51 protein-coding genes and 2 pseudogenes (1 of these 53 running past the window's edge) are annotated in these 57,671 nt (G+C 40.9%); 33 read left to right on the plus strand and 20 right to left on the minus strand.

Translation table 11 applies throughout. The features are described 5' to 3' along the window. Positions 1-916: 916 nt before the first annotated feature. Positions 917-2,317, plus strand: a complete 1,401-nt coding sequence (gene ltrA, locus Q0590_RS29865) for a group II intron reverse transcriptase/maturase (protein ID WP_302041321.1) — start codon at positions 917-919, stop codon at positions 2,315-2,317. Here ltrA and Q0590_RS29870 read toward each other — a convergent pair. Beyond that, positions 2,280-3,134: a helix-turn-helix domain-containing protein gene (locus Q0590_RS29870; protein ID WP_302041322.1), complete on the minus strand. Its 855-nt coding sequence runs from the start codon at positions 3,132-3,134 to the stop codon at positions 2,280-2,282. The genes ltrA and Q0590_RS29870 overlap by 38 nt on opposite strands. Positions 3,135-3,400: 266 nt before the next feature. Between Q0590_RS29870 and Q0590_RS29875 the strand changes: the two genes are divergently transcribed. From Q0590_RS29875 to Q0590_RS29895, 5 genes are all read left to right on the plus strand, one after another. Further along, positions 3,401-3,958: a carboxymuconolactone decarboxylase family protein gene (locus tag Q0590_RS29875; RefSeq protein WP_302041323.1), complete on the plus strand. Its 558-nt coding sequence runs from the start codon at positions 3,401-3,403 to the stop codon at positions 3,956-3,958. A gap of 93 nt (positions 3,959-4,051) precedes the next feature. Continuing rightward, positions 4,052-4,963 carry a PNPOx family protein gene (locus Q0590_RS29880; protein ID WP_302041324.1) on the plus strand — a complete coding sequence of 304 codons (912 nt, stop codon included), beginning with the start codon at positions 4,052-4,054 and terminating at the stop codon, positions 4,961-4,963. Between the two features lie 136 nt (positions 4,964-5,099). Then, positions 5,100-5,576, plus strand: coding sequence for a nucleoside deaminase (locus Q0590_RS29885; protein ID WP_302041325.1), 477 nt, complete (start codon positions 5,100-5,102; stop codon positions 5,574-5,576). A 6-nt stretch (positions 5,577-5,582) separates the two neighbouring features. Continuing rightward, positions 5,583-5,816, plus strand: coding sequence for a hypothetical protein (locus Q0590_RS29890; RefSeq protein ID WP_302041326.1), 234 nt, complete (start codon positions 5,583-5,585; stop codon positions 5,814-5,816). 169 nt (positions 5,817-5,985) lie between these two features. Further along, on the plus strand, positions 5,986-6,912 hold the full coding sequence (locus tag Q0590_RS29895; RefSeq protein ID WP_302041327.1) for an SDR family NAD(P)-dependent oxidoreductase: 927 nt from the start codon (positions 5,986-5,988) through the stop codon (positions 6,910-6,912). 663 nt (positions 6,913-7,575) lie between these two features. Here the strand turns inward: Q0590_RS29895 and Q0590_RS29900 are convergent. From Q0590_RS29900 to Q0590_RS29910, 3 genes are all read right to left on the minus strand, one after another. Further along, positions 7,576-7,737, minus strand: coding sequence for a hypothetical protein (locus tag Q0590_RS29900; protein ID WP_302041328.1), 162 nt, complete (start codon positions 7,735-7,737; stop codon positions 7,576-7,578). 311 nt (positions 7,738-8,048) lie between these two features. Then, positions 8,049-8,345, minus strand: coding sequence for a hypothetical protein (locus tag Q0590_RS29905; RefSeq protein WP_302041329.1), 297 nt, complete (start codon positions 8,343-8,345; stop codon positions 8,049-8,051). Positions 8,346-8,466: 121 nt separating this feature from the next. Continuing rightward, positions 8,467-9,129 carry a porin family protein gene (locus Q0590_RS29910; protein WP_302041330.1) on the minus strand — a complete coding sequence of 221 codons (663 nt, stop codon included), beginning with the start codon at positions 9,127-9,129 and terminating at the stop codon, positions 8,467-8,469. 329 nt (positions 9,130-9,458) lie between these two features. Between Q0590_RS29910 and Q0590_RS29915 the strand changes: the two genes are divergently transcribed. The 3 genes from Q0590_RS29915 to Q0590_RS29925 all read left to right on the plus strand — a co-directional run bounded on the left by Q0590_RS29915 (position 9,459) and on the right by Q0590_RS29925 (position 14,371). After that, complete coding sequence (locus Q0590_RS29915) at positions 9,459-10,523, plus strand: cyclic nucleotide-binding domain-containing protein (RefSeq protein WP_366970541.1); 1,065 nt, start codon at positions 9,459-9,461, stop codon at positions 10,521-10,523. A gap of 292 nt (positions 10,524-10,815) precedes the next feature. Further along, on the plus strand, positions 10,816-14,064 hold the full coding sequence (locus Q0590_RS29920) for a CheR family methyltransferase (protein WP_302041331.1): 3,249 nt from the start codon (positions 10,816-10,818) through the stop codon (positions 14,062-14,064). Between the two features lie 70 nt (positions 14,065-14,134). Next, complete coding sequence (locus Q0590_RS29925) at positions 14,135-14,371, plus strand: hypothetical protein (protein ID WP_302041332.1); 237 nt, start codon at positions 14,135-14,137, stop codon at positions 14,369-14,371. 578 nt (positions 14,372-14,949) lie between these two features. Here the strand turns inward: Q0590_RS29925 and Q0590_RS29930 are convergent. From Q0590_RS29930 to Q0590_RS29955, 6 genes are all read right to left on the minus strand, one after another. Then, positions 14,950-15,276 carry a hypothetical protein gene (locus tag Q0590_RS29930; RefSeq protein WP_302041333.1) on the minus strand — a complete coding sequence of 109 codons (327 nt, stop codon included), beginning with the start codon at positions 15,274-15,276 and terminating at the stop codon, positions 14,950-14,952. 131 nt (positions 15,277-15,407) lie between these two features. Then, complete coding sequence (locus Q0590_RS29935; RefSeq protein ID WP_302041334.1) at positions 15,408-16,373, minus strand: SPFH domain-containing protein; 966 nt, start codon at positions 16,371-16,373, stop codon at positions 15,408-15,410. Positions 16,374-16,375: 2 nt separating this feature from the next. Further along, the gene (locus tag Q0590_RS29940) at positions 16,376-16,843 is read right to left on the minus strand and encodes an NfeD family protein (RefSeq protein ID WP_302041335.1); all 468 of its coding nucleotides are present in this window, start codon (positions 16,841-16,843) and stop codon (positions 16,376-16,378) included. A 304-nt stretch (positions 16,844-17,147) separates the two neighbouring features. After that, complete coding sequence (locus Q0590_RS29945) at positions 17,148-17,360, minus strand: hypothetical protein (protein WP_302041336.1); 213 nt, start codon at positions 17,358-17,360, stop codon at positions 17,148-17,150. Positions 17,361-17,459: 99 nt separating this feature from the next. Next, positions 17,460-18,362, minus strand: coding sequence for a hypothetical protein (locus tag Q0590_RS29950; RefSeq protein WP_302041337.1), 903 nt, complete (start codon positions 18,360-18,362; stop codon positions 17,460-17,462). Between the two features lie 195 nt (positions 18,363-18,557). Further along, the gene (locus Q0590_RS29955) at positions 18,558-19,118 is read right to left on the minus strand and encodes a helix-turn-helix domain-containing protein (RefSeq protein WP_302041338.1); all 561 of its coding nucleotides are present in this window, start codon (positions 19,116-19,118) and stop codon (positions 18,558-18,560) included. 710 nt (positions 19,119-19,828) lie between these two features. Here Q0590_RS29955 and Q0590_RS29960 point away from each other — a divergent pair. From Q0590_RS29960 to Q0590_RS29980, 5 genes are all read left to right on the plus strand, one after another. Next, complete coding sequence (locus Q0590_RS29960) at positions 19,829-22,003, plus strand: sensor histidine kinase (RefSeq protein ID WP_302041339.1); 2,175 nt, start codon at positions 19,829-19,831, stop codon at positions 22,001-22,003. Between the two features lie 328 nt (positions 22,004-22,331). Beyond that, the gene (locus Q0590_RS29965; protein WP_302041340.1) at positions 22,332-22,523 is read left to right on the plus strand and encodes a cold-shock protein; all 192 of its coding nucleotides are present in this window, start codon (positions 22,332-22,334) and stop codon (positions 22,521-22,523) included. Positions 22,524-23,063: 540 nt separating this feature from the next. Then, a complete protein-coding gene (locus tag Q0590_RS29970; protein WP_302041341.1) occupies positions 23,064-23,522 on the plus strand; it encodes a hypothetical protein in 459 nt (152 codons plus the stop codon). Positions 23,523-24,118: 596 nt separating this feature from the next. Beyond that, on the plus strand, positions 24,119-24,529 hold the full coding sequence (locus Q0590_RS29975; RefSeq protein WP_302041342.1) for a hypothetical protein: 411 nt from the start codon (positions 24,119-24,121) through the stop codon (positions 24,527-24,529). A gap of 109 nt (positions 24,530-24,638) precedes the next feature. Beyond that, on the plus strand, positions 24,639-25,331 hold the full coding sequence (locus Q0590_RS29980; RefSeq protein ID WP_302041343.1) for a helicase-related protein: 693 nt from the start codon (positions 24,639-24,641) through the stop codon (positions 25,329-25,331). Here Q0590_RS29980 and Q0590_RS37640 read toward each other — a convergent pair. Continuing rightward, positions 25,318-25,464 carry a transposase gene (locus Q0590_RS37640; protein ID WP_366970545.1) on the minus strand — a complete coding sequence of 49 codons (147 nt, stop codon included), beginning with the start codon at positions 25,462-25,464 and terminating at the stop codon, positions 25,318-25,320. The genes Q0590_RS29980 and Q0590_RS37640 overlap by 14 nt on opposite strands. A gap of 49 nt (positions 25,465-25,513) precedes the next feature. After that, positions 25,514-26,086, minus strand: coding sequence for a transposase family protein (locus tag Q0590_RS29985; protein WP_302041344.1), 573 nt, complete (start codon positions 26,084-26,086; stop codon positions 25,514-25,516). Positions 26,087-26,463: 377 nt separating this feature from the next. Between Q0590_RS29985 and Q0590_RS37645 the strand changes: the two genes are divergently transcribed. The 6 genes from Q0590_RS37645 to Q0590_RS30010 all read left to right on the plus strand — a co-directional run bounded on the left by Q0590_RS37645 (position 26,464) and on the right by Q0590_RS30010 (position 29,301). Next, a complete protein-coding gene (locus Q0590_RS37645) occupies positions 26,464-26,568 on the plus strand; it encodes a hypothetical protein (protein WP_366970542.1) in 105 nt (34 codons plus the stop codon). Positions 26,569-26,634: 66 nt separating this feature from the next. Beyond that, a complete protein-coding gene (locus Q0590_RS29990; protein WP_302041345.1) occupies positions 26,635-26,964 on the plus strand; it encodes a DUF8817 family protein in 330 nt (109 codons plus the stop codon). 740 nt (positions 26,965-27,704) lie between these two features. Beyond that, positions 27,705-28,103: a hypothetical protein gene (locus tag Q0590_RS29995; RefSeq protein WP_302041346.1), complete on the plus strand. Its 399-nt coding sequence runs from the start codon at positions 27,705-27,707 to the stop codon at positions 28,101-28,103. A 6-nt stretch (positions 28,104-28,109) separates the two neighbouring features. Continuing rightward, the gene (locus Q0590_RS30000; protein WP_302041347.1) at positions 28,110-28,313 is read left to right on the plus strand and encodes a helix-turn-helix transcriptional regulator; all 204 of its coding nucleotides are present in this window, start codon (positions 28,110-28,112) and stop codon (positions 28,311-28,313) included. 160 nt (positions 28,314-28,473) lie between these two features. Continuing rightward, positions 28,474-28,794, plus strand: a complete 321-nt coding sequence (locus Q0590_RS30005) for a DUF4267 domain-containing protein (RefSeq protein ID WP_302041348.1) — start codon at positions 28,474-28,476, stop codon at positions 28,792-28,794. A 186-nt stretch (positions 28,795-28,980) separates the two neighbouring features. Continuing rightward, positions 28,981-29,301 (plus strand): hypothetical protein, encoded by a 321-nt coding sequence (locus Q0590_RS30010; protein WP_302041349.1) that lies wholly within the window; start codon positions 28,981-28,983, stop codon positions 29,299-29,301. A 321-nt stretch (positions 29,302-29,622) separates the two neighbouring features. Here Q0590_RS30010 and Q0590_RS30015 read toward each other — a convergent pair whose 3' ends face one another. Continuing rightward, positions 29,623-30,300, minus strand: a complete 678-nt coding sequence (locus Q0590_RS30015) for a TIGR02117 family protein (RefSeq protein ID WP_302041350.1) — start codon at positions 30,298-30,300, stop codon at positions 29,623-29,625. Between the two features lie 353 nt (positions 30,301-30,653). On the opposite strand from Q0590_RS30015, the gene Q0590_RS30020 reads away from it, so the two are divergent. The 3 genes from Q0590_RS30020 to Q0590_RS30030 all read left to right on the plus strand — a co-directional run bounded on the left by Q0590_RS30020 (position 30,654) and on the right by Q0590_RS30030 (position 35,053). Further along, positions 30,654-30,992, plus strand: coding sequence for a PadR family transcriptional regulator (locus tag Q0590_RS30020; RefSeq protein ID WP_302041351.1), 339 nt, complete (start codon positions 30,654-30,656; stop codon positions 30,990-30,992). After that, positions 30,989-33,604 carry an ABC transporter permease gene (locus tag Q0590_RS30025; protein WP_302041352.1) on the plus strand — a complete coding sequence of 872 codons (2,616 nt, stop codon included), beginning with the start codon at positions 30,989-30,991 and terminating at the stop codon, positions 33,602-33,604. Before Q0590_RS30020 ends, Q0590_RS30025 begins: the two co-directional genes overlap by 4 nt. Positions 33,605-34,249: 645 nt before the next feature. Beyond that, complete coding sequence (locus tag Q0590_RS30030; protein ID WP_302041353.1) at positions 34,250-35,053, plus strand: M57 family metalloprotease; 804 nt, start codon at positions 34,250-34,252, stop codon at positions 35,051-35,053. A gap of 500 nt (positions 35,054-35,553) precedes the next feature. Here Q0590_RS30030 and Q0590_RS30035 read toward each other — a convergent pair whose 3' ends face one another. The 4 genes from Q0590_RS30035 to Q0590_RS30045 form a co-directional block, all read right to left on the minus strand. Beyond that, a complete protein-coding gene (locus Q0590_RS30035) occupies positions 35,554-38,508 on the minus strand; it encodes a CHAT domain-containing protein (RefSeq protein WP_302041354.1) in 2,955 nt (984 codons plus the stop codon). A 764-nt stretch (positions 38,509-39,272) separates the two neighbouring features. After that, complete coding sequence (locus tag Q0590_RS37650) at positions 39,273-39,512, minus strand: integrase core domain-containing protein (RefSeq protein ID WP_366970547.1); 240 nt, start codon at positions 39,510-39,512, stop codon at positions 39,273-39,275. Between the two features lie 341 nt (positions 39,513-39,853). Continuing rightward, entirely contained in the window at positions 39,854-40,225 is a 372-nt protein-coding gene (locus Q0590_RS30040; RefSeq protein WP_302041355.1) for a hypothetical protein, read from the minus strand. 54 nt (positions 40,226-40,279) lie between these two features. Continuing rightward, positions 40,280-40,657 carry a transposase gene (locus tag Q0590_RS30045; RefSeq protein ID WP_302041356.1) on the minus strand — a complete coding sequence of 126 codons (378 nt, stop codon included), beginning with the start codon at positions 40,655-40,657 and terminating at the stop codon, positions 40,280-40,282. Positions 40,658-40,776: 119 nt separating this feature from the next. Between Q0590_RS30045 and Q0590_RS30050 the strand changes: the two genes are divergently transcribed. Both Q0590_RS30050 and Q0590_RS30055 read left to right on the plus strand, forming a co-directional pair. Then, positions 40,777-43,062 (plus strand): T9SS type A sorting domain-containing protein, encoded by a 2,286-nt coding sequence (locus tag Q0590_RS30050; protein WP_302041357.1) that lies wholly within the window; start codon positions 40,777-40,779, stop codon positions 43,060-43,062. Positions 43,063-43,205: 143 nt separating this feature from the next. Beyond that, positions 43,206-43,400: pseudogene (locus Q0590_RS30055) on the plus strand (MBOAT family O-acyltransferase); the annotation flags it as partial. A 320-nt stretch (positions 43,401-43,720) separates the two neighbouring features. Here the strand turns inward: Q0590_RS30055 and Q0590_RS30060 are convergent. Further along, complete coding sequence (locus Q0590_RS30060; protein ID WP_302041358.1) at positions 43,721-45,010, minus strand: DUF4270 family protein; 1,290 nt, start codon at positions 45,008-45,010, stop codon at positions 43,721-43,723. Positions 45,011-45,494: 484 nt separating this feature from the next. On the opposite strand from Q0590_RS30060, the gene Q0590_RS30065 reads away from it, so the two are divergent. The 5 genes and pseudogenes from Q0590_RS30065 to Q0590_RS30085 form a co-directional block, all read left to right on the plus strand. Further along, on the plus strand, positions 45,495-47,777 hold the full coding sequence (locus tag Q0590_RS30065) for a T9SS-dependent choice-of-anchor J family protein (RefSeq protein ID WP_302041359.1): 2,283 nt from the start codon (positions 45,495-45,497) through the stop codon (positions 47,775-47,777). Positions 47,778-48,096: 319 nt separating this feature from the next. Continuing rightward, positions 48,097-49,116, plus strand: a complete 1,020-nt coding sequence (locus tag Q0590_RS30070) for a Kelch repeat-containing protein (protein ID WP_302041360.1) — start codon at positions 48,097-48,099, stop codon at positions 49,114-49,116. Positions 49,117-49,256: 140 nt separating this feature from the next. Then, on the plus strand, positions 49,257-49,520 hold the full coding sequence (locus Q0590_RS30075; RefSeq protein ID WP_302041361.1) for a DUF4907 domain-containing protein: 264 nt from the start codon (positions 49,257-49,259) through the stop codon (positions 49,518-49,520). 111 nt (positions 49,521-49,631) lie between these two features. Next, positions 49,632-51,488 (plus strand): T9SS type B sorting domain-containing protein, encoded by a 1,857-nt coding sequence (locus Q0590_RS30080; protein WP_302041362.1) that lies wholly within the window; start codon positions 49,632-49,634, stop codon positions 51,486-51,488. 411 nt (positions 51,489-51,899) lie between these two features. Beyond that, a pseudogene (locus Q0590_RS30085) lies at positions 51,900-52,145 on the plus strand (ABC transporter permease); the annotation flags it as partial. 139 nt (positions 52,146-52,284) lie between these two features. Here the strand turns inward: Q0590_RS30085 and Q0590_RS30090 are convergent. After that, a complete protein-coding gene (locus Q0590_RS30090) occupies positions 52,285-52,995 on the minus strand; it encodes a LytR/AlgR family response regulator transcription factor (RefSeq protein ID WP_302041364.1) in 711 nt (236 codons plus the stop codon). Positions 52,996-52,997: 2 nt separating this feature from the next. Next, complete coding sequence (locus Q0590_RS30095) at positions 52,998-54,185, minus strand: sensor histidine kinase (protein ID WP_302041365.1); 1,188 nt, start codon at positions 54,183-54,185, stop codon at positions 52,998-53,000. Positions 54,186-55,118: 933 nt separating this feature from the next. Between Q0590_RS30095 and Q0590_RS30100 the strand changes: the two genes are divergently transcribed. The 3 genes in view from Q0590_RS30100 to Q0590_RS30110 are tightly spaced (at most 52 nt apart) and all read left to right on the plus strand, a layout consistent with a single transcriptional unit that may run on beyond the window. Beyond that, positions 55,119-56,627 (plus strand): CotH kinase family protein, encoded by a 1,509-nt coding sequence (locus Q0590_RS30100; protein ID WP_302041366.1) that lies wholly within the window; start codon positions 55,119-55,121, stop codon positions 56,625-56,627. Between the two features lie 52 nt (positions 56,628-56,679). Next, positions 56,680-57,162, plus strand: a complete 483-nt coding sequence (locus Q0590_RS30105) for a hypothetical protein (RefSeq protein WP_302041367.1) — start codon at positions 56,680-56,682, stop codon at positions 57,160-57,162. Next, on the plus strand, positions 57,155-57,671 hold the 5' portion of the coding sequence (locus tag Q0590_RS30110; protein ID WP_302041368.1) for a polyphosphate polymerase domain-containing protein. It continues 257 nt past the right edge of the window; the window shows 517 of its 774 coding nt (coding positions 1-517); its start codon is at positions 57,155-57,157; its stop codon lies beyond the right edge, outside the window. The genes Q0590_RS30105 and Q0590_RS30110 overlap by 8 nt, the downstream gene beginning before the upstream one ends.

The raw sequence follows: 57,671 nt of genomic DNA on the forward strand, positions 1-57,671 counted from the left end.
CTTTCCCATATGGGAACTATAACATGTTTATACTTAATTTTGTCCCCATACTTATATTTATTTATTCCAGATAATAATTGCTTCATTAAAGCTGAAAATGTAAGCAATCCAAAAACACCTTCTTCAGCCATAGCTTTAAGTATGCTTTGTCTCTAACTATACCATCTAATTGCCTTTCTGTGATGATTTAAGCTTAAAATTTTGCTTTGCCCTCCTTGCTGCCAACTGCTGTAATTATGGCTACAAACACTATTGGCCTCTTTGATCTTTATCTGTATTTACAAGATTTTACAACATACAAACTGCAGAGTACAGATATTTCTACAAGTAAATCCTTATTTCATATAGCCAAGAAAAGGGGCTTCATGGAAAACTGGGTTGAATAAGGTATCTCTAAATTTTTCAGGCGTGAGGCCTGTATGTGTGTGCCCAGTATGGGCATCTGGTATCGAAGATACCATATTATTCCAGAGGGTGCAAGCCCCTTACAAGCGAGTTGGCGAAGCTTGTTAGCAAGTCGCAAGGTGGTTTGTCGCGAGACACGCACTGAAGAAAGCGAAACTGCAAAATCCGGTCCTGACAGACAGGAACGGCATAAGAGGCCAGGTATGATGGGTAAGCAAGCACATCTTTGTGAAGCCCCTGACCAACAAATCATATTTGGTAGATGCCGCAGGAATCGGAGGAAGGAATATGCTCTTACCTGGGGAGATCTCTTAGCGTCGGGTACGCCAAGGAGAAGTCAGCAGAGACCATAGTAGCCTTAGGAAACGAGCTGCCATAGAGAGGCAGAGGCCTCACAGACAAGGTGAAGGGTTGAACGTTAAGTTGCTGCAAATGCGGTCAGGAGGTTCAAACCTTGAGTTTGCCAGCCTACCCTAAATGCAGCAGAGAAAACTACAAGTAGTAAACTAAAATGATTGAGAAAGTAATAAACCGCAAGAATCTGCTCAAAGCCTACCATCAGGTGCTGTCCAATAAAGGGGCAGCAGGCGCAGATGGGATGGGCGTAAAAGCACTAGCAGTACACCTGAAAGAAAACGGGCAGCAGCTAGTGGAGTCAGTTCGTGCAGGCAGTTATCTGCCTCAACCCATCTTAGGGGTAGAAATACCCAAAGCCAATGGCAAGAAGCGCCTCTTAGGCATTCCTGCCGTTTCTGAAAGATGGCTCCAACAGGCTGTCCATCAGGTGATAGCTCCCCTATTTGAGCTTGATTTCACAGCGCACAGCTACGGCTTTAGGCCTCATCGTCATGCACAGCAGGCGGTAAAACAAGCCCACAAGTACATCCATGAAGGTTACAGTGCTATTTTAGATATAGACCTGCAAAACTTCTTTGATGAAGTAGACCATTGTCTACTCTTGCAGCTTGTATACCGCAAAGTCAAATGCCCACTTACCCTACGGCTGATCCGCAAATGGCTCAAAGCTCCCATCCTCATCGATGGAAAGCTGAGCAAACGCAGAAAAGGCGTTCCGCAAGGTAGCCCACTTTCTCCCTTGCTATCCAATATCTTCTTACATGAATTGGATAAGTTTTTGGACAAGAACAAACTTCGCTACGTGCGCTATGCCGATGATGCAAGCATTTATGCTAAAACGCCTTACCTGGCCCAAAGAGCAGCCAAAAACATAACTCTCTTCGTAGAGGGAAAGCTTGGACTGATCATCAACCGGGAAAAGAGCGGCATCCGCAAACCGGCTGAGTTTGAAATTCTGGGTTACAAACTGGTACCTTCTTTCAAAAAGGGGAAAAGGGGCAAATACCTGCTGGCTGTCAGTGAGAAAAGCTGGCACAAGTTCAAAGAGAAACTCAAATCCATCACCAGGAAAACAACACCTAAGTCTTTTGAGATGCGCATGCAAGCCTTGAAAGAAGTCCAAAGAGGCTGGCTCAATTACTTCCGTTTAGGCAGGATCTATGGCAAACTCCGGGATCTGGATGGCTGGCTGCGCAACAGGATTCGGTATTGTATCTGGCATGACTGGAAGAAACCCGAACGGAGAAGGAAGAACTTTATTCGGTTAGGAGTTTCCAAAGATCAGGCCTATGCCTGGAGCAGGACAAGAATGGGCGGATGGGCGGTGGCTCAAAGTCCCATGCTCAACACGACTATCACCCTGGAACGGTTGAGAAAAAGAGGTTATGAAACCATGCTTGATTACTACTTGAAAGTAGCTCCACAATTTAACGAACCGCTGTATAGGGAAATGAGCACGCGAGTGCGACATTTCCGGGCGAAGCCCCTACGTACAGTGGTGTGTGAGGCGCTCCCCGTCAGTTTATCTGGCGGGGCCGTCTACACGATTTTTTAAAAAACTTTGTAAAGTAAGAATTATCGGCAAAATTCAGTTGATCAGCAACTTCAGAGATAGTTAATGCTAGATTGGTTAAAAGGCGTTTAGCTTCTAGCATAATACGGTCCCGTATTACTTCGCCAGCAGACAGGCCTAGCATCTCATTACACAGTGTATTTAAATGACTCGGCGTGATAAACAGCAGTTCGGCATACTCTTTAGGCAACTTTAAAGAAGTATAATTTTTTTCAACTAATTTCTGGTACTTGCGGACTAACGTATAATTAAAAGCTGTTGCTTGGTGTGTTGGATTTTCAAAATTTAACCTGCCAATCAGTATAAAGAGTTGCAATAACAAAACCCTGACCATATCTTGACTTAACCGCTGAAGTGCTTCACTTTCATAGACAAGCTTTTCAAATAGATCAAGCACTATTGGCTGCAAGTTATCGGGTAAATCAACCACAGAATCCTCCCCGCTGCCGCTAAAAAACGGAAACTGTTCCAGATAGTCTGTCTTTAAAAGTAAAGACTGAAAAAACTGGGTGGAAAAATTTACCACATAGCCATCTACTTTTCCTTCAAAGCTCCAGCTATGCACCTGGCCTGGCACCATAAAATATAGTTGATACGGCTTAACTAGAAAACTTTGAAAATCGATGGCATGGCTGCCAGCACCTTCTGTAAATAAAACTAGATGGTAAAAACTATGTTTGTGTGACAAAATCAGGTTTTGATGTTTTTCTAGGTAAGAGGCAAACCGGCTGATTATAATATCCTCCTGGTTTGATTGGGATAAATTGCAAATGTTAAAAATAGGAAATTGCGTTTTCATTCTTTGCAATCAGTTGTAACAAGTATTGAACAGAGAAATTAGAAATGAGAAACTTAAAGCATACTGGGCCACAAATTGCTTTTAGTGCCTCACTTGTTGAAAATAAAGATTTATTACCATATAAGCAATAAATGGTACCATAGATTAGCTATTACTCTTGCTACCTTTAAACCAACAAATCAGGGTATTTGATCATATAACTAAATTCATATAGAGAAGTCCATTCAACCAACAAACAAGAAAGACAAGTTACATAAATTTTAAAGATGATGAAAAACATTCAGGTTCCAGACAAGGAACAAGTGAGCGAAGAGTCTCAAGAATTATTCGGCCAACTCCAAAAACGCCTGGGGAAAGTTCCCAATTTGTATGCTACCATAGGTTACTCGGCCCATGCCCTAAAAGCTTTTCTTCAATTTGAAGAATCTTTAAATCATGGTGCATTTAATGCCAAAGAACGGGAAGCCATTGCATTAGTGGTATCAGAAGTAAACGGATGTAACTATTGCCTCGCTGCCCATACAGTAGCTGCTCTTAAAAGAGGATTTACCCAGGAAGAAACTTTTTTGATCAGAAGCGGACGGGCTAGTGAACAGAAAATGAATACCATTGTACAGTTAGCGAAGTCCATTGCTGAGAATAAAGGTAAACCCGAAGAAGGTACAGTAGAGCAGTTTTTTAGTATAGGATATACGGAAGCTGCCTTAATGGACCTGATTGGCCTGGTGACGGTACGGATATATACAAATTATGTATATGCACTAACCCATATTCCAGTAGATTTTCCGGCTGCTCAACCACTGCCTTATTCCCTTCAGGAGTAAAGCAAGTTTTGAGAGCTGTTATTTCAATGATGTATGCTTTTAGTCTAGGCTCTTCTGCCATTTAACTTTCTTTCACCTTTATCCCTTTTACAGATGATCTCCTCTCTTTTTCATCATGGCGAACTAGAAATGCAACAAAAAACGGGTGAGCAAATGTCTGCTTACCGGAACGGACGGATAGTGGTTCCATATATTGTGGAGGGAGCCGCAACATATATCGAGCAGCAGACCTTTGTCATTGTCAGCAGCCAGGACGGACAGGGGCGTATCTGGACTTCTATCCTCTCCGGGGAAAAGGGGTATATGAAAGTACTTGATGAAAAAACGCTTCTTTTGTTTCCTGGGCTTACTCACTCTAACCCTGCTGACTTTTTCTGGCACAACATAGCGCATTATCCATTTACCGGAATGCTTTTTATAGAACCTGCTACCCGCCGCAGATACCGGGTGAATGGGCAAGTTAAGGTGGAGAAAGATAGGTTGCTCATATCAGTACAGCAGGCATATGTGAATTGTCCCAAGTACATTCAAAGCCGCAAAGTTACAGGTGGTAAAAAGCCCATTTACCAGGATGGAATTACCAAAGGCACGGCTCTTACCGGTGAATTAATGAACTGGATAAAGGCAGCCGACACCTTTTTTGTAGGTAGCAGTAATGGAGGACAAGAGTTGGATGCATCTCACCGTGGTGGAAATCCTGGTTTTGTAGATATACTAAATCCTTCTACCCTTCGCATACCAGATTACCGGGGAAACAGCATGTATAATACCTTGGGCAATTTCCTGAGCTATCCTCAGGCAGGCCTGCTATTTATTGATTTTCAAGCTTACAGAACACTTCAGCTAACAGGAAAAGCATCTGTGACGCAAGAAAATTCCTTAATAAAGCAAAGAGAGGTTACAGGCCGCTACTGGACTTTGGTAATAGAAGAATGGGCTTTATTAGACAATATTTCGGACACTGTATGGACATTCATGGACTATTCTCCTTACAATCCCTTATAAAGGTTGAGAAATTCAAGATAGCTTTTATTATGTAGGTATTTAATAAAAAAAAATCCTACAGGGCTGGCAGGAAATGAACAGCTACTTTAGAAATTTTTAGAGCACCCTAAGAAGGTAAGCAGTAAGACTACATAAGATGGAAGAAATATTGCATTTAGAAGAACATGAAAAGTGGATGCGTATCTGCCTGGAATTAGGCAGAATGGCTTTGCAAAGCGGCAATCCACCGGTAGGGTCTATTATTGTACAGGATGGAAAGCTGATAGGAGAAGGCATAGAAGCCGGGAAAAGCAAGAAAGATATTACCTATCATGCAGAAATAGAAGCTATCCGGGATGCAATCACAAAAACACAGCAACAGGACTTACGTGAAGCTAGCCTTTACACTACCCATGAACCATGCCTGATGTGCTCTTATGTAATCAGGCATTACAAAATAACTAAGGTCATAGTAGGAACACCAGTTCCTGTAATTGGAGGTTTCTCCTCGGCCTATCCGCTACTGGTAGCAACCGATATTGACATATGGTCTGCTCCGCCACATATCATAACTAATGTACTGAAAGAAGATTGCCAAGCACTTACTCACGCATATGAACAAAAACAAAAATAAACTAAGATGGTAACGCTGTATTATTCGCCAACAACAAAACAACTCACTTCCTGGCAGGACCGCCTGGAAAGAATGGCTATTAAACACGAGTTAGTGATGCAACAGGACCTCTCCCAGCCACAACTCCAATATGGAGAAGATCATGTACAGGGAACGGAGGCTATTGAAGTTTATCTGGATAAGCTGGAAGATTTTGTGAAAAGCTGGTATGAGGACCGTTGCGATAAATATGAGTTTTAAGGGCAGAGGCCAAATGAATTATCTTCTAGGCATAAACATAGGATAAGCATATAATCAACAAACCAACAGACCTTACTAATCTCTGACCAGACATTAGTTTACCCGTCATCTGTAGGAGATGATATAAGCTAAACTATTAGTAAAACAGTAGTTAAATAATGACAATTTTATGGAATTAATAAAAACAAACTTTGGCTTTCATTCCACAGCCGACCAGGTTATGGATGGAATAGACCTAACCGGAAAAAGAGCTATTGTGACAGGGGCTTCATCGGGAATAGGCATTGAAACTGCACGTGCTCTAGCGAAAGCTGGTGCCGAAGTGACAATGGCTGTGAGAAATGTAGAAGCAGGAAATAAGGTTGCTAGTGAGATAATAGCCAGTACCGGAAATAAGAAAATATATGTTGCTCCACTCAATTTAGAGGATCTCCAATCCATCAATACATTTGTAGCTAGCTGGCAGGAACCTTTACATATATTAATTAATAATGCTGGCGTAATGGCAATACCGGAATTGCAAAAAACAGCTAATGGGATTGAGATGCAGTTTATGACCAACTATCTCGGCCATTTTGCCTTAGCAGTAGGGTTGTATGATGCGTTGGCAAGTGCTGGCTCTGCCCGAATCGTAGTTGTCAGTTCAAGTGGTCATTTGCTATCCCCGGTTGTTTATGATGATATCAATTTTTTATTTAGAGCCTATGACCCCTGGCTCTCATATGGGCAAGCCAAAACTGCCTGTATTTTATTTGCTGTTGGTGCTACCATGCGCTGGGCCGAAAAAGGAATAACCGTGAATGCATTAAATCCAGGTGCCATTTTAACAAATCTACAAAAGCATGTAGGAGGAAAATTACGTTCTGCGCCAGAGCTACATAAAACACCACAGCAAGGAGCGGCAACCACCCATTTATTAGCTGCTTCCCCATTGCTTGATGGCCGGGGCGGACATTATTTTGAAAATTGCAATGAAGCCATTACCGTTACAAAAAGACCTGACAATTATGAAGGTGTTGCCATATATGCTCTCAACAAGGACAATGCTGACCATTTGTGGAACCTATCCTTACAATTCCTTACTCAATTAAGTTGATTCTACAGCCTTAGTCAATACAGCTGTGCTACTACCATTTTAGAGACAACCTATCAACTAATGAGTAGCAGCCAACATCAATATGATAATTAACAGAATTTGCCTTGAATAAGAATAATACATTTATTTCAAGTCCTGTTAGTGAAAATAATGCCAAGTGATACCATTGGGGTGATTTACAATAAGAATGGAAAGAGGTCATTAGCAAACCGGGTGAAATTTGTTTTGAGATTCACCTCAGAGATGAATACAGTTTAAAAAGTAATCCGCTTATTACCCCCTTCCGGAAACTGGTGAAAAACGGGTTATTATCAGTTTTAGGGCCGTAGGAGAGGGGCATATTTCTTCTATTGTGTTCCGTAGGGCTTTGCTGGATAAAGAGGCTACTATTCATGTATTGCCTGTCAGTAACTACATTGATGAGGCTGACATGATTCATGGTGCAGTGTACAACAAAAAAATATTTTTTGAAAATGCTTCTACCACTCAGATAGACCCTCTCAGATAGGTCCTCAGGTATTAGAAGTAGTGGCAGGGAAATTCTATAAAAATGTTGTCAGGGATTAAAGAGAGTAAATAAGTAAACCTCTGGATTGGGCCATACAGGTTGGGAAGTATTGTACCGGTATGGCTTCTGTCCAGAGGCTACTCTCTTAACATACCTTATTTTTTATTCTTCTTAGGAGAAGACTGCTTTCTCATGGAGTCTTCCCTGGAGCCTGGTGCATTGGCAGGAGCCACTTTGGATTTGGAACTATCTGTCAGATGGACTTTGTGGTCATCTTGTTGTAAAGATTTTTTATAATCACTGTTATCTTTGGACATGTTGGTATGGTTTAGTGTAGGCAAAGGTGCCTGTTTATATATAGTAGTAATATGAAGTACCACTTAACGGTGGCGTATAGCAAATAAGGTGTAGCAAAGCAAAAGCACTGGGTTATGTAGGCAACTGGTAATGGTGCTTCCGGAAAATATATAAATGGCATAAGTAGAAGCAGACAACGTGCTGGATAAAAGCACTATGGGGTTGGCCCATTCAGTCAAGAAAATCTGTAGCAGAGGTCTCTGGGTAGACTGTTTCACATTGAAAATCTGCTCTACTTATGTCAGTATTTTACCAATTCTTTATATACTTACTAGCCCTGTAGCAAATCCTTAATAAACGCTACTATCTGTCTGTTAATACTGATAATTAGTACGGCAAACAATACAATAGTTAGTAACAGGCAAATGCCTATAGCCCCTGTGCGGCCTGTTCCCCAGTGTAAAAGCTGTTTGTAGATGGGGTACAGGATCATAGCCAATAGCAGCAACGAAGCAAACGGTATCAGCATTGACCTCATAGATACCATGCCATATGCGCCTAGTGAAAGAATACTCATAGCCGTAGCAATGTTCACCAAAAGTCCGGCATTATGGTCTGTAACTGACATAGCTCAATGGATAGTTGTAAGGGTTGCCACTTGCACTTTACGCGCACAACAGTATGTAAAGAAAAGAGAGTAGGCAGTTAGTTTAGCAACAAACTACTTTCTTAATCCCTATCGATCAGGTTTAAAACCCGATGCCAACAAAAACCTGGGCTACAGAATTCTTGGCATTTTTGGTGATTTGCCCGGCAATATCACTTTTACCGATTTCTCTCAGCCCATAATTGTAGCGGACACCTAATTGAAATCCTTTAATATCCAAGGCCAAACCTCCGGCTAGTCCATAGTCAATTGAATTAAAATCATCCTTATCCAGGTCTAATACAGTGCCGGTAGTTAAATCTTGTTTTAAGTTTTTTACGTTGGCATTGAACAGATAAGAAATATACGGGCCTGCCTGAATGCTGATAGGGCCTAAGGTTGCTGAGGCTAATACAGGTAGGTCTACATAGTTGAGATTAAACCGTACCTCGCCATCTTGTGTAAAAGGAATATTCTGATACTGGCCTATTTTGGTGCCTTTCGAAGACCAGAGTAATTCTGGCTGAATAGCAAAAAACTCCCCAATAGGTGCCTTCATCCATAAGCCCGCATGTAAGCCCACTTTCGCCTTTTCATCGGTAACTTCATCTATATACAGGTTGGAAAGGTTAACTCCCCCTTTTACCCCGAAACGGAACTGTTTGTCGTCTTGTGCCTGAGCTGTAAATGCACCTGTTAGTAAACAGGTGGCCAATAGGCTTGATAAAATCCATGTAGTAAAAATTGAACGTTTTGCTGGTTTCATGATTTTGTTAGTTTACTTAGCTGTGATTATGACAGGTAAAACTCTGGTAAGTAAAAGAAGGTGTACCTGGCACCCCACAAAGATAGGGTAGTAGAGGCGGCCCCCAAATGACAGGTATCAGCCTGGAAACATAGCTGGATGATTGTTGTCAGCTATTAGTTTAGCCTGGGAAGCATCTGCTTACAGGAGCAGAAAGTTGTGTGTTTTCTGCGTATCTCTTGGTTATATCCCTCCTTAATTTTACTTCACAAAATATTTTCTGCATAAATAAGCCGAATCTTAGCGATTTGGTGTTTAAGGACTAAGACTAATCTGCGGGGGAACAGGGTATGCTGAAAACAATATTGCTAATTGAGAGTGGTCAGGGGCATTTGCCAAACACCAGCGAAGTTCTGGAACTGGCCAGTTACCAGGTGTTGCAGGCAGGCAATGGGGTGCTGGGGGTAGAATTAGCTATACAATCTTCTCCCGACCTGATCCTCTGCGATATTCTGGTGCCGGAGCTGGATGGTTTTGGAGTCCTGCATATTCTGAAAAAAAACCCGCTGACGGAGCGTATCCCGTTTATCTTTATGAGTGAAAAAGATAAAAAAGGGGATTTCAGAAAAGGCATGAGTGCCGGGGCCGACGATTACCTGATCAAACCTTTTGATGATACAAACTTTCTGCAAGCCGTAGAAATGCAGCTAAAAAAGATAGAGCTGCAACAAGCAGAGGCGGCAAAAAATCTCCATCCGGCTACGGATTTTCCCCAGGAAACCAAGGGATTAGGTGAACTGCAAGTATTGCTGGCAGATAAATACCGGACGATAGACTATGCTAAAAAGCAGGTGTTGTTTTGGGAAGGAGAACTTCCTACCTGCTTATACTATATTATCAGTGGGAAAATAAAGGTATTTAAAACAGATCCGGCCGGCAATGAATACATTACCCATATTTGCTCGCAAGGAGATTATATTGGCTACAGTAACCTGTTAGAAGGCACTACCTACTCAACGTCTGCTGAAGCTATGGAAGATTCACTGGTGTGTACCATCCGGAAAGAGGACTTTCTGTTTTTGCTTTACCATAACCACGATGTAGCCAATCAGTTCATTAAAATGCTTTCGACAGATGTAGTGCACCAGGAAACACGCATGATGAACCTGGCTTACCATTCAGTACGCAAGAGAGTAGCAGAGGCGCTGCTTTTGTTTCAAAGCAAATACCATCCGGAAGGAATTCAGTCCAGGGAAATGGTTATTTCCAGAGAAGATCTGTCCAACCTGGTAGGGGCCTCTAAAGAAACCGTGATCCGGGTGCTGAGTGATTTTAAAGAGGAAGGCTTAATCAAAACCACCAAAAACAGTATTACTGTTCTTAATTTTACCAAATTGCTGCATCTGAAGAATTAATCCCTGCATTGACCAGCATCATTCTACGGGTGAAGCAGCGTGATACATATCATAGGAATGCCTTACTTCATCTACTACTTTTACAGGGAGCCAGTGAGTAAACGGTAGAGGTCTTCCATGCACCATTCCCTTAGTTTCCTGTTGCTATTTTAGCTCTGTGGGCCTTGCCTTACAGCCTCCTTTGCATACACATTACCCGTTACCTGCACACCTTTTTGAAGACTCACTGTCTCAAAATCTAATTTTTGCCAGTTCCATTGACGCTGCCATAAGGCTTATCCAGTTACGTAGTATGAAAACCACCTTAACTCACCAATATATTATTGCTATCGGCACCTCGGCTGGTGGAGTAGAAGCGTTAGAGTCGTTCTTCGATCATACTTTCCCCGATGGCGTATCGTATGTCATCATCCAACATCTGTCTGTGGATTACCAAAGCCGGCTGGCGCATATAATAAGTAAACATAGTAAACTCGAAATTTGTGAAGCCACACAGGGAATGCCGGTAGAAGTGAACAAGGTATATGTAATTCCTCACAATAAGTATATGACCATCCGTAAGGGCGCTATGCATTTGACAAACAAACTCAGAACCGTTTCTCCTCACTTTACCATTGATACTTTTTTTAAGTCCCTGGCCGAAGAAAGAGGCAATAAAGCCATTGGCGTAGTTTTAACAGGAATAGGTAAGGATGGGACGGCAGGAATAAAAGCCATCCATAAAGCTGGGGGCATCGTACTGGTACAAGACCCGCTAACCGCCAAGTACCGGGATATGCCGGATTCTGCTATCGGAACCGGGTTTGTAAACCAGGTGCTTGCTACATCGGATATGCCCAAAGCTATTGAAACCTATGTATTGGATAATGCTTATGGCTACCGGCAGGGAAGCGAAGAAAATCATCAGGAAGCGGAGGCCAGTAATAGGGAAGAAGCTCACTTAATGGCTATTCTTGAGCTGATCAACAGCCAGATGCCCTATGATTTCTCGGGCTACAAGCAAGGTACCATTAAAAGAAGAATTAGCCGGAGAATGGCTGCCACACATACCGAGAGTCTGGAAGCTTACCGGACTTATCTTCAAAGCAATCCGGAGGAAGTAGCGTTTCTGGCCAATGATCTGTTGATTCATGTAACGGCTTTTTTCAGAGACGAAGAAGAATTTACTTATCTACAGACAACCATTATCCCGGCCATTGTAGACAATCACCCCCAGGAAGACATCCTGAAAATATGGTGTGCCGGCTGTGCAACCGGGGAAGAAGCCTATTCATTGGCTATAGTACTCAGCGAATACCTACAAAGAACCAGCCGGCAGCTAGAGGTAAAGATATTTGCAACAGACATTGACAAAAAGATGATCGGAATTGCCTCTAAGGGAATTTATTCGGAAAGCACCGCAAAAAACGTATCCCAGGAAAGGCTGGCTAATTTCTTTACCAGAATAGGCAATACCTTCAAAGTAAAACCAGAACTCCGGAAGATGCTTGTTTTCGCTACACACGATCTGGTAAAAAATCCGCCGTATTGCCACATGGATTTGGTTAGTTGCCGCAATGTGCTCATTTATATGACCCCGGTACTTCAGCAAAAAGTTCTCTCGATTCTTAATTTCGGCCTCAAGCAAGGAGGATATTTATTTTTAGGTTCCAGTGAGACGGCTAAACTTACTACACACGCTTTTGCAGAGATAAATAAAAAATGGAAAGTGTACCAGAAAACCGGTTCCTGGCTTGAAACAGGCCTTTATTCTTTTTCAGCACCAGTCATAGAAGATATAAAAATACTTTCGTTCCCGGATGTAAAGGGAGAAAAAAAAGCATACGTTAATCTCAATCTCATAGATGATATACATGAAGTGGTGATGCACGCTTCCGGATATGCAGGCGTTTGTCTGGATAAAAACTTAACCATTCTGCAAACTTTCGGGGACTTAAGTCCTTATCTGCTTCCCAAGGTTCTCAACTTTAATTTAGCGGAATTACTGCCCCGGTCGCTTTCAGGAATTTTTGGAGCAGCTGTCCACCGGGCTATTAAGCATAACGAGCGGGTAGTGCTCAAACGTATCCAGGTGAAAGAAGAAAGCCCTCTGTTAATAAATGTGCTGATAGAACCCTTTGTGGTTAGAAAAACTGCCCAGAAGTTAATCGTGGTGCTTTTCAGTGAAGATCATCCGGTGGAAAAAGAACCCAGGCAAGAGTCTTTTTTTGATCATGCCGTGCACACCAGTGAGTACATTGCCGATATGGAAGCGGAATTACGGGAGGCCCGGGAAAACCTGCAACAAGTATTTGAAAAAATTGAAGCATTTAATGAAAACAGACAATCGTTTAATGAAGAACTCCTTTCGGCAAACGAGGAAATGCAAAGTGCCAATGAAGAACTGCAATCGGTGAACGAAGAACTGCAAACCATCAATATTGAACATGGGCAGAAAATAAAAGAACTCCTCGAATTGAATGATGATTTTACTAACTATTTCCGCAGCAATGTCAATAGGCAATTATATGTAGACAAAGATTTGCTGCTTAAAAAGTTTTCTCCGGCTGTATTTACCCTCATCAATTTAAAAGAGACGGACCTGGGCCGGCCTATTGATCATATTACTACTAATTTACAATCCGGAAACCTGATCGCTGATCTTAAACAAGTACTTACCACCGGTGAAATCCTGGTGAGAGAATTGCAGGACGTACAAGGGCGGTGGTATCAGGTAACCACGATGCCCTATATCCGGCAAACAGGCAACCAGCAAGATGGCGCCATTATCACTTTTAATGATATCACCAGATTAAAGCTAGCCCAGCAAGCAGTAGACCAGAGCAATGAGAGCCTGCGCAGAATAAATGCGGATCTGGATAATTTTGTGTATGCGGCTTCCCACGATTTACTGGGCCCGTTGTCTGCGATTGAAGGCCTTGTTTATTTATTAAGAGCCCATCCGAATGCCGGGGATGTTAAATTAACTGAATACAATACCATGCTGGATGCATCTATTCAAAAATTTAAGGCTACTATTCAGGAACTGGCCCGTGTCGGAAAGATAGAAAGTCAGCAGCTGGAAGACCAGGCAAGTATTAACTTAAAAGAACTGCTTGGGGATATTAAATTGAGCCTTCTGGATAAAATTACAGCCTCCAATGCTAATATTCAGGAAAACCTGGAGGAAACTGAAATTAAATTTTCAAGGAAAAACCTGCGCAGTATTCTCTATAACCTGATTAGTAATGCTATTAAATTTACACCTGCCGGCCGCAGACCAGAAATTATAATTCGTACAAAAGCCAATGCCGGATTTGTTCAGCTGAGTATTTCAGATAATGGAATAGGGATAGCTGAAGAAGATAGGGGTTCTATTTTTACAAAGTACCAGCGGCTAAACCCGCACACCGACGGGCAAGGTATTGGCTTGTATCTGGTAAATAAAATAGTGGATGCTACGGGAGGGAAAATAGAAATTACCGGTAATAAAGGCCAGGGAACAACATTCACTATTTTTTTCAACAATCATCCGTCTGCTGAAAGAGTAAGTAATCTGTAGTTCAGTAAATTGTGACCTATCCAACCTAAACCAGTAGTTTCAAAAAAGTCTTTTTCTATAGTAGTTGTGTATGAAAAGAAAGCTTCCAAAAGACAAGCGAGCGTATATGAGCGCCAGAATAACCAAATTAAAGAGCGAGATATATATACTGCTAATAGATGAATTATTTATAGATTATGCCAAGGCAGGAAAAATGGTAGAAGGTAACGTATTCATGATCGGGGGCAACAAGAATATAGAAATTATTAAACAGATTAATAACAAAATACTTCAGATACAAACCCTACAAGCTCTGCTGAAAGTTTAGAACGTTTAGTACATCCGAACCTCGTGTTTGAGCTTCAAATGACCATACTTCTGCCTATGTGTCTGGCATAATCTGATACGAGCAGTCCAAAAGACGATTATTTTGAAAGCCATACAAGTTAGCTTTGAATGATTTCCTAAATCACTCCTTTATACATGTCATTTGCATTTAGTTGAAAATTAGGAACAATAGTGAAATACCTTGAGGATTTCTTCACTATACCTGATAAATTATTTGATTTAACCTACTTAGAATAAAGCTAACCTATGGTGTTTATTGAAAAAAGGAAGTATGTTAAGAGAAAGCTATGCTTAACTTTTTTGAGTTAGTTAAGAATCTGCCGGAATATAATCAGATTGTAAGTAGAATTAAAAGATACCTTCAATACAGATGCCCAGAAGATGAATTTAAACTGGCCCAAGCTCTCAATGGAACGTAGGCGAGAATTATGCAGTAAGATGAGTGCTACATAAGTGCGAATAACCGCTTTAAAAACGGAAGAAAATACCCTTACCACCTAGGGATATTTTTTTATATTCTAGTAAATGGATTAATGGCAGCCTCTGTATGAAATTTATCTAAAAATTTGGTAAGCTGTAGGGTTCGGCTTCCAGCGTTTTCAACAGGGAGTCATCCATAAAAATAGTAAGCAGTATACCGATTAATTCGCCGGCATATTTATTAACCGAAGAAGCGGCGTATTGGTTATGTACATCCATAAACACCAGTTCTACTTCTTTTTCTTTCAGAATATACCGGAAATAATACGGATAGTCTGCCTCTCTTGACCGTTGCAAATACTCATTTTGATTGTCAACTTTCCAGTGTGCATCCATCTGATGCAGCTGTTGCGCTACTTTGGTGAGGAATGCCTGCGGAGAATGTGTTATAATGCGAATAGCCATTTCAGGTATGTAGTTCTTAGATTAGTAAATATAGTAGCCGGATGATAGCCCTGTAAAATAGGCCAGAAAGGGAATAAAGTATAGAGCATGGTAGGTGTTACGTTCATACAACATCCGGTTCAACCCTGAGATCAGACGATTACTTTTTTTCCATTGCCATTGGTAAGCAAGGGCGGTTCTACTTTAGTTTTGTTCAATACTGAGGTAATGCTGGTGAGTACACCGGCAATATCTGAGAGGTCGGCTGGTACAATCATGGTATTATTCACTTTTGCCAGCTTGCCAAATTCGGTCAGGTATTGTTCGGCTACCCGTAGGTTTACTGCATTCATGCCACCCTCTTCATTAATAGACCGGGCTATTTCCGTTATACCTTTGGCCGTAGCTACCGCTACCAGTTCAATTTCTGTCGCCCTACCGGTTGCCTCATTTATCCGGCGTTGTTTTTCACCTTCCGAACGGGCAATAGTTTCCTGTTTTTCCCCTTCGGCCCGGTTTATTTTGGCTTGCTTATCACCTTCGGATTCTGCAATCAGGGCTCTTTTTTCCCGCTCGGCACGCATCTGCTTTTCCATGGCATCTTTAATACTCTGGGGGGGAGAAATATTTTTTACCTCATAGCGGGAGACTTTAATGCCCCACGGGCCACTGGCTTTATCTACTGCTTCCACAATACTTCCATTGACAGTTTCTCTTTCTTCAAACGTTTTGTCCAGTTCCATCTTTCCAATAATGCTACGCATGGTGGTCTGGGAAATCTGTACGACAGCAAACTTATAGTTATCAATTCCGTAGGAGGCTTTCAGCGGGTCGATCACCTGCAGATACAAAATGCCATCTACCTCTACGGCTATATTATCTTTAGTAATACATATCTGGGCGGCTACATCAATGGCTTGCTCTTTCTGGTTTTGCTTATAGGCAATTCTATCAATATAAGGAATTAGCACATGAAAACCTGCTTCCAGGGTACGGCTGTATTTACCCAGCCTTTCCACTATATAGGCAGAACGCTGAGGGACTACTTTAAAGCTGGAAAGAAAGGTTACTAACACAAAAAAGGTTAGTAGGATGAGTATAATGGTGGTTGCTGTCATAATTACGTTTTTTTTGCATTTACCAGAAGCAAAATGCTGTCATTGCCAATAATGGTTACCTGCTCGCCACGTTCAATTTTATCAGCAGAGCGGGCGTTCCAGTGGGTTCCTTTAAAATCTATTTTTCCGTCGCGGCCAGGCCCAATATGTGTTTCAGCCGTACCGGTTTTTCCCAGGAATTCATCTTCCAGCCCCCCTGCAAATTTTTTTGTCCACAGTATTTTTTTTATCCACTTTCTGAACAGCAGAATGGTGCCGATGGATGTACCTAAAAAAATAAGCAGCTGTATATTGGTTGAAGGATTAAATGCCAGCGAGAGCAAAGCCACTACCCAGGCACCTAGGGCAAAAAAGAACAGGATAAAGCCAGGCATAGCAAACTCGAGAATAAAAAAGAGTAATCCCAGAATAAACCACATCACCGCTGGGTTTGCAAAATTCTGTATGAAAAACTGGCTGATCGTGTTCATTAGAGTAAAAGTTGAGTGCAAATACGGTATCGGCATTGTTGGCGAAATTTACCAGCCAACAGGTTTAGCGCAGGAACTATCTGAAACGATACAGTAGATAATGGAAGGCTAAGCGTAAAATCCTGCAGCCGCATAGGTATATCAAAGATGCCTTTTATTTGCCTGAGATTTGTTACACATTGATTGAAATATGTTACATAAATCACGCATTTACCGGCAATAGAGGTTCCGTTAAATTGTATACAAGGCTAAAGCCTACCAGCAGATAATTCGTACGCGGGCATCACCTATTCGGCTAATAACATTATTCGTTCATAGCATTAAGCTGTTCTGAACGGTTCCTGATACAGGTTTCCAGATAAGAAATAATAGCTGTTAGTTCATCAGAGGCTTTATCATAGGATGCTTCCTCATAACACTCTACCAGGATACTGTGGATAAATTTGGTTGTTTTCATAGATAAATCCAGATGCACGATCGTATCTTCATCGGCAGGACCAGTAAAAAAGGTTTCCATTTTCATAATTCTTGTTCTAGTTGAAATAAGCTTGTAACTGATGTTTATAAAATTTCCTATACTGTAAATAAGCTTGTTATAATCTATAGCAGTGGGCTGTTAAATATGCTTTTTGTATAAATCTAACTGCTGTGTTTCGTCATCCTGTCCCTGCCGGTCAATAGTTTTTACGGACCTGCTGGTTGTTAACGGCTGACAATCTATGGCCAATAAAGGGATGGTTAAGGAAGTAGTAGTTAGTTGTTCGTTAGCCAGATTGGCGGTGTATGAATAGGGCAAACGTGCTTGCAGATTCGGCACAATGGCTATCAGATCTGCCTTCACCTGTTCGGCAAACCGGGTTATTCCTTCTGTCAGGGTTTCATGCTGAATGGTATGAAAAGAAGTATGTGGATAAGGAAACGATAAGTACATTTCTTTCATGCTCTCCAAAAATGGGCTTCCAACTGTCAGCGTTTGTGCCGGGGTAATTTGCAGAAAAATAATTTCGGCTCCAAAAGGCAAAGCTAAGTCTACGATAACCGAAAAGCGGTGATCTATATTCATTTCCTGGTTCATTATGACCAGAATTTTCTCGAATGGCTTGAAAGCAACTTCCTGCGGGATAAACAAAGCAGGGCATTTCGCCTGTTTAATAAGATTCACAATAGACTCTGAATTCATATCTCCCAGGCCAAAGTCGTTTTCTACCCCTACTACCAGAAGTTCTGCTTTTTCGCTGACCGCCTTCCAGGCAAGCGAGTATACGGTTTGTACTTGCCTGGTGGGGTCCGGATAAGCCGCCTGGTGCAGGTCTTTAGCAGAGTTCATTTTACCAGTTCTGCTACCTGAGAAGGGCTGGGTTAAGGGGAAGAGTCGCTGATAATTCCGGAACAGATTATCCATTAAAGGTTGCTCCTCTGTTAAAAGGTCAGATTGGGTTTCCTCCGAGAGTAAGGTAGCATAGGCAAAAGCATTTCTAGCGGTGGACGTTCTATTAATTGGACACAGAATGGTTTTCATATCGGTATATTTTTGCATGGAATAAAAGCCTGCCAGATTCACTCTGGTACAGCACATGGCTGTGAATCAGGCAGACAGGAAAAGTAACTTTCCCAGGTTACGAGAACCTGGCGTATGTGCAGCTACAGGACATACCAAAGTTGGGCATAAACAGGGTTGAAAGCCTTACATATCTATGTTCAGTAGTTACACATATCACATGTTTTCCAAATTGCTTTTGCGCTTTTCTTTAAGCTGCTTATAAAAAGTAGGGGAGAGGCCGGTAATTTTCTTAAACTGGTTAGACAAATGCGCCACGCTGCTGTAGTGCATTTTATAAGCAATTTCGGTAAGATTCAGATCATTATAGAGCAGCAATTCCTTTACCCGTTCAATTTTATGGATAATAATAAACTGCTGTATCGTAATTCCTTTTACTTCCGAAAATATATTAGACAGATACGTGTAATCGTAATCCAGTTTTTCACTGATGTAATCGGAATAATTCACTTTGGGTAGTTCATCCGAATAATGGATCAGTTCGGTAATTACATTTTTAATTTTTTCAATCAGGATGCTTTTGGTATCATCCAGTAATTCAAGTCCTGAGCGAAGGAGGTTCTCTTTCAATTGCTGGCGCTGCGCCGGCGTAAGGTCCTCCGGCGTTTCAACCATACCCAGGTCCACAACTCCATAGCGTACACCCAACTTTTTCAGTTCTTCTTCCACCATCATTTTGCACCGCAGGCTCACCATGTATTTGATATAAAGTTTCATTGAGTTTTGAGGAAATTTATAACTGGGTAATAAAAAAAGATCTGTAATGAACCATCTATTTGCTTAAAGGTAATAACTATACATAACTTGAAGGCTATAATACCTCTAATTGCCTGTTTCCGTTTTCAGAATTCTCTGTAGACATTTATTAAATCATAGGCTGTACTATAGTTTTGTGATAGAAGATAAGTGATGATGTTCAGTTTCACCTATCAATGATCATACGTAGAATGAACAAATAGTATATGGAATGGCAGCACTGAAACATACATATATGGATCATTTTGTAATATTATTTTTAAACTAAATCTACGATTAAAGATGCCTATAGATTAAGACATGGGAATTTGCCAGCTAGATACCTACTTTGTTTAACTGTATGGAATGCTAAATTATTCTCATTTAGTGGCTCATAAATCATATTCTACGGAAGCCTGTATGTAAGGAGTAGAGTGATAAATCTAGCTGTATTTCTAATTAAGAAGCGGGCTTTTATAAATGTGTAAAATGGCAAGCATAACAGGTATAGTTTAGTAAGTTATATACATATAAGTACTCTTTCCCTGCCTTCTACTTTTACGGGGACGTTCAAAGGTAGCAAACCGAAAACGCCCTTAGTGTCGTATACTACACATACTAATTCATCCTGAACCAAGAAAGCCTTAGCTAGAAAGATAAGTTTTAGTTATGTTCTCTTTTTATTTTTTCTAATGTATTCAAACAATCCTGCTGATAAGGAAAGCTTAGCCAATGACACCAATAACAATTACACAAATATGATATTTGGGGGAGGCGGCCATATGGGAGAACTTATGCGGGCTTACAATTGGGAGCAGCATCCCTTAGGGCCTCCAGGGCAGTGGCCTCAGAGTTTGCAGAATCTCATTCGCTTATTGCTTAACTCCCATTATCCAATGTTTATCTGGTGGTCTAATGAGCTATATATGTTCCATAATGACCCTTATTTGCCGGCTTTAGGAAAGAAACATCCGGGAGCCTTAGGAGCCAAAGCCTCTCAGATGTGGGCTGAAATATGGTGGCAGATTGGAGATATTGTGGAAAGAATACTATTGGGAGGCGCACCTTTTTACGCCCAAGACTTACTCATCTTGCTAGAGCGCAAAGGCTTTATGGAAGAAACCTACTGGACTTTTTCCTATAATCCGGCATTTACAGAGTCGGGAACGGTAGGCGGTATTTTTTGCGTTTGTCATGAAACTACGCCCTCTGTACTTGCCAAACGGCGATTGAATACGTTAAAAAGTTTAGCTGAGGTAGCTCCTCTGGCACAAACTGTTGAGCAAGTGAGTGCATTGTCTTGCCAGGCACTTGATCAGAACGAGTGGGATATTCCTTTTGGATTGATTTATTTAATAGAAGAGGGCAGCAGCAGAGCCAGGCTCACTGGCAAAACCAGAAGTTTGCCCACCGAAGGTGCGCCCCTTATGCTTGACCTGGCAATGTTGCAAGAGCCATTGCCTTTTGCTATGAAAGAGGTCATGAAAGCGAAAAGCAAACAAGTAATTACCTGCAATCTCGGTCATAGCAGAAATAATCTTCAAGAAAGCGCTTTCCAAATAGCTATCCTGCCGTTATTCAAAACAGGAAGTGAGCAAGCTATTGGTTTTTTTATAGTAGCTATCAGTAGACAGCTCGAATATAATAGCGATTATGAAAACTTTCAGGAATTAATAGCCGGACAGCTTGCTACTGCCCTCACGCATGTGTACGATCTTCAGGAAACTGATCGTCAACGTGAGCAACTCCATTCTCTGTTTATGCAGGCACCAGCCCCTATTGTCATTCTACATGGAGAATTGTTTGTTTTTGAACTCGTAAACCCAGCTTACCAGCAAATCTTTCCCGGACGCGACTTATTAGGCAAACCCTTACTAGAGGCGCTTCCTGAGGTTTCAGGAACTGTTATTACCGATATTCTTCAGCAGGTGTACCAAACGGGGAAAACCTTTGTTGCCCAGGAAATGCCTCTAATGCTGGCCCGCCATCAGGGAACTCCTTTAGAGCAGATCTACTGGACGTTCATTTATCAGGCTCGCCGTGACCGGCAGGGCAACATAGATGGAGTGCTTGTATTTGCTCATGAAGTCACTGATCAAGTACTGGCTCGCAGGCGGGTAGAGGAGAGCGCCCGGCAAGTGGCTGAAAGCAACCAGAAACTAGCGTTGGCTAATGAGCAGCTACAAAGAATTAATAATGATCTGGATACCTTTGTTTATACAGCCTCCCATGATCTAAAAGCTCCTATCTTAAATATTGAGGGGCTACTCAAAGCGCTGGACCGGCAAATAAGCAAAGAGGGCCTGCGGAATGACAGCATCGAGCAGATCTACGGATTACTTCATCATGCGGTGAATCGATTCAAAGCCACCATCGCAGACTTAACTGAAGTAGCCCGCATCGGCAAGGAAAACTTTGAAGATGTAACCAGTATTGATTTAGCCCTGATTCTAGCAGAGGTACTCCAAGATTTAGAGCCGCAGCGGGAGGAGGCCAGGGCCCAAATAGCGCTGCATCTGGACTGTCCGTTCGTACTCTTTTCTAGAAAAAACTTAAAGAGTATTCTCTATAACCTGCTCTCGAATGCCTTCAAGTACCGATCGGTAGACCGGGATTTGCAGGTAAGTATCAGTTGCTGCATACAGGGAGAATACTGTTTGCTCACTGTGAAAGATAATGGGCTAGGAATGGATATGCGTCAAGAAGAAAAGATTTTTGCATTATTCCAACGCCTGCATGCGCATGTAGAAGGAACAGGTATAGGCCTATATATTGTCAAGAAGATTCTCGAGAATGCCGGAGGTAGCATTGAGGTGGAAAGCCAGGTAGGGGTAGGCTCTACTTTTAAAGTTTATTTTAAGCGGTAAAGAGAGTATAACCTGTACTAATCATAACGTAAACGCCCCTTTTCGTATGATTTCTTTTTATGAGCAGGCCGCTCTATGAGTAAAACTTATTATAATTCTATTCAGGATACGTTAAAACACGTAAGATAGGGGAGGGTAAAAAGCAAAGAAGTTGCAAATAGAAAGCAAAGGCTGTACTTGAACAGTCGCTTCTATGAGCTTATTTGAATTCTAAAAATTCCTCTGTTCCTCTGCTAAAATAAATATAGTTACGTAACTGAACTTACTCATACCAATGGTAGTTGTCCTGATATACATATCAAGATGTATACATAACAAAACAAGATCAATGCAACAAGGAACAGTAAAATTTTTCAATCAAACCAAAGGATTCGGTTTTATTCAAACAGAGGGATCTAATCAAGACATTTTTGTACACGCGACCGGCTTAGTGGATGAAATCAGAGAAAATGACAAAGTCACTTTTGAGGTAGAAGAAGGCAGAAAAGGCCCTAACGCTGTAAACGTGGAATTAGCTTAATCTAATCAATACATTATCTTTTAAGCTATAGACATATGTTTGCCAAGCCCCTTTATAAGGGGCATTTTTATTGCTATAAATACCTGCAAAATAAAAAACCTCTTCATCAATTTCCTCAGTAACCCTTCTGAATCTACTTACATAGCATCCTTATTAACCATCGGTAGCTATAGTTTTAGCTGTAGTGTCATTATTGGTTGTGTCTGGATGAACACTAGGATGAGGAGGGCTAATGTTGAGCAAACCTATGGCTATAAAGTATAAGCAAAGAAAGAGGCATAAATAAATAAAGAAGCCTTCCGAAAAGATATTTCACGATCCAGGGTAGCTAGCTCAAAGGCAAAGTTCCCTGGTGATGGTTGGTATTCAATCACATAATCACATGAAATAAATCGTATGACCGATTTTGCCTTAGCTAAAGCACCAGCCAATGGCATACTATCCGCTATTGCTGTATCATTACTATAGGTGGATGGTCATTTACCAAAGAAATACGTATACCTCTTCTATAAATTCATTTATAAACAAACATAGCAGTCCATGGACAAACTAGGCCTAAAAAAACGTATTTTGGAAGAAAGCAGGAACAATCAACAACTTTTGCGAGATGATTTAAGAGGATCTGGTCAGGAAAGGGTAGAAAGTGTCAATCAAAATGATGACGATGACTTCACTGACCACTTTGAATCCACCCGCGAAGAAGTAATGGAAGAAGTTAATCTGGTAGCTCCTCAAGCCGATGCTGCTCAGGCGCAGCTTCAACTATTGGACAGAATGGAGGTAGAAGCCTTACATGAGCAGGTAAAGGTTGGATCAGTTGTGTTAACCGATCAACAGAACTTTTTTGTATCTACCAGCCTACCTGTTTTTGAAGTGGAGGGAAAGCAATACCTGGGTGTTTCTACAGATTCTCCGATTTACCATGCCATGAAGGACAAAAAGAAAGGGGATTCTTTTACGTTAAACGATGTTCAGTATCATATTAAAGAGGTTTTTTAGCCAACGGGAAAGAATACAAAGGCTACGGCTTTATTGATCCAATTTTATAAATATCCAGAAAATAACTTTTTTACTCCATTTGCTTTTCCTGTAGATACTTTTGGTTGGGCAAGCGGAAAATGTATGTAGTCAGATGAAAGTGGACAAGTGAGGCAAAAGCTAGTAGGGGAGTGAGACTAACTTTCAAGGGGCATTGCTTAAGCAAAAAAAAGCTTCTTTAGTCCGGCTAAGCCATTGATTTTCCTGGCGAAAAGAGGTAAAAAGGGTGTTTTGGAAATTATTTTTTCAAGTCTATTTCAGACCCATGGCATATAACTGCTTGACTGACAGTAGATGGGTGCAATACTTGTAATCAGTAGGTCATTGGTTCGATTCCAACTTAGGGCTCAGTAAAAACCGCTAAATTTTGCAAATTTGGCGGTTTTTTTGTTCTTAAGAATCGATTTGGAGAAAAGATAAAAACGAACACTGGACTTAGTAAGCGGCGGTATTTCATTACCGGATTCAGAATCTGAAATGTGGGAATATGTGCGCAATCCTCTTAGTTTTCTGATGATAAGCTATTACTTCTTAATAGAATACGTGAATCATTAGACTTGCCAAAAAGCAAGGCAGTAGCAGATGGCAAGCAATCAGCACAATTGCGCCCTGCTGATAGACAACAGATAATAAATTATAATACTGAGTTTTTTACGCAACACAATCCATTTATCCGCCATATTATTCGCCGTACACGGGACTTCTTAGAAAATACCATCGACCCTTCTAAGCAAGAAACATACCTAAAAAAGGTAGAGGTACAGCTCTTAGGAGAAGGTGAAAAGGGAGCAAACCTGCTTCCAGGCTATTTGATGGATTCCTACCAAACAGCAGAGGAATTCAGCGAATGTTTAGCCCAGCGAATAAAGTCGGCTGGATTTATGAGAATGTTGTTGCTTAAACGTATGGGTAGCTCTATAGAGGCAGGTACGGACAGCAACAAAGTTACTAGGAGAAGGTGCAATTGATTTCTCTGAAGAAGAAGCGATAGAAGATATAGATATCAATAGAGAACAAAGCAAAAAAATAGCGACTCCTTCTTTTTTAACTAGTTCCCTTACAGAGCAAGAGTGCGAGTTGCTGACAAAGCTTATACAGCAATTACAGCGATATGAGGATAAAGATTCAAAATATTTCAAATTACATGAACTTCTAACTGGGGGCTTTCCCAAAGACCGTACCCCCTGGTTTAAATATGGTTATATCATTTTCAGCCAATATTTTGACACTATATGGGACATGGCAGAGCTTCTATCAAAAGGGTTGCCCATTCATGAAATTGGCATTTATGCAGGTGGTGGGAAAGCCGGAATTTTGCTTAATGGTATTTTTACAATCCGCACTAAAGAGGAGATTAAGCGCTTAGTACAAGTTGGAAGGTTGAAAGTACTTTTTAGTACCGATGCAGCAAGCGTAGGGCTAAATCTGCAACGCTTGCGTACACTAATCAATATAGACTTACCTTGGAACCCAACACGTTTGGAGCAGCGCAAAGGCCGTATACAAGGAATTGGTCAGGTGCATGATGTAGTATATATTTACAACATGCGCTATAAATATTCAGTTGAAGACCAAGTCCATGACCTTATATCAAGCAGGTTAGAGCAAATACATCAACTTTTTGGACAGATTCCTGATGTCTTGGAAGATGCATGTGTCGGCTTCCCCAAATTAAAACTGCATGAAAGTATAAATACTATTGTTGTCAAAGCTGTGAATTGTGGGAAAGTTGCAAACTTTTCCACAATTCACAGCTCTAGGGCCATTTGAGTGGATCTCCCAAGTTTTGTAACAAGTGCCATCTATCAGCAACCTGTGTAGCCGTAGGAGCTCCTTTTCTGGCTGCCTCGGCAAAGGTGGTATCGCGATCTCTGGAAATAATCTCTATTGAATCAGTCCTGATTCATTGGATGTTCTTTTAGCCATTGCTCGTGGACCGATGACACGAAGTGTCAGGTCCACTTGGTTTCTAATTTATCATCTGGTAGTAAATCGATCGGTTTTCTTGTGTCTAAATCTACAAGGATAGTAGCATACGTTTGTCCTTTGCGTATTGCCCACTCATCTATCCCTAAGATTTTTGGGATAGCTGTATCTGCTATTGCTACTTTCTTCAACAGGTTCAACAGCGTATCTGCACTCACTAAATGGATATTAAGCAATTCTAGCAGAAATGCAGCTTTTTCTCCACCTAATTGTAAGGCTAAGTTTTGTAGATAATGTTCCAGGCGGGTGCTTCTTCGGGCGTAAGCGGTAATAGCTGGATGCAGTCGCTCACAAAACACTTTTCTTTGGCAATCTTTAGCTTCACAGTAAAATCGCCTGACGTTCAACTCCATTATCACTCTTTTGTCTGCCCAAGGCAAGCCGGCCACTTTTCTGCTATAACGGCTATGAATTCTTTGGCTAATGGTATGGCAAAGTGGACAATGCACCACCGGATGGCCGCTTGTCAAAACTAAGGTAAGCTGCTTTTCTCCGTAGGTTATTCCATTTAATAGTAAACCTGGTATAACAGGCAACAAACAATCAACATTCAATTAAGTCTCCTCTTTGTCTATACAACAATTTGTTGATAGTATTTACTCCAGCACCTAAATCATCAAAAGTTCGGGAGAGCCACTATCACCAGAATACGCACAATATAATGACACACCATCTGAGCTTGCACCTGAATAAGAATGCCATAGAGGACCTTGTTATGCTCAAGGCTATAAAAAGGATAAGAGCCATGCGGGGCCAAGTTGATATTATAAGTTTGGTTACTGAATGCTCATCGTCCCAAAAACAGTTTGAGCGTAGATTTAAAAATTTCTGCAGTTTCAACCCAAAATTGTATGCAAGAATTATCCGATTTGAAAGTGCTTTGTTCCCCGGTTGAAAATTCGATAGCTACACAGATATGGCTCTTGAGCTTGGCTATTACGATCAAGCCCATTTTATCAACGAATTCAAACAATTTTCCGGGTTCACTCCCCGTAACTACACTTCGGTTACTTCTTATTGATCATGTCTATTTTTCCCAATTTTAGCAGAATTGGAAGGGCTACTTTTGTCTTTTATTCACTTCTAAATGGAAACAGACAAAAATACTTTCGATCGTCACGAAAAAGTTATTACCATTGTGGGATGTGCTAATATCAGAGCGCAGGTTGAATTTTATAAAGCGCTGGGATTTGAAGTAGTAGGCATATATACTTCCTCCAATCCATATGCCTGTCTAAGATGGAAAAATATTGAACTGCATTTCTATGGCAGCCGAAAGGTGGTTGCATCGGAAAATGCAACTTGTTATCTGCCGGTAAGAGACTTGGACCAGGTCAACCACAGGTTCGAGAATGGATTAAAGAGCTACTATGGGAAAATTCCAAGAAATGGATTTCCAAAGGTCACTAAGGTTTAAAGTCTGGTGGATGACCGCCGTTTCACGCCAACCGATCCGGGAGGAAATCCCCTTTTTATTGGCAGCAAATCTACAGAGGAGGACAGGTTTATTCGTAGACTCGGTAAGGGAGAATATGCAAAGATTTTTGCAGTATTATATGAAGGTTTGTATTCAAGAGAGGACCCTTTTTTGCTGAAAGCATGCTTCCAAGATATGCAGCTATCGGCAGTATCTTGCAGGGTTGGATAAGACCAAATATTTGTTGATACTGGCAGATATTCAGAAGCAGCTACACGAAAAAATTGAGGACGCCTAATTAATTCAACAGATATATAAATGTTAATGATAGCGAAAACAGTAAGGACTGGGAAAAAATCAGGAGAAAGCACATGGAGCTATTAAAGTAAGAAGAGTGAGCATGGTTACTCGAAAGGGTTGTTAAATTTACTCCCCCTTTGGAGTGACTCCATCAATACAACTGCTGAATGAGCGAATATAATCAACAGGTATAGTGCATTTATAAGAAGAGAATATAAATTAGTTGTACTTTTTTTTGAGTCTTAGTTGTAGACCCCATCACTACTGCAAACATCAGTATTTGGCTGGACATACTGAAGCGGAAAGGTGGAAGCTTATCAGGTTGTTAAGCATGCGTTCTCTTTGTGCTTATAAGAATACGTCTATCAAGACGTATTTACTTGACATTTAGTAAAGTTTATAGGTCTAAATGTAATTTAGACCTATAAACTTTACTTAGTATGAATACTTTACTAAATGTCTTCTCCTACTCCTATAGAATGAATATTATAGGCATCGGCTGTATCCTATGGGGCTTTTATTCCTTCTTTTCCAAGTATTGGTGCTATCAATTGCTGGACATTCAGCTGATTTCCGGTCTTTGTTGCTGGGGCCTGATCTTTATCTTTTTCTCCAAAGAAAAAACCGATGACGAACGCATTCATCAGCTCAAATTTCAAGCCCTGACCTGGGCGGTGCCAGTGGGCTTTTTCATCACCCATTTGATTAACTATTTCCTCATAAGTCCACAGGAGCCTGATTCGGGCAAACTCATTCAATCCCTTTCAGCTTATGAATCCCTTGGCATTATCTTGCTGCTGGCTTTAGCTCTATTCTATTATCTAAAGCAGCGAGATTAGCGAGGAATGAAAAATACAATCAAAGTAGAACGTGCTCGAAACAATATGACGCAAGCCGAGTTAGCCGATAAAGTAAAAGTTTCCAGACAAACCATCAATGCCATTGAGACGGGTAAGTTTATTCCTTCCACTTTACTTGCTTTTAAGATTGCTCATGTGCTGCAAGTAAGCATCGATGCCGTCTTCCGGTTGGAGGACTGCGACTGGTAAAAAAGTTACTTTTTCATCGCTTGGCCTGAGGAGATTGGTAAAGCAATAATTCCATTTTTTAGCAAAGCATGACTAGCCAAAGAAAGCATATGGCAACTAAAATTTCCTACATCATCGTTTTCCTAACAGGCTTAGGAATGCTTTTCATCGGCAGTCTTTTTTGATATCCCCACAGCTGGCAGAGGCAGCTTATGGCATCCGTTTACAGACTGCTGGCGACTTTTCGTTTCACTATATAAAAGAGGTAAGAGACCTATTTTCAGGCTTGCTCGTTTGCGCTTTGGTATGGCTAAAGCAGCGCAAAGCGCTGGGTGTTGCCCTGCTGACGGCCGCCATTATTCCTTTCGGGGATATGCTGATTGTTTTGAGTAATGATTATAATTCACTGCCACAGGCCATGCCCCATATTGCCGCACTCATTATTTGTCTGGCTACTGGTCTTGTTTTATTCCTGGCCAAACCGCTAAAAAAAAGCCTCTGAGAGTTTCATTAAGGTAGTAAAATCTGCTAAGAATGGCAGCAAATCCATTATTGAGTTCAATATATTGCCCGGCAACAAAACACCCTGGCGCTACCTACGCTATTTAGCGAGTCTTTCGAAATCCTAAAGGGTAGGTTAGAAATTGGGAATGGCAAAGACATTTACCAGGTACACCAAGGGGACAGTTTGACGATAGCACCTTACGAGAAGCACTATTATCACAATATTTACCAGGAAGAATGCCTGATCAGAGCTGTTATACGGTTGGGGAATACAGATTTTGAAAAGCCAATGTTGATGTTAAAAGGTCTGGAAGTAGATGGCCGGGTAACCAAAGCTAGTACGCCAAAAAAGCTGGTGGAACTGGCATTATTTGTTCGCTTAAATAATTCACGTATGATGGGTTTTCAAAAAATAGTGGAGCCCTTTTTTACTTACCTCTCAGAGAGAGCCATTAAGAAAGGGTATTTAGATACATTGATGAAAGGGTATGAAAACAAGTCATAAGGTCCGCTACTAAACGCTTGCTTCTGTAGCGGCTGACATCTTTGGGCCAACAGTACGATTTTTATTGAACAAGATATTGAACTTGCAACAAAATCTGGACAAAAAGTTAAGCACTAATAAAAAAAGGGAGTTAATTTAACTCCCCTCTCAAGTAGACTTGCGACAGATGCTACAGCTAACAGGCCTACTTGTTGACAGGCTATATACACTTCTCGTATCTGAGTAGTTTTTGCTGGATAGAAGCTGGGCTTGTAGCTATCCATGCAGGTTTACCCTATTATTAACTTCCATCCACATACTTTTCCAACAAGGAAGCTATGGTTACTGATAATGATAAAAAATTCCCTTGTCAAAAGGTGTCCAAAGGCTTGCTTTCTGGCCACAAACTTTTAATCCAGTATTTGCCCACGTGTTACAGGTTTGAAACAGACTGTAGCTACCCACTCCTTCATAAAATGCATCATTGTTTCCATAATTGGCCTTTGTGATGATAGGTATCACCTGCCCTTGCTGGGAGGTTTTAAAACTTTTTTCTACATACGCCACTAACTTCTGGTAGTCATGGTAGCTGATTTGTATCTTTTTGCAATGCTCATCCTCCGTGATGGTTTTATAGAAAGTGGTGTGTATAGCTGAGTTACTTAGCCCAAAGGCAGCGCAAAAGGCTGTACTCCATTTTAAATCAGCCCAGGTGGGCGTTTCCAAATAAAATCCTTTGTCTCCCCAACCAAAGGCGATGAAGTTGGCTGTTGCATCTTTCCCAATTGTATGTTCAGCCTTTATGGAAGTGGACCAGTCTTTAACTTGATTTCGGATGGGCAAAACAAGATCCGTGTGTACACCATTGGTAAGGATATAAATAGTCACTTCTTGCTTCTTGACAGCATCCTTGTTGACTGCTATTCTAGCTAAACAAAAAGCAGTTCCTAGATAGACTAGGAGTAATCCAACCAACCCTAGGATAAGGGTTAGGGTTAATTTAAGCGTTCTTTTAAGCATTCTCTATTTTGAGGTATCTATAGTAGCTATTGCATAAACTTTCCTTGTATGCAATAGCTACTATAGATACCTCAAAATAGAGAAAAGGAACTTGTCCAATGACCAGGGGTAGAAGTAATTTATACGATTCCTTTGTATTAACTATATATTATAGAAAAACTAAACAATCAATCTCTTTCTTCTTCACTTGCCTTGTATCCAATTCGGACAGATTGTGTCCCCAAATGAACAGTGGTAGAAATAATTGCTCCTTCATAAATATATGTTACTATTTGACAAAAAGCTATTTACGAGATTGGCTGTATATTTGTTAGGCAAGTGAGAAAGATATGTGTATTCAACTATAACCCACCATGAAAGGAACCCAACTTGGAGAGTTTGAAGAAATTGTTTTGCTCACCATTGCTGCCTTGTACGATGATGCCTATAGTGTAGCTGTACTGGAGGAAATAGGACGCCGGATGGAAAGACCTATGAGCATAGGCGCCATTCACCGGACCATGCAACGCCTGGAAGAAAAAGGTTTGGTAAAATCCAGATTCGGCGAGGCAACCACCGAAAGAGGAGGGAGGCGCAAACGCCTTTTCACCGTAACGCCAGCCGGAGAAAGATCGCTGTTTGAAGCCAGAACCCTTCGAAACGACCTATGGGCAGCTATTCCAAAAGGAGCTTTCAATACAAGTTTTTCATGAAGCCAGTCAATTATCCTCAACCCCCACGCTGGGCAGAGCGGCTATTGGAATGGCTGGCTGCCGATCATTTACTGGAAGAAGTGCAGGGTGATTTGCAGGAACTTTTTGAAAAACGCCTGCAACAGCATAGTGTCAGAAAAGCCAGATTATTCTATGTATTGGACCTGCTACGACTGATTCACCCGAGATTATGGCGAAAAAAAACCTCTGCTTATCCACCACTCAATCCTATTGATATGCTTCAGCACTATTTATTACTCAGCTACCGGAATTTTACACGTTTTAAAAGTTCCTTCTTTATTAATCTGATCGGCCTTTCCACTGGCCTTGCCTGTACTTTACTTATTTATCTGTGGGTACGGGATGAACTCCTGATGGATACATTTTATGAGAAAGACGAACAGTTATATCAGGTACTGGAAAACCGTGAAAGCGCCGAGGGCCTGGTCACTTTCTGGACTACTTCCGGCCCAACCGCTACTTCCCTGACAGAAGATATGCCTGAAGTACAGTATGCAGCTACCCTCTTAGGAGGTAGGGACAGGTATGTAGAGGCTACTTTCTCAGTGGGAGAGAAGAACATCAAAGCGAAAGGGGGCTATGCCAGTAAAGATTATTTCCGGGTGTTTTCTCACCAGTTCCTGAGTGGCAATGCCAGCACAGTGCTGGCCGATAAAAACGCCATTGTCCTCTCTGAAACACTGGCAAAAAATCTATTCGGTACTACTGAGAATGTGGTTGGCAAAAGTGTTGAGGTCGATCATGACAAAGTATTTCAGGTGTCTGGGGTGTACAAAGATGCACCTACCCATTCTTCGCAGCAGTTGGATTTTATATTGTCCTTTGAAAAATTTGTGGAAGAAAACGATTGGGCATATGCCTGGGGCAATACCGCTCCTTTTACATATCTGCTGCTCAAACCAGGAACAGATATAGGGGCATTCAACCGGAAAATTGCCGGGTATGTGAAAACAAAAACAGAAGGGCAAATTACCCACCGTACTATGTTTCTAAAGCGCTTCTCCGAAAACTATCTGTATGGCAAATATGAAAATGGCGTACTGGTAGGTGGCCGGATAGAGTATGTTAAACTCTTTTCCATTATTGCGCTGTTTATTCTGGTCATTGCCTGTATCAACTTTATGAACCTGTCTACAGCCAAAGCCAGCAGAAGGCTGAAAGAGGTAGGCGTAAGAAAAACCATTGGTGCCAACAGGTTGTCGCTGGTATATCAGTATATGGGCGAATCCTTGCTGATGGCTTTTCTGGCCATGCTTGCATCCCTTAGTATAGTTATGCTGTTCCTGCCAACATTCAATAAAATCACCGGAAAAGAATTAAGTCTTTCGCTCGATCCAACGCTTATTACCAGTGTGCTGATTTTAACTGTGTTCACTGGCGTAGTAGCCGGAAGTTATCCAGCTTTATATTTATCGGGTTTTCATCCCATCGCTATGCTAAAAGGAAAACTTCCTACCTCAATGGGTGAATTATGGATACGCAAAGGACTGGTCGTATTTCAGTTTTCTCTTTCTATTATTTTAATTGTAGCCGTACTGGTAGTATACAAGCAAATAGAATTTGTGCAGAATCAGCATCTGGGATATGAAAAGGAAAATTTAATCTACATCAATAAAGAGGGAAAATTGTACGATAAAAGCACCCAGGAAACCTTTATTGAAGAAGTAAAAAAGCTGCCTGGAATAGTGAATGCTTCCAGCATGGGGCATAGCCTTACCGGTCATAATGGAGGTACCTATGGCATCCGATGGGATGGGAAAGATCCCAATGATAAAACAGAATTTGAAAGTGTTTCTGTGAACTATGGTACCATTGAAACCATGGGTGTGGATATTCAAGAAGGCCGTTCCTTTTCCAGAGAATATGGCGCAGATAGTGCAAAAATTATTTTCAATGAAGCCGCTATCAAATTTATGAACATGAAGGATCCCATTGGCAAAGTAATTAACCTTTATGGTAACGATATGCAAATCATTGGGGTAGCGAAGGATTTTCATTTTGAATCGTTGCATGAGAAAGTAAAACCGCTGTTTTTCAGATTAGCCCCAAGAAATACTCGGTTTATTATCGCCAGAGCCAGTGCTGGTAAGGAAAAAGAAGCCATAGAAGGGTTGCAAAAACTATATGCCACCTATAATCCAGGCTTCACCTTCGAGTACAAATTTCTAGACCAGAACTTCCAGGCCTTGTACGAAGCAGAACAACGGGTTGCCAGCTTATCTAAATATTTTGCTGGACTGGCCATTCTCATCTCTTGTTTAGGATTATTTGGATTAACTGCTTTTACGGCTGAACGAAGAAGAAAAGAGATAGGTATTCGGAAGGTATTAGGCTCCAGCCAGTGGAATATTATATACTTACTGTCCAGGGAGTTTACCAAAATGGTGCTGGTCTCTATACTGATTGCCTTGCCGCTGAGTTATCTACTCTTAACCTACTGGTTGGATAATTTTGCTTTTAAAATTGATCTGAAGGCATGGTATTTTATCACTGCCGGCGTAGCAGCCTTATTGATTACCTGGTTAACGGTGGGTACACAGGCTATAAACGCAGCCAGGATCAATCCTATTCATACACTCAGAAGTGAATAAAGTAAACAAAGCGAAATGCTTTACCTATAGTAGTGTTGAAACATAGATGTAGGCAAGAGGAGAAGAAGTAGGATGTCAAATGTTATCCTACAACTATAGTACTCCCCCTTTTGCCAATTCTAATATCTCTGCTATCTCTGCCAGAAAGGGGGAGTTTAAGTAACTCCCCCTTTCTGTTTAGTAGATAAAAAAATGGGCAAAAGGGAAAAAAGTATTTACAAAATTTCTTTATGGATTTTCTATACCCCTATGCCCACCTTTTGGAGGATAGTGGAGATAGGCTATTTTGTCAAGCATACCAGCAGAAAACCCTATTACGCTTATTGACCCTTCTTATCCATTTTTTCCTACTCAAGTTTGGGTTCAACTTTACTTCAAATTCCTAACTAGCTTTAGTAGCTTACTTATTCATCTTTTCTTACATAGCTCCTTTACTTAGTATAACAGGAATCTGGACAACGGTACTGGCTTCTATGAATAGTATTTAGGCCACTAGTAACATACTTAATCATTATATATGATCCAATATTGAGATAATATGTAAAATTATATTACTTGATTACAATAATATTTTAATAAATTTTTATTGATATAATCATTTATAAGTGATTACCTTCAAGATGTTTTATTTAAATAATTCTTTATATGAACAAACCGAACCCACTTTTCTATCTTCCCTTTGTTAACAAAATGTGCTTGTTTACTTTCATTTGGACAAGCTTGATTGCATGTCAGAAAAAGGAAGAGATCGCTCCTACACAGGGGAGGATGCCCACTCCCAGTCAAACAGAATTAAGTATTGAGAAATTGACTCAATATTTAGCTTCTACTACAGGCTTTGATCCTACTCAGATCATCTATCTAGCTACTGACAGCACCTTTGTAATCAATAATGACATCTTAGCAAAAGAAAGCGATGTACGGGAACGGCATTCCAGATCGATGGTAGCAAGAACCGATCAATGGCGCTACAACTACTTGGTAAGTAAAGCCAATGTAACTAATATCGATTACTTTTTTGAGTCTACTGTTCCTGCTTCTTGGAAAACAGCAACCCTGAAAAGCATTCAAAACTGGAATGCTATCAATGGAACTAGCCTTTACTTGCGGGAAACTACTACACGCAATTCAGCTGATGTGGTGATTAAATTAGGCTATGCAGCCGAGAACTGGGTGGCTCGGGCTTATTTACCTTCCTATACTGGTAAGGCTGGCTTTGAAATCACCATCAATTCTAAATATAACTCGATAAGTGAAAGTTATAAAGTATTCACCATGACCCATGAGATGGGTCATACATTTGGATTAATGCATACAGATCAGAACAGCGGTATCTTCATCAGTGGTACTCCCACAAAGGATGCTAATTCAGTGATGAATTCAGTGGTCTTACCTTGGCAAGCCTTTACTGCCGGGGATATCAAAGCTGTACAAACCATTTATCCGTAAGCACAATACGTCCTTTCCGTCACATTAAAATTAAACCTGAATTAATGGAGGCCACTAAAGTGGCCTCTTTCATTGGCTTTATACGCTGTTTCTAGCTGGATAGAAGTATGCTGAAATTTACCTGTAAAAATGGAGGAAGGGAGTAGATTTAAAAGTCTGTTTTTTGAATAGTAAACAAAGAGTGAGTTAAGTTAAATTCCCCTTTGTTGTTCCTGATAAAGTATTCTATACTCGGGATAACCTCCAAGTTTTTCTTCCTGAACTCTGTCCGACAAATAGAGAGCCTTACATTGTGCTTAACTAACAGTCTTCTAAAATAAGGGAAACCCAACATGCGCCACAAGCCATAGCTGATTTTTTTGACGCTTTACCAAATTGAACGTTTTTCTTGTTTGGCTATTCGTTTTGCATCGTCTGTATAGACAAGCTTGGGAGGGCCTGTATGCTTGAAAACCAACCGTTACTAAGGCTATCAACAAGATAAGACTATTTCATTAGTGCTACTTTCCGGTAATTACAAAAGCACCCCAGTAATAAGGGTGGCTATGTTGCTGTTTAAGTTGCAATTGTGCCTGCCGGAAAGCAACATGTGGATTTTCTGATTGCATCCAGGACTCGTAGAATCCGGTCATAAGTTCCTGGGTGGTCTGGTCGTTTACTTTCCATAAACTCATAATAAGTGATTTAGCACCTGCTATTTTAAAAGCCCGTTGTAATCCGTATACCCCTTCGCTATTCTTTACTTCGCCAAGGCCAGTATCACATGCGGATAGCACCACGAGATCTGTACGATCCAGATCCAGGTTCATCGCCTCATAGGCAGTTAGAATGCCATCTTCCACCGTTTGCTCTTCCATTGCATTCATGGAAGGGTTTTTGAGCGTGTAGGCTGCACCAGCCAACATTAGTCCGGAGCGTAACAATGGATTTCTGGCAGAAGCGGACGCAGGGTCTATATCTTTTTCGAAATACCCGTGTGTGGCAATGTGCAATACTTTTGGGCCATGCAAAGCCTTGATATTTTCTTCCAGCGCTTGTTCTTCCATAAATACATCGTTTTTCCATTGCTGTCCGGAGGTGATTCTATGGATGTTATCAATTTCCATTTTGGTGCCTGGCAACACTACCAGATTATCACTCCGTTCCAGATTCAACGTATATAAAACCGGCTCTGTATTTTCAATATTACTGCTTTTTACTTGTTGAGCCAGTGCTTCCCGCTTATCAGGTGCTATCGTATAATCCGGACTTCCAAACAGTGAGGCGGTTTTATTTTCTGTAGTATTTGATTGTCCGGTTGCCAGAAGGTCTTTGGTATTGGTTACTGCCTGTATATCTAATTCTTCAATGAGATACCGTTGGGTTTTTGGGTTCAATAATGTATTAATATTGATCTGGTTGTATGCGCCATCCGGGGAGAAATATACTTTGCGTATTCCTGTTAAAGCCTTGGCTATTTCCTGCCAGTAATAGTGATAAGATACAGAATCTGTCTGGCGCTGCAGCATGGTATTGCGATAATAATTTAACCGGCGGCCTTCGAGTTCATTTCCGTTTTTCAGCAGAATAAGCTGTGGATGATTTTTAGTTTTTCTCGAAACCAGCAGGGCAGCATAATATACTGTATCCGAAAATTCACCTACACTACTGAAATTAAAGGTGCGGAAACGGATGAGTTCAATAGCTGCTTCTTTCTTTTTGAGTGTTTTTTGAACGGCCTGCCAGTTGAGCTGAACTTGTTCACTGTTTTGAGCAAAAACAGCCGAACGCCTGGAAAGCTCTTTTTCGAGGCTGTTGGCATGTTGTTCCAGGCTATCAAGTTTTATCCCCTGTTTGTCAATTTCAGATTTTGGTAGTTTATAAATTTTAACCAGGTTTTCTTTTTCACTTAACCACAGCCGGTAGGTCTTAATCAAACTGGTATCATTGCTGTTGAGGATGCGCTGTTTTACCTTACTGGATGCATTCAGTAATAAGGCCTTAGTGGCAAGTTGGTTATTATACATATCTCCCAGAATAGCAGGATTTTGTGTATAACGCATCAGGGCGAAGGTGTTAAACTTTTCAAAATAGTTTTTAACTGTGTTATTAAACTGTTCTTTTTCTCTGTCGCTTAAGGCCGGAAAATAATTCTCAATCTGGCGGAGTGAGTTCGTAATGGATTGGTGGATAAGGGTTTCAGCTTCAGGCAAACGTCTAGAAGCCACATACATAAAGGCCAGGTTATCAATCATCCGCGTATAACTGGGATGCCGCTCTCCGAGTACTTCTTTATTAATGGCAATGGCTTGTTTGAAAAGTGGCTCGGCCTGGTCGTAGCGCTTCATTAATTTATAAGAAAAAGCCAGATTATTTAAAGAAGACGCATAATCACCATGTTTTTCGCCAACAGCTTCTTTGTAAATAGCAAGGGCTTGCTGCTGTAAAGGAACAGCTTCCTCATACTTATTTAACTGGTTATAGAGCAAAGCCAGATTATTCAGCGATCTAGCATAATTAGGATGTTTTTCACCCAACGTGGCTTTGGTGATAGCAAGCGCTTGTTTCAGTAACGGCTCCGACTTTTCATATTGTTTCATGGATTTATAGAGAAAAGCCAGGTTATTGAGAGAAATGGCATACTGGGAACTTTGCTCTCCTACAGTTTCTTTTTTTATAGCCAGTGCCTGCAAATTAAGTGCTTCAGCCTGTGGATACCTGCCCATGTACTCATACATTACAGCTATATTACTTAAGGTAGTGGCATAATACTCATGTTTTTCCCCCACAACTTCTTTTAAAATGGCCAATACCTCCGTATACAATGGTTCTGCCAGCTCGTAATAGCCGGTGGCTTCATACACCATAGCCGTGTTATTAAGCACAGAAGCATAATTGACATCTTTTTCGCCAAGAGCCTGTTTATAAATAGGTAATGCTTTTTTGTACTGTGATATGGCCTGTTCGTAGCGGCCCATCTGTTCATAGGCTAAGGCTAAATTGTTGAGGCCCACCCCATAATGATAATGTTTCTCGCCATACACAGTTTTATAAATATCCAGCGCCTGCTTATATAAATCTTCTGCCGGGCCATATTTGCCGGTATCTCTATATAAATTGGCCAGGTCAACTACTGTAACAGCGTAGCTATTGCTGTTTTTTCCGAAAGACTTTTCTTTCACCCTGAGGGCTTGTTTAAAATAATCTTCCGCTTTAGTATAATCACCCGATTGCATATGAATGTATCCGAAGTCGGCCAGGCTGACGGCATATAAAGTATCTTTTGGATCACTGGTATACTTTACTTTCGAGACAGAAAGTGCTTGTTCCATCGTAGCAATGGCTTGCTTAAACTCACCCCGGTTGAGATGTGCAAACGAACTATCGTATAAAGCTTGCCATTGCTGGGCTTTTAATGGAGTGAAGGAAAAAAATAAAAAAAGCAGAGAAACGTATATAATCAGCCTCTTTCTCATCAAAGTGCAGTTTTAAGATAAATAGCAATTTACAAAAAATGAACCTAGGAAGTAGCAAAAATACTTAAGAGATTGGAGGGATTTTTCACTGTTTACTTATCCTTGTCTGTCGTTTATCGAAGAGATTGATTAGAGGCTACCTCAAACAATATAAGCAAACTATACGCATATATATTCCAATAAAGGCTGCTACCATTGCTATTCCCATATAGAATAAACCATTTCTTATATGGATACTTTTTATTTCAGTCCAAATTTGTGAAAATGATTTTCTAGGAACTGAGCCTACTTCCGTATTAAATGATAAGTCAACAATTCGAAGTTCAAAAAGAATCTATAAAAAAGCTTCTATAGGAAAAATATGGACTTCCCCTGTAAAAATGGAGGATGGAAAACGAGCGTATGTAGCATCCAGATTCTGGAATTGTAGAAAAGGAGTGGTTAAAGTAATTCCCCGTTTCGCTTTACTTATATATGTCCCTATGTCGTCCTAAAAAATGTTGACCGTTGATTGATAGTCCTAGAATAGATTTACCAAGGTCTCGTCCGGAAAAAAGTTGACGATTTTGGTTGGATAAAAAAAACAAATTCTAATTACGGATATAGCTTGACAAAAGTAAAATATTCTTCTTTGTTATTATACCTGTGTACTGATCAAGGTTGACAAAAATCATAAGTATTTTTATCTTAAAACTATCATTGTCATAGCGGTGGACTTGTGGGTAACTCTGCAAGAGTTATCCACAAGTCCACCGCTCTTTAATTCACGAGTTCTTAGTAGTACTACCTTCATTATTGTAAGACTTCTTCTTCCACTTCTTTACTAAAGGCTCCTCTAGCTGATGAGCCAATGAAGGAGTCAAGTTACTGCAGCTCATATGAGGGCGAAGTGTATTGTAATTAGTAATCGCTCTTTCTACAGCCAATCGTGCCTCCATATGACTTTTGAATACCTGATTTAACTTAAACTCGTGCTTTAGTATTCCATTCACTCTTTCTGCTATGGACCTGCGACGATGTCTGCATCGGGTCCTGGATTTTCATAGGCTTCACCACTATCGGTCATGCTGATAGTGATGCCTGCTGCTTTGAGCTTTTTTACATATTCAAAGCTACAATACTGCACTCCACGGTCAGAACGGACCCGATGCAGACATCGTCGCAGGTCCGATGAATAAGCTTATTCTCCCTTTTACTACGATTGGCAAGTGCTATTTCCAAGGCTTGCAAGCAGCCTTCTGTACTTAAGAATTGATGTAAGCAGTAGCCTATAATCTTTTTCGAATACGCATCAGTAATGAGAGATAGATAGTTAAAATCATAACCAACATAAATGTAAGTCATATCAATGAATCAAGAAAGATTCATTTACCCAAACCTGCTCAGTTTCTATGATAGAAAGGCCTTTGATCAAATTAGGGTATTTTCTCAGCAGATGATTGGAATGAGTAGTTTTAGGCACAGATCTTCTATGCCTAATGAGTAAATGATGTGTTCTAAGTAACTCATGTAGACGATCTCTACCCATAGAAATGCCACTTTTTTGTAAGGGTTCTCGCAATAACAAATACAATTTTTTTGTACCTAATCCCGGGATCTCTCTTCTAATAGCTATAACTAAATCCAAGGCCAGCATAGATTGAGCAATACGTTGATCTAAAAATACCCTTTTTTGATGAAAAGCTTGACGGCTGAATGAACCATAATGGTTCATCAAACAGTCGGCAAAGGCTACCGACGCTTACCTTTGCAATTTGAGTATGTTGCAGCTTTAAGACCGTTTGGTACCAGACTTTTTTCGGATGGATAGTTGAAAATCTTTCTCGGCCACATCTATCATGGTATGAAGGGCTAAAATCATTAGATTAGCCTCTTGTAAGGCTTTTTCCAAATCCTTATTTCGTTGTTTTAAAGCTTCTAGGTTTTGTTTTTGCTTTTCACTCATGGGAGGCAAAGATATAAGTCCTTGCTCAATCTTTTGCTGATAGGATGAAACCCAATGATAGATTGTTTGGATAGAGTGAATGCCTAATTCTTGCATGATTTGTTTAGCATCTTCGCCACCAAATAGCACGCGAAAGGCTACTGCCTCTTTAACTTCTTCGCTATAATGATAGCGGTTTAATAGTTCTCGAATGTGATCTTGCATAGATACAGTTTTGTTTAAAAACTGTCAACCTATATCCGGACAAGACCGGAGGCAGACATACTATAAATACCGTAACTTGGAGAATATTTGTCCGCGTATATTTGTACTAAATCGTCGCTATGGAGAAGTTATATTCAATAAATCATTATTTGAGAAGACGAGTTTTTTATAAAACGATTCCTCTACTTATTTTCTTTGCTGCTTTTTTTATAAATCCCTTACGGGCACAAACCTTCCGGTTCGAATTTCAATCAACTATACCTCTCATGGTAGAAGCGGATACCCTGGCTAATCCTTGGAGCGGTGGTATGAATGCTGTTCACTATAGCAAGATGCATTTGAATGAGGATGCTATCGAGGATTTAGTGGTATTTGAACGTTTTACTAACACTGTTTCCACTTTTTTAGCCTTACAGGAAAAAGGAAAATATTTCTATCAACATAATCTATCCTATGAAGCGCAGTTTCCAAAGGATTTACAAGGATGGGTATTGCTAGCTGATTACAATGGAGATGGAAAAAAAGATATTTTTACAGCTGGCAAACTAGGCGTGAAAGTGTATCAGAATGTCTCTACTGCCTCCTCCTTAGCCTGGAAACTCCTAGCCGATCCGCTTGAAACGCAAGGCACTTCAGGCATGATTAACCTGCAGACCTACTTTTCGGATATTCCCGCTATTATTGATTTGGATCAAGATGGAGATCTAGACATCCTTACCTATGATGCCTTAGGAAAACGGGTAGAATATCATCAAAACCAAAGTATGGAACGCTATGGCCACGCGGATTCTTTAGTCTTTAAGCGGGTAAATTCCTGCTGGGGCAGATTTGAGCAGGGTGTATCTTGTGGAGAATATGTGTTTGATATTGACTGTGGAAGTGCTATTGGTAGAGCAAAAAGCTCCTTGCGCATCAAACATGCCGGAGGGTATAGCCTGCTTGCCCTGGATTTAGATGGAGATGGCGATAAAGATTTATTGACCAGCCATGAAGAATGTTCGTCCATCAGCAAACTCACCAATCATGGAGACGCTAGGCAAGCGCGGTTTATGGAAGCCCAGGATATGTATCCTGCAAGTAAACCTATTTTCTTCCCCCAATTTCCTATTGTTTTTTATGAAGATGTTGATTTTGATGGCCTCAACGATTTGGTTGCCACCCCTAATGTTTCTGCCAATCCCTATGATTTAATCAATTTTACCCAATCTAGCCTGTTTTATAAAAATACCGGCTCCAACACATCCCCCCAATTTGAGTTTGTGCAGAATAATTTCCTGCAAGCTACCATGCTCGATGTAGGGGAAAATGCGTTTCCGGCTTTAGCTGATTATGATGGAGACGGGGATCTGGATTTATTTATTGGAAACAAAGGCAATCCGGTTTCAAATACTTGGCAGATTTCTGCTACGATTGCTCTCTATGAGAACATCGGTACTCCACAGCAGGCTGCTTACAAGTTTATAACCGATGACTACCTTGAGTTATCCTCTCTGGAACTGACATACATCAAGCCTTATTTTGTAGACATTAACGGAGATCAGGTTACCGATCTGACTTTTACTAGAAACCGTGACCGAACAGATGTGCAATATATACTCAATACGGCACCTGAAAAAGGAGCCTTTCAGTTTTCAAAAGATGCTGTACACACGCTTCCGCTTCCCTTAAATGCCGATGACACACCGCTGCTCTATGATCTGGATGGGGATGGAGATGTAGATGCACTCATTAGCAAATCTTCCGGTGAACTTGTCTATTACCTGAATACTGGCTCTGCTGTCTCACCCCAATATATCCTGCAGAGCAACACCATAGAAAAGGCGACAGGGGAAGCTTTTGAGCCTCATCTGATTTTATCCATAGCTGATTTTGATGGCAATGGCAAAGCTGATCTAATGGCAGCTGACAAACAAGGAAAGCTTACGATGTATCCTGATTTGGAAGATAATTTTGACCGCTCCCCCATAAAATTAGAAAGTAGGGAAGTAACTTTCCAAAAGGGGAATGTAGAGTATATCTCTTCCCCCTTTAAAGGATTCCTTTTTCCTACCGCTGCTGATTTGGATGGGGATAATCTGCCTGAAATACTCTTAGGTACACAAACAGGAGGTGTCGTGCTCTTGCAAAACCAAGCAAATTCTGCTATACCCAATGGCCTGGAAGAAAGAGAGGAACCCTATCTTGTCTATCCCAACCCTAGCAGAGGAGATATTCAAATAACCTTCCCGGAAAATGGGCAGCTAACCATACACTCCTTGTTAGGCCAACAGGTAATGGCCAAGCATCAGCTACTAGCTAACCAAGAGCTTGTCATCAGTTTGAGGCATTTACCAAACGGTTTTTATTTGGTCCAAGTCTCATCGGAAAAAGCGGCGATGGTTAAGAAAATCCTGCTCTATAGATAGCAACTATCGAAGACGAGGACAGCTCTACTTGCTTATTATAATATGGTATACCCCTGTTAGCCTTTCATTCTAAGTATTTTATTCGCAAGGGTTAATTATTAACAGGTGGGGTTCAGCGCTACCCTACATAGTAACTAAAAAATGGTTTTGCATTGCCTGACAACTTCCGTTAACCCTATGCCGCCATTGGCTTTTCGGATTTCTGGCAACGCTGGCACATAACCCTTTCTTCCTGGCGGCGGGATTACCTGTATATCCCACTGGGCGCTAACCGCCGGGGCAATATGCGTACCTATCTCAACCTGATGCTTACCATGCTGCTGGGTGGCCTCTGGAACTAAAACCGGTTTTAGCATAGGCCATTCACAAACCAAAATCAAAAGGCACAGATGTCCAACACTTACTCCCATTTCAGATAACTCATTAGAGGGTGTAAAAAGTATAGGTAAATTAAAGCTATCCTTATTACTTCTAACCCACAGGTGACAAGTTATAAGAGAGGCGATGTAACATATACTTTTACTTTGAATATACCCCAAATGTATGAATACAAGTATGGGTAATAATAATATTATGGCATTTTCCGAAGACCTTATGTTAGTGAAGGTTGAAATTGCTACAAGTTAATAGCAGTTATGAGGATTTTTACCTCTTTAGATTAAAGTACTTTGGTATAGTAGATTTGTAACTTTATCCTATATTGGCTGGAATTACTTCCTAACACAATCGTTTGAAGTGTATTCTGATTGTCGGCAGCAGCTAAAGAGAGTAATAAGCTGGTTTTTGAGTTAGTACTTTCCTTCAATAAGGTATTTACATAGGATGTCATATCATAGCTGTAAGAGTAGGTATCATTCAGATCGTTTGCTTGCAAGCTGATACTGGTTTCAATGGACGGATCAATAATCCAATTTGAGCCGTTCACCTCTTGCAGAGCAATGGCCGAAGGAAGGCTCACTGATGAAGTATATGTGCTTCTTATCGGCTCAATGGTTAGCTTTGCACTATTGACAGCAAAATTGCTAATGGTATTAAAACTTCGCAAATAAGGTATGTCTAGCCGTGTCCGCAGGCCAATGCCTCCCTGAATATAAGTCTGCTCATGCGTGGTTGCTGATGAAATTCCTTCAAAAGTATTTTGAAGAGCAGCAATTTCTGTAGAGGTACGGTCACTTACAAAATGATTAAAATAACTCCCGCCATTACTGATTTTGAAATCGTAGGTGCGTTTTTCTGTATCCAGGTTGGTTTCATGGTAATACAGCCGAATAACCGTACTGTCACTATTTACCTTGAACCTCAGGATTGCTCCGTCGTCCTCACTGCCGGGTACCAAGGCAAAGCCCTTTACATAATTTTTTACCTCTGTACTGGAAATAAAACTATTTGCCTTAGCCATAGTAAATATTTCTTCTCCAAGCTGGTCCGATAGCCGGATGGAAAGCGGAACTTGTGTAAAGGGCCTAGGCTTTAACAACGTACTGCCGATAGCTTCACTTCCGTAGGGTACCTGATCAAAGCCATAGTAGATTTTAGTGTCAAGTAATGGATCAACTAGCTGATGTACAGATAATAGCTGTAGTTGAGAGGTATCTCCATAGCTATAGGCATCATAGGCCAACAACAGCACAAGCGAATCATAAACAGCAGACTTTGCTATGGATGGGCTGGATTCATGGATGCCAGCACTAAAAAAACCAGTGGCTTTTGTTTTTCCTGTCAGATTATGTATGTACTGGCCTGTAATCAGGTAGCCTGTATTCGTAGTAGCAATAGAATCTAGCAGCACAGTGGAGGTGTGAATAGTAACTGTATCTGTGAAGTATACACTAATATCCTGTATCTGCGGCTGTAAGTTAAGCCCTATATCCTTATCTCCCTGTATCTCACAAGAACTAAAAATTGCAGAAACAACCAGAATAATTATTAGCCAAGAATACAAGCGCATACAAAAGGATTTTATTGTTACGATGATTCAAACATAGAAGCAATACTCCACACAGAAAATTGAAATATATTAACCTTACAGATTTATCCATTAAACCGCTGATTTTATCTACTTATCTTATGATGGAAAAATGGAAATTTTATGATGTACCAGTAGTAGAGTAAATCAGCAGATTAAATACGGTCATATAATTGGAAAGTGGTTGCTCAGTTCTTTGAGCCCTGGCAGGTACTTAAATCCCTTATTCTCATCAACAAATGGATAAGTAATAACAGACTGGTAGATGGATTACTGCTTTTTATCCAGAAATATTCTTGCCTAGTATATTCCTTTTTCCTTCTTATGAAACACTGCCTAATTTTAATGAGAGTTTCAAGTTATTATTTTCCACAAGCCTTTCTCTCAGGATACTTCATAGTCCCACATGCTTAAAAAATATATGGGCCTATGAATAGTATCAAATGTGATAGTAAATACTAATAATATGTTACAGCATTATAATAGTCTATCCATACTTCAGAAAGAGCCGACTCTTAACCGAGACGCTCTTCTTAGCTGGTCAACAGTTCCTGCATGGCGGTCTTTACTAGGGCTCGTTTTCTTTCTCTTCACTTCTCTATCGGTGTATGCACAAACTCACCGGACTTGTGCTACAATAGAAGTAAATAAAGCAAACAAAGCTGGCCGTGTGGGAGCAGAAAGTACAGAGGCATTTGAGCAGTGGCTTGATGGTAAAATACAGCAGTCAAAAAATACTCCCCAGCGCACAGAAGCAACTGGTATCTATACTATCCCTGTAGTAGTTCACATCATCCATAATGGTGAAGCTGTAGGAACTGGCACCAATATTTCCGATTCACAGGTAGAGTCGCAAATCCGGATATTAAATGAAGATTACCGGCGTAAATCTGGCACCAGAGGATATAATACCAATCCGGTTGGAGCAGATACAGAGATAGAGTTCAGATTGGCATTAACTGATCCTGAAGGCTTTCCAACCAAGGGCATTTTGCGGGTAAAAGGCAGCAAACAAACTTGGACTCAGGAGGAGGATGCCACTTTGAAAAGCTTAAGTTACTGGCCTTCCGAACAATATTTGAATATATGGGTATGCAATCTCGGGACAAATACATTAGGATATGCTCAGTTTCCTGAGTCAGATCAAGTAAGCGGTGTATCCGCACTTGGTGAGGAAGAAGCTATGCTAGACGGCGTTGTCATTGGGTATAAATATTTTGGTGATGAAGGAGCGGTGCTGGTATCAGGAAATGATTTCCGTTACGGGCGTACTACTACCCATGAGGTAGGGCACTTTTTGGGTTTGCGGCATATCTGGGGAGATGCCCCTATAGCAGCAAGCGGATGCTACGTTGATGATTACTGCTCAGATACGCCTAATGCCAGGGAAGCTAATTATGATTGCCCCGCTTCCGATAGTACCACCTGTACAAGTCCTAAACAGCGGGAGATGGTAGAAAACTACATGGATTATACAGATGATGCCTGTATGAGCATTTTTACAGCAGAGCAGAAACTGAGAATGCGGACTGTGCTGGAAAATAGTCCACGGCGGGCAAGTTTACTTACCTCCCCAGGTTTAGAAGTTGTCAGGCTGATTGCCGACAATGCCCGGATAGTAGGCCTTACTGATCCGGAACCTTATCTTTGTGAGAATACTTTTGCTCCGGTTATTGTTTTGCGCAACTATGGCAATAATCCGCTACATGCAGTGAAGTTCGTGTATCAGGTTACTAGTGGAGATACCTTGAGCTACAACTGGACAGGGAACCTTGCCACAACACAAATCGACACTGTTACTTTACCATCTCTGCAGGCATTGCCCGGCGAATATGCCTTTAGCATACGCATACTTTCATCCAACGGGAATGCAGATGCTGATACAACCATGAATACTGTAGAAGTGCCTTTGAAAGTGTTAATCCCACAAGAATTACCTTTTTGGGCTAATTTTGATAAAAACTTCTTGCCCGGTGACTGGCAGGTACTTTCAGAGAATAACGCGGTTGGATGGACAGATATACCAGTACCTACTACGTCAAACACTTCCAATAAAGCGGCTTATTTAAATTATTATCAGAGCCGCAACACTGATACACAAGATGTTCTGCTAACTGCAGCGTATGATCTTTCTACGGTTACTGAAGCATACCTGGTGTTTGATGTTTCATATGCCCGCAGAGGTCTCTCACAGGATGGGTTAGCTGTATCTGTTTCTACAGATTGCGGAAACAGCTTTTCCCGGGAAAATACTCTGTATCAGAAAACCGGCAGTTCACTTGCCACCACCACTGCCACTTCCTCTCAGGCCTGGTCTCCTATGCAGGAAAATCACTGGCGGGTAGAAACCATAAACCTCTCCCGGTACATCGGCCAGAAGGCAGTCCGCTTTGCTTTTACAGGCACCAATGATGGAGGCAATAATCTCTATCTGGACAATGTACGGGTAGTTTTCCGTAAGGAAACTATCGAAGAAGAAGTGAACGGATATAGAAACTTGAGCCAAGCACTACAAATTTTTCCTAACCCAAATAGTGGAAAATTTAATATCCTGTTTAATGTGTACGAGCCAAAAAATGTAGAAGTGAGGATCTTTAATCTCATCGGACAGCAGGTGATGTATCAATCCATTAATGGTGCTCAGGATGTGTATGAGATGGACTTAACTGCTTTACCTGCCGGCATGTATTTGGTAAATGCCAGCAGTGGGAAAGAAGAGGTTACAAAGAAAGTGGTCATTTTCCATTAGTCATATAGTATTGGTACTATAAAAAAGCTGTAATCCCACTTACAGCTTTTTATGTTATTTCATCACTGATACAGGTTTATTTGGTAGAAGAAAATACAGTTTATATCTAGGATTTATGGTGGTTAGTATAGTTTGTTTTATTTATAGGTACTGATATCTCATTTTTACTGCTAATCACACTTCTTGTATGATACCTCTGTTTATAATCTTATATCAGCCTGTTCGTTCGGATAGCTGAAAGTAGAATCGTCTGGATATACTGTAAGCAGAATTATTTAAAATTTATGATCACTCAATCAATTTCAATTTAGATGCATTTATGAGAAAGATTACTGTTTGTTGCTTACTCTTACCTTTTTTGTTTTTATGCTCATGTGCAAATGAGGATGAGGAAATAGACCTGTTGGGAAACTGGACACAAATTTCACCTATAGAAGGAGTGGCCAGAAGTGCAGCTGTTTCCTTTGTGATTGGCGACAAAGCGTATGTTGGCACAGGCTATACCAGCGACGAACGGCTGACAGATTTTTGGGAGTTTGATCCGGTAAACAGCACCTGGCGGCAATTAGCCAACTTTGGCGGTACGGCAAGAAACAGTGCGGTTGCTTTCAGCATCGGCAACAAAGGGTATGTAGGCACAGGCTACGACAATACTTACCGCAAAGACTTTTGGGAGTATGATCTGGCAAATAACCGCTGGGCACAGAAAACAGATTTTGGTGGAGTGGCCAGGCAGATGGCTGTCGGTTTTGCCTTAAGAGGTGGTGGCTATATAGGTACGGGCTATTCTGGAAACTATGTAAGTGATTTCTGGCGATTCGATCCTATGGATGCCAGCAACGGGTATGACAGCTATGGCAACCCTATGGGAAGCTGGACGCAAGTAGCCAGCTATGGAGGTAAAAATCCAAAAAGAAGAGGCGCTGTCAGCTTTGTATTAAATGATATGGCTTACGTAGGTACCGGGGAAAGTAATGGGATCAACCAACAAGATTTCTTTGTCTATGATGCAGAATCGAACAACTGGACAGAAATAGCCGAACTTGAGGATGACGATGAAAACGCGCACCCCAGGTCTTACGGTGTTGCTTTTACCTTAGATGGCAAAGGATACGTCGGTACAGGCGTACGCAGTGCCAACCTCAACGATTTCTGGGAATACAATCCCTCAGCTAATACCTGGGAACAGAAAACCTCCTTTGAAGGCACAGCCAGAGTCAATGCTGTCGGGTTTACGGTGGGCAATAAAGGGTACATTGGTACAGGCTCAAGCAGTACCTACCGCTTTGATGATTTCTGGGTGTTTGCTCCCAATGATGCCTACGATGAAGAAGATTAATCAGGAATGGCCATTTCAAGAAAGTATACATGTCTAGATTCATTCAACTATTAGTAGCATGTTTGATTTTGCTCCTGATTGGAGGGAGCTATATCAGAACCAAATTTGGCTTTGATGCAACGCAGCCTCAAATACAGTCAATGAAACAGACTATTGAATCACCCAAGCCCACAGAAGTGCAGGTTTTTGCCACCGAAGCCGGATGGGGATACGCCATTTACCATAACGGAAAGCCTTACATCAAACAAACAACTATTCCTGCAATAGAAGGAAACAAAGGATTTTCCAGCAGAGAGAAAGCCCTGAAAGCGGCACAGCTGGTAGCCTATAAAATAGAGAAGTCTATGCTGCCGCCCACCGTTACCAGACAGGAACTGGATAGTCTGCAGGTGCTCACTGAATAATGCCCCCTGTGAGGATGAATATCATGCATTGCAGTATTCCTTCTGATGTAGTTTTTAGTTGTTACGCCTATAAATTATCTAATGAAAAGAGCCATTTTTCTGAGCTTTCTAATGGTTGCAACTCTTGCAGCCTGGGCTACGCACATTGTGGGAGGAGAATTGAATCTGCAATATACTAACCAAGGTTACCGGTTTGTACTGTCTGTAAACTTATATTTCGATGACATTAATGGAGAGCAGGATGCAGAAGATGAGGAGGTTTTTGTAGCCGTATTCAGTAAACGCAGTAACAGGCGAGTGGCTACTTTTACGCTGCCTAGAGTAGCATCTGCACAAGTCAATTATACCAATGCAGCCTGTAGTAATGGCAGGCTGCAAACCCGCCAGATCCAGTACAGCACAGAAATTATTCTGGATGCCAATATATATAATGAAGCAGAGGGGTATTACTTTTCCTGGGAACGGTGCTGCCGCAATGAGTCTATTGTTAACATTACTAATCCTGGTGACAATGGTATGGTCTTCTATATGGAATTTCCAGCAGTAATGCTTACTGGAAACCGGGTAGTCAATAGTTCCCCTGCATTTCCTATGCCCAAAGGAGATTATGCCTGTGTGAATGAGCCTTTTTACTTTGATTTTGGCGCTACAGATGCCGATGGAGACCAGTTAAAGTACTCTTTAATTACACCCAAACGTGGAACTAGTAATGCCAGAAATACACCTTTTGGTCCAGGGCCACACCCTGGTGTCAGAGGCCAGTTTTATCCGGCTCCCTATCCCATAGTCAGTTGGGCAAACGGTTTTAGTGTAGCGAATATGATTGCCGGACCTCAGCCACTACAGGTTAATGCTACAACCGGACAAATTACCTTTACAACTAATCGTGTAGGGCTTTATGTGTTTTCTGTACTTTGCGAAGAATACCGCAATGGCGAGAAAATTGGAGCGGTACAACGGGATTTTCAGCTGCTGGTTATTGACTGCCCGAAAAATGACGCTCCGGTGATACTGGCAAAAGAGGTAAACGCACTAGCAGTTTATCAGGAGGGAGAAACCATTTCCCTATCCTATGGCGGGCAGCCATGTATCGATCTACTGGTGACTGATCCCAATAGAAATTCTACGTTACATGTAGCGGTAAATGCCCTTAATTTTTCCGGGCAGGATATAACCGTTCTAACTTCACAAGGTGTAGTGAACGGAGCAGCTGATACGTTACGGTCTCGGATCTGCTTTAACACCTGTATTGCTCACACCAAAGAGGATCCACTTCTGCTCCAGGTAATAGCTTCAGATAATGGATGCCCCATTCCTAAACGTGACACACTTCTTCTAAGAGTATACATAGAACCAGTACCTACTAATGCTCCACAGGTAACTACTACACTTGTTAGTAACGTAGCTACCATACAGGCAGGGCAGACAATCCGCTTTGATGTGATTGCTTCTGATCCGGACAATGATCTCATAAATCTATATGCCCTAGGAGTTGGCTTTTCCCTAACTGAAGCTGGTATGGAGTTTGTAAACAGCAGTGGCCTTGGGAAAATTATGCAACCCTTCACCTGGACTCCGGGTTGTGAAGTGACTGAAAATAATTCCGCCTTTGTTATTCACTTTATCACTGAAGATAACAGCTGCTCTCCTAACCGCTTTGATACAGTAACTGTAAATCTGGAGGTTGAAAACTTTGAGCTGCTTCTGAGCAGGTTTACACCACCCAATGTATTTACACCCAATGAAGATGGGACTAACGATACCTTTGTTATTCCTGATCTCCCACCAGATAATTGCCAGTATACCTTTAAAAGTATAGAAATTTATAACCGATGGGGGAGGCCAGTCTATACAGCCTATGAGCGGGAGTTTACTTGGTCTGGCCAGGAATATCCAACAGGTTCGTATTTTTATCTAATTAATTATGGAGCAACAGTATTCAAAGGTACAGTCTCCTTATTAAGATAATAGCAGATATAAGGTAATCGGATGTACCTCCGGAAGGCGGGTAGCTAAGCGAATGCAGGTATTTCCTCCCCGATTAAGTCAAGCATTGTGTACTAAACAACTTAAGGTTCTCTTATCGGTGCTTTCCATGATTGTTGCACTAATATCAAGATGGCCCAGGACTGACTCGCAATTAATACTACATATAAGTCATGGGTAAATTCTTATTAAAGTTCCTACGATGTTACCTGATTATTATCTTTCTGTTGGCCGCCCTGCTAGCTTTTGCAAGTATACTTCCGCTGCTTTTAGTCTCTGTAGTGTTCAAGTTGTTTGATTTCAAGGCAGGATCTAATTCATACAAGCTGCTACATACATAATATATAGCCGATGAATTAAGCCCGTGGAGAAACCTGGGGCGGTACCGGGTCAACTGTTCTGCTGCAGTTCCTGAAAGAAGCAATTTTGATGAGCCTGACCGGAGGTGTTATTGGCATAGGTTCCGGTTACCTGATTGCTACAGGAGCCGGAATAGCCATGGGCTGGCCAGTAATCATTCTAATCCAATCAGTGCTGCTGGCCTTTGGTTTTTCTACGCTTGTAGGTGTTTTCTTCGGCCATTATCCTGCCCGGAAAGCCTCTCAACTTGATCCGATTGTTGCTTTACGGTATGAATAGAGAAAAACTTATCTATTCAGTGCTTGAGTAAAAAATATTTAGTGTTTGACTCTTCATATTGCTTGTACACTAAATGATTTACCAATTAATGCTAACGCATAAGACAGATAAATACCAGACCCTATGCAGACTTGATGGACTATATATTTTTTTTATAAACGACTTTAAAGAACTGCTCATTATATGATTCGCCGATAGGAATCTCAGTATTACGGATTACAACGCGGTTACGGTGGATGAAACTAATTTTTTTCAGGGAAACGATAAATGAGCGGTGAACCCGGATGAAATCTCTGGAAGGAAGTCTTTCTTCAAACATCTTCAGGCTTTGCAGCGTAAGAATGGGCTTAGGAATGTTTTCTACATAAATTTTCAGATAATCCTTCAATCCCTCCAGATACAAAATATCTTTTAAGCTGATTTTTAACATTTTGTAATCAGATTTGATAAATATAAAATCATCCTTGTCTTCAGGTATGCTGTTGCTTCTTGCTTTTAACTCATGTAACTCATGGGCTTTGTTTACTGCTTTTATAAAGCGTTCAAACAAAATAGGTTTAAGCAGGTAGTCCACTGCATCCAGATCAAAGCCTTCCACGGCATAATTATCATAGGCAGTAGTAAAAATCACCATAGTTGAATGTTGAATGGAATTCATGAATTGAATACCAGTCAGATGAGGCATTTGAATATCCAGAAATACCAGGTCAACTTTCGTTTCCTGCAATACCTGTAAGGCTTCAATTGCACTGTTGCATCTTTTAACAAGGTGCAAAAAGGGCACTTTCCGGATAAAATCCTCTAGTAAGTTAAGTGCCAGAGGTTCATCATCAATTGCTATACATTGCATGGTTAATTGAGCTTTAAGGTAAGTTCTGCTTTAAATATATTTTTTAATGTGTGTATAGCAAGTTCATGGCTGTCAGGGTAAAGCAGATTTAACCTGCGGATAATATTTTGAAGCCCGATACCAGAATTTTTTTCTATAGGCTCACTTACATTTTTCTCAAAAGAATTGGTTACTGTAAAATACAAATTCTGCTGCTGGCAGCGAAGATGGATATATATACAAGGGTTGTGGTTAAGACCCTGACCATGTTTAAAGGCATTCTCTACGAATGGTATCAGCAGCATAGGTTCGATCATTTTATCATCTACTTCTCCTTCAATGAAAAAATTAATGCGCATATCTTCCCTGAAACGGAGCTTTTGCAAATCAATGTAACTCTTCAGATAATCAATTTCTCTTGTAAGGTGTACTAAATTGACATTTGATTCGTATAGCATATAGCGCATCAGTTGCGATAATTTAGCAATGGCAATGGGTGCGTCATCTGATTTGCTGTTGGCTAATGAATAAATATTGTTTAATGTATTGAATAAAAAGTGCGGATTAACCTGCGACTTGAGAAAGATAAGTTCAGAAGATAATTTTTCATTCTCCATTTCTTTTTTTTGTTGCTCATTCTTCCTCCATTCATGAATTATCTTCAGGCCGGAACTGATAGTGAGGGCAAGCACGGAAACAAAGACAGATTTCAATAAGATAAAAAAAGCAGGAGGGGAGCCAATAAAACCTGGCTTCTTCATTGGAGCTAATGTTCTGTTAAGGGAATCTTTTCTATGAAAATCTGATTCCAATAACCGGATAATCTCTGCCTGAAGCTCAGGGTCAGGTATGCCTTGTTTTAAGGCAGAGGCAAACACGGGATCAGATGGAAGTCCACCTCTTATATTGAATTTGAAATAATAATGTTCTATGACCAGTTCGGTAAAACTCAGGAAAATAATACCGGATACAATCGTAAATAGATAAGGCCAGTGCTTTTTGGTTTTCAGGAAGCGGGGCATCCATACATACAGATTAGAATAGAACACCCCGGCGAGCAATAAGGCCGGTATACCAATTCTGAGAATAAAAAATTTTTTATCGATCGGGAAGTTAAACAGCAGAAAAGGAATGCATAAAAAGCATACCCATGCCGTGATATGCACCAGAACAGACGCTGACTTTGCGTTGAACAGAGATTTTTTGTCCATCTAACGGTTTATTTATAAAAATAAGTTTTTTTACCCTTTGGTGTATATCCCAATAGACCAGTAGACAATAATTATATATTAAATAGCTTTTTTGCTCTATCAATCAGGATAAGTGGCAACCCATACTATGACTAATTATACTTAGTTGTAATAGGCTACAAGGCAAAGACACTACCACAGTTAGCATTATGCTACCATTCCCATGACGATAATGTTCCGGCTCCTGCTCAGGTGGCAGATTAACATATAAAAGGCATATATAAACACATCAGCAGCAGGTTCATGAAAAAGAAACCAACTATAGCAAGCCAAGCTTTCAGAAGTGTTGCTAACGCAGTGTACAAAAGTATTCGTTTACTCTCATACCACTTCCATTGTAGGAAGAGCCAAGGGCGGCAATAAGCATTTTGTTGTAGCCACCGCTCATAAAATTGCTATCATTTACTATAAAATGGTTCGATACAAACAGAAAATCACACCGCTAGATTTGTTTGACAATCAGCAAACGTACAGGCTGGCTAGAATTGCTTATTTGTAGAAAATACTTGGGCAACGTAAGAGACGAGCTGCTTAATAAACACTAAAGAGTTATCTAGAAGCAACTGGTGGTAGAATTTTTTTTGATCAAATATTACCAGGGTGAAATTCAGCTGAAGCGTAAGATTCAACATGATTGATATGAAGCATATCTACTTATAGCAACGAAATCAGTTAGCCAGTTATATCGATCTTAAATGCCATGCTCCCTGCTATATACTACATCTTAAAATGATAACAATATCTTAATATTTTCTTAATGCTTGGTCTAGGTGAATTTCGGGTTCATCTATAAAAATGGCTTGTGGCTCTATTTTCGGTTATAGGGCTATACGTAGTTAATTGAAGATGAGCGTTATTTAGCTGTCAAAAGTATTATAGCCTTATATAAATTTTATGAAAGCTCTACGTTCGCTACTGCTTACGTGTATATGTATGTATGCAGCCATTTCTTGCAAAGATCCTGACTGGGACGAAAGAAATATTTCCACACCAGACTGGACAGAGGCCACACACAGCCAGGAAACTGCTCCTAATTATGAAGTTGTATTTGCACAAAATGAAGTGAATACGCTTGAAATAAGAATGACAAGCGGTGATTGGGAAAACATCCGGAAGGATATGCAGGAAAAATTTGGTGCAGATTTCGGAGCAGGCGGAGGGATGGGGGGAATACCTCCTGCAGGCTTTCCTGCTTTTGATTCTACTCAAACTTTCAATCCGCCTACAGGTGGTGGTTTTCCTGGAGGTAACGGCGGAGGTATTAATTTTGGTACTGAAGATCCGGACTATGTAGCCGTAGCTGTTTCCTTCAAAGGAAAAGAGTGGTATAAGGTAGGATTCCGCTTGAAAGGCAATTCTTCATTGAGCAGTGTCTGGCGGGAAGGCAACTATAAACTGCCCTTCCGTTTAGACTTTGATGAGTTTGAAGAAGAGTATCCTACGATCAAGAATCAGCGGTTTTATGGCTTTAATGAGCTTTCTTTTTCTCCCGGGTATACCGATAATACATTGATCCGGGAAAAAGTAGTAGCTGATATTTTCCGGCAGGCTGGTATTCCGGCTGCTCAAACCTCTTTCTACAAAGTATACATTTACTTTGGCGAAGGATTAAAATATTGTGGAGTTTATACACTGGTAGAGGTCATCGATGATACGATGGTGAAGTCACAGTTTGGTGAAGAGAGTGGCAATATTTATAAGCCTGAATCTACTTTTCAATCATTCAACCAGGAGCAATTCGAAAAGAAAAATAACAAAGAAGCCAATGATTATAGTGATGTGCAAGCAGCCATTACAGCACTAAATAGTACCAACCGCACAACAAATCCTACGCAATGGCGGACTGACCTGGAAGCTTCTTTTAATGTAAATCATTTTCTTAAGTGGCTGGCCGTGAATACTAGTATTGTCAACTGGGACGCCTATGGAGCTATGGCACATAACTATTATCTCTACAATGATCCGGGCAAAGGCCTCACCTGGATTCCCTGGGACCATAACATGTCAATGACTTCAGGTAGGGGAGGAATACCTGCTGCAGGAGGAGGTGGATTCCCAGGTGTAGGTATGGGAGGCATGAATCAAACTTTATCACTTTCTCTTTCAGAAGTGTCGCAACAATGGCCCCTGATCCGCTACCTGATGGATGATCCGGTATATAATGCCCAATATAAATCCTATGTGAAGGAGTTTACCGACAATGTGTTTAACACTTCCAATATGAATGAGTTATTCGAGCGAAATCACACATTGATATCTCCCTATGTAATTGGGCCTGAAGAAACTGAGCAGAAAAGTCATTCGCTCTTGAGTAGTACTGCCTCTTTCACGAGTGATTTGGCTACGCTTAAGCAGCATGTAACTACCCGGATTCAGGCTGTGAAAAACTATCTCGCCGAGTAACTTTTCAACGCACAAACTATCAACTTAAATTAAACTTAGGAGCATTTATTCTATGCAACGTATTCTCATACTTTTATTGGTTTTTATAGCTTATCAGGGAGTTTCCCAAAGTAAGAAAGACATCAAACAATATGATATTGTAGCTACAACGGAAGTAATCACGGAGTTTGTAGATGGGAAAGAAATTATCCGCAGCGATGCGTATAAAAAGTTTGACAAACACGGCAACGTAGTCGAGGAAATAAATTATGACAAGGTCGGCAGGATTAAAGAGAAAGTCGTCCGCAAATTCAACCATTTCCATGAGAAGGCAGAAGAAATCACTTATGATGCAAATAATAAGCAAACCGGTAAGGAAATTTACAAGTACGATGATCTGGGTGAGAAAGTAGAAGAGTATAAGTATGACGGCAATAATTTCCTGGTCAGCCGCTCTGTTTTCAAACTAGACCGCCGGGGACTTAAGTCAGAAAAAAAAACCTATGACAGCAAGGGAAATCTGATTCAGGTAAAAAAATACAAGTATAATGATTGACCTAGTTAGCCCAGGTATTATTGAATATGCCGGCGCTTTTGAATCTATTTCACTTGCCCAGATAGAGGCTGTAAAACTTATGAACCGGGTGGATGCTAAGTTTTTGATTCCTGTCTCTTTGCTGCCTGCTTTACTATCGGATTTGCTTCCTTCTTATCAAGTATTAGAGGTAAATAATTACCGGCTCTGTGAGTATCAAACCTTATATTTTGATACACCGGATTTTAGGCTATATCATGAACACCAGCGGGGACGGCACAACCGGTATAAAATCCGGCAGCGGTACTATGTGCAATCAGACACAGCCTTTACAGAGGTAAAGTTTAAAAATAATAAGGGTAGGACTATTAAGACCCGCATTCAAAACAAGCACTTTCCTGGTTTTGTCTTGGATGAGGAGAGTAAAACTTTCTTAGCAGAACAGACTCCTTTCAATCCAGCGTCCTTACAACCTATGCTTTGGGTAGACTACACCAGGTTAACCCTTGTGCACCGGACTAGTGTAGAAA

The organism is Rhodocytophaga aerolata (assembly GCF_030503435.1).
Lineage (GTDB): Bacteria > Bacteroidota > Bacteroidia > Cytophagales > 172606-1 > Rhodocytophaga > Rhodocytophaga aerolata.

Coding starts and splice junctions, on each gene's coding strand:
- Q0590_RS29905 (WP_302041329.1), bottom strand. CDS start 8,345: ATGTCAGTTACAGACCATAATGCCGGACTTTTGGTGAACATTGCTACG.
- Q0590_RS29955 (WP_302041338.1), bottom strand. CDS start 19,118: ATGAAACTTTATATCAAATACATGGTGAGCCTGCGGTGCAAAATGATG.
- Q0590_RS29890 (WP_302041326.1), top strand. CDS start 5,583: ATGGTAACGCTGTATTATTCGCCAACAACAAAACAACTCACTTCCTGG.
- ltrA (WP_302041321.1), top strand. CDS start 917: ATGATTGAGAAAGTAATAAACCGCAAGAATCTGCTCAAAGCCTACCAT.
- Q0590_RS30090 (WP_302041364.1), bottom strand. CDS start 52,995: ATGCAATGTATAGCAATTGATGATGAACCTCTGGCACTTAACTTACTA.
- Q0590_RS29970 (WP_302041341.1), top strand. CDS start 23,064: ATGGACAAACTAGGCCTAAAAAAACGTATTTTGGAAGAAAGCAGGAAC.
- Q0590_RS30035 (WP_302041354.1), bottom strand. CDS start 38,508: ATGAGAAAGAGGCTGATTATATACGTTTCTCTGCTTTTTTTATTTTTT.
- Q0590_RS29935 (WP_302041334.1), bottom strand. CDS start 16,373: ATGACAGCAACCACCATTATACTCATCCTACTAACCTTTTTTGTGTTA.
- Q0590_RS29880 (WP_302041324.1), top strand. CDS start 4,052: ATGATCTCCTCTCTTTTTCATCATGGCGAACTAGAAATGCAACAAAAA.
- Q0590_RS30020 (WP_302041351.1), top strand. CDS start 30,654: ATGAAAGGAACCCAACTTGGAGAGTTTGAAGAAATTGTTTTGCTCACC.
- Q0590_RS30065 (WP_302041359.1), top strand. CDS start 45,495: ATGTTACAGCATTATAATAGTCTATCCATACTTCAGAAAGAGCCGACT.
- Q0590_RS29870 (WP_302041322.1), bottom strand. CDS start 3,134: ATGAAAACGCAATTTCCTATTTTTAACATTTGCAATTTATCCCAATCA.
- Q0590_RS29885 (WP_302041325.1), top strand. CDS start 5,100: ATGGAAGAAATATTGCATTTAGAAGAACATGAAAAGTGGATGCGTATC.
- Q0590_RS29875 (WP_302041323.1), top strand. CDS start 3,401: ATGATGAAAAACATTCAGGTTCCAGACAAGGAACAAGTGAGCGAAGAG.
- Q0590_RS30095 (WP_302041365.1), bottom strand. CDS start 54,185: ATGGACAAAAAATCTCTGTTCAACGCAAAGTCAGCGTCTGTTCTGGTG.
- Q0590_RS37645 (WP_366970542.1), top strand. CDS start 26,464: ATGGCTCTTGAGCTTGGCTATTACGATCAAGCCCATTTTATCAACGAA.
- Q0590_RS29950 (WP_302041337.1), bottom strand. CDS start 18,362: ATGAAAACCATTCTGTGTCCAATTAATAGAACGTCCACCGCTAGAAAT.
- Q0590_RS29940 (WP_302041335.1), bottom strand. CDS start 16,843: ATGAACACGATCAGCCAGTTTTTCATACAGAATTTTGCAAACCCAGCG.
- Q0590_RS30050 (WP_302041357.1), top strand. CDS start 40,777: ATGGAGAAGTTATATTCAATAAATCATTATTTGAGAAGACGAGTTTTT.
- Q0590_RS29930 (WP_302041333.1), bottom strand. CDS start 15,276: ATGGCTATTCGCATTATAACACATTCTCCGCAGGCATTCCTCACCAAA.
- Q0590_RS29945 (WP_302041336.1), bottom strand. CDS start 17,360: ATGGAAACCTTTTTTACTGGTCCTGCCGATGAAGATACGATCGTGCAT.
- Q0590_RS30105 (WP_302041367.1), top strand. CDS start 56,680: ATGCAACGTATTCTCATACTTTTATTGGTTTTTATAGCTTATCAGGGA.
- Q0590_RS29960 (WP_302041339.1), top strand. CDS start 19,829: ATGTATTCAAACAATCCTGCTGATAAGGAAAGCTTAGCCAATGACACC.
- Q0590_RS30100 (WP_302041366.1), top strand. CDS start 55,119: ATGAAAGCTCTACGTTCGCTACTGCTTACGTGTATATGTATGTATGCA.
- Q0590_RS29900 (WP_302041328.1), bottom strand. CDS start 7,737: ATGTCCAAAGATAACAGTGATTATAAAAAATCTTTACAACAAGATGAC.
- Q0590_RS29910 (WP_302041330.1), bottom strand. CDS start 9,129: ATGAAACCAGCAAAACGTTCAATTTTTACTACATGGATTTTATCAAGC.
- Q0590_RS29915 (WP_366970541.1), top strand. CDS start 9,459: ATGCTGAAAACAATATTGCTAATTGAGAGTGGTCAGGGGCATTTGCCA.
- Q0590_RS30025 (WP_302041352.1), top strand. CDS start 30,989: ATGAAGCCAGTCAATTATCCTCAACCCCCACGCTGGGCAGAGCGGCTA.
- Q0590_RS29920 (WP_302041331.1), top strand. CDS start 10,816: ATGAAAACCACCTTAACTCACCAATATATTATTGCTATCGGCACCTCG.
- Q0590_RS29990 (WP_302041345.1), top strand. CDS start 26,635: ATGGAAACAGACAAAAATACTTTCGATCGTCACGAAAAAGTTATTACC.
- Q0590_RS30000 (WP_302041347.1), top strand. CDS start 28,110: ATGAAAAATACAATCAAAGTAGAACGTGCTCGAAACAATATGACGCAA.
- Q0590_RS29895 (WP_302041327.1), top strand. CDS start 5,986: ATGGAATTAATAAAAACAAACTTTGGCTTTCATTCCACAGCCGACCAG.
- Q0590_RS30045 (WP_302041356.1), bottom strand. CDS start 40,657: ATGCAAGATCACATTCGAGAACTATTAAACCGCTATCATTATAGCGAA.
- Q0590_RS30015 (WP_302041350.1), bottom strand. CDS start 30,300: ATGCTTAAAAGAACGCTTAAATTAACCCTAACCCTTATCCTAGGGTTG.
- Q0590_RS30070 (WP_302041360.1), top strand. CDS start 48,097: ATGAGAAAGATTACTGTTTGTTGCTTACTCTTACCTTTTTTGTTTTTA.
- Q0590_RS30060 (WP_302041358.1), bottom strand. CDS start 45,010: ATGCGCTTGTATTCTTGGCTAATAATTATTCTGGTTGTTTCTGCAATT.
- Q0590_RS29965 (WP_302041340.1), top strand. CDS start 22,332: ATGCAACAAGGAACAGTAAAATTTTTCAATCAAACCAAAGGATTCGGT.
- Q0590_RS30080 (WP_302041362.1), top strand. CDS start 49,632: ATGGTTGCAACTCTTGCAGCCTGGGCTACGCACATTGTGGGAGGAGAA.
- Q0590_RS30075 (WP_302041361.1), top strand. CDS start 49,257: ATGAAACAGACTATTGAATCACCCAAGCCCACAGAAGTGCAGGTTTTT.
- Q0590_RS29995 (WP_302041346.1), top strand. CDS start 27,705: ATGAATACTTTACTAAATGTCTTCTCCTACTCCTATAGAATGAATATT.
- Q0590_RS30030 (WP_302041353.1), top strand. CDS start 34,250: ATGAACAAACCGAACCCACTTTTCTATCTTCCCTTTGTTAACAAAATG.
- Q0590_RS29925 (WP_302041332.1), top strand. CDS start 14,135: ATGAAAAGAAAGCTTCCAAAAGACAAGCGAGCGTATATGAGCGCCAGA.